The organism is Novosphingobium sp. fls2-241-R2A-195 (genome assembly GCF_030209485.1).
Lineage (GTDB): Bacteria > Pseudomonadota > Alphaproteobacteria > Sphingomonadales > Sphingomonadaceae > Novosphingobium > Novosphingobium resinovorum.
In genome coordinates, this window is record NZ_JARVRY010000003.1 from 1 (window position 1) to 57,671 (window position 57,671).

42 protein-coding genes and 1 other annotated feature (1 of these 43 running past the window's edge) are annotated in these 57,671 nt (G+C 65.2%); of the genes, 20 read left to right on the top strand and 22 right to left on the bottom strand.

Features of this window, described 5'->3' with window-relative positions; all coding sequences use genetic code 11:
* Window positions 1-313: 313 nt before the first annotated feature.
* The 5 genes from QRN25_RS02090 to QRN25_RS02110 form a co-directional block, all read right to left on the bottom strand.
* The gene (locus tag QRN25_RS02090; protein ID WP_285017222.1) at window positions 314-1,795 is read right to left on the bottom strand and encodes a SulP family inorganic anion transporter; all 1,482 of its coding nucleotides are present in this window, start codon (window positions 1,793-1,795) and stop codon (window positions 314-316) included.
* A 64-nt stretch (window positions 1,796-1,859) separates the two neighbouring features.
* Window positions 1,860-1,915 (bottom strand) — a sequence feature (sul1 is cis-regulatory element that is thought to sense ions involved in sulfur or methionine metabolism; They are found in Alphaproteobacteria).
* A 326-nt stretch (window positions 1,916-2,241) separates the two neighbouring features.
* Window positions 2,242-5,478, bottom strand: a complete 3,237-nt coding sequence (locus QRN25_RS02095; RefSeq protein WP_285017224.1) for an efflux RND transporter permease subunit — start codon at window positions 5,476-5,478, stop codon at window positions 2,242-2,244.
* A 3-nt stretch (window positions 5,479-5,481) separates the two neighbouring features.
* Window positions 5,482-6,642: an efflux RND transporter periplasmic adaptor subunit gene (locus QRN25_RS02100; protein ID WP_285017226.1), complete on the bottom strand. Its 1,161-nt coding sequence runs from the start codon at window positions 6,640-6,642 to the stop codon at window positions 5,482-5,484.
* Between the two features lie 5 nt (window positions 6,643-6,647).
* Window positions 6,648-7,925, bottom strand: a complete 1,278-nt coding sequence (locus QRN25_RS02105; RefSeq protein ID WP_285017228.1) for a TolC family protein — start codon at window positions 7,923-7,925, stop codon at window positions 6,648-6,650.
* 57 nt (window positions 7,926-7,982) lie between these two features.
* Window positions 7,983-8,312, bottom strand: a complete 330-nt coding sequence (locus tag QRN25_RS02110) for a hypothetical protein (RefSeq protein ID WP_285017229.1) — start codon at window positions 8,310-8,312, stop codon at window positions 7,983-7,985.
* Window positions 8,313-8,968: 656 nt separating this feature from the next.
* Between QRN25_RS02110 and QRN25_RS02115 the strand changes: the two genes are divergently transcribed.
* Window positions 8,969-10,051: a Ros/MucR family transcriptional regulator gene (locus tag QRN25_RS02115; RefSeq protein ID WP_285017231.1), complete on the top strand. Its 1,083-nt coding sequence runs from the start codon at window positions 8,969-8,971 to the stop codon at window positions 10,049-10,051.
* Between the two features lie 233 nt (window positions 10,052-10,284).
* Here the strand turns inward: QRN25_RS02115 and QRN25_RS02120 are convergent, their stop codons facing one another.
* From QRN25_RS02120 to QRN25_RS02135, 4 genes are read right to left on the bottom strand one after another with little or no spacing between them, the layout of a single operon-like run.
* Window positions 10,285-11,217, bottom strand: coding sequence for a surface-adhesin E family protein (locus QRN25_RS02120; RefSeq protein WP_285017232.1), 933 nt, complete (start codon window positions 11,215-11,217; stop codon window positions 10,285-10,287).
* Window positions 11,218-11,236: 19 nt separating this feature from the next.
* Window positions 11,237-12,382, bottom strand: coding sequence for a lysozyme inhibitor LprI family protein (locus tag QRN25_RS02125; RefSeq protein ID WP_271183826.1), 1,146 nt, complete (start codon window positions 12,380-12,382; stop codon window positions 11,237-11,239).
* Between the two features lie 20 nt (window positions 12,383-12,402).
* The gene (locus QRN25_RS02130) at window positions 12,403-13,011 is read right to left on the bottom strand and encodes a TetR/AcrR family transcriptional regulator (protein WP_285017234.1); all 609 of its coding nucleotides are present in this window, start codon (window positions 13,009-13,011) and stop codon (window positions 12,403-12,405) included.
* 2 nt (window positions 13,012-13,013) lie between these two features.
* A complete protein-coding gene (locus tag QRN25_RS02135) occupies window positions 13,014-14,153 on the bottom strand; it encodes a sterol desaturase family protein (RefSeq protein ID WP_271183828.1) in 1,140 nt (379 codons plus the stop codon).
* Window positions 14,154-14,279: 126 nt separating this feature from the next.
* Between QRN25_RS02135 and QRN25_RS02140 the strand changes: the two genes are divergently transcribed.
* From QRN25_RS02140 to QRN25_RS02150, 3 genes are all read left to right on the top strand, one after another.
* Window positions 14,280-17,210: a DUF2339 domain-containing protein gene (locus QRN25_RS02140; RefSeq protein WP_285017236.1), complete on the top strand. Its 2,931-nt coding sequence runs from the start codon at window positions 14,280-14,282 to the stop codon at window positions 17,208-17,210.
* Window positions 17,211-17,371: 161 nt separating this feature from the next.
* Complete coding sequence (locus QRN25_RS02145) at window positions 17,372-19,528, top strand: TonB-dependent receptor (RefSeq protein WP_285017238.1); 2,157 nt, start codon at window positions 17,372-17,374, stop codon at window positions 19,526-19,528.
* Window positions 19,528-20,595 (top strand): PepSY-associated TM helix domain-containing protein, encoded by a 1,068-nt coding sequence (locus tag QRN25_RS02150; protein ID WP_285017240.1) that lies wholly within the window; start codon window positions 19,528-19,530, stop codon window positions 20,593-20,595. The genes QRN25_RS02145 and QRN25_RS02150 overlap by 1 nt, the downstream gene beginning before the upstream one ends.
* Before the next feature lie 44 nt (window positions 20,596-20,639).
* On the opposite strand, the gene QRN25_RS02155 is transcribed toward QRN25_RS02150, so the two are convergent.
* Entirely contained in the window at window positions 20,640-21,776 is a 1,137-nt protein-coding gene (locus QRN25_RS02155; RefSeq protein ID WP_285017241.1) for an ROK family transcriptional regulator, read from the bottom strand.
* Between the two features lie 215 nt (window positions 21,777-21,991).
* Here QRN25_RS02155 and QRN25_RS02160 point away from each other — a divergent pair, with 215 nt between their 5' ends.
* Window positions 21,992-24,787 (top strand): TonB-dependent receptor domain-containing protein, encoded by a 2,796-nt coding sequence (locus tag QRN25_RS02160; RefSeq protein WP_285017243.1) that lies wholly within the window; start codon window positions 21,992-21,994, stop codon window positions 24,785-24,787.
* Between the two features lie 76 nt (window positions 24,788-24,863).
* Window positions 24,864-27,041, top strand: a complete 2,178-nt coding sequence (locus QRN25_RS02165) for a PKD domain-containing protein (RefSeq protein ID WP_285017245.1) — start codon at window positions 24,864-24,866, stop codon at window positions 27,039-27,041.
* Window positions 27,042-27,052: 11 nt separating this feature from the next.
* Here QRN25_RS02165 and QRN25_RS02170 read toward each other — a convergent pair whose 3' ends face one another.
* The 3 genes from QRN25_RS02170 to QRN25_RS02180 form a co-directional block, all read right to left on the bottom strand.
* A complete protein-coding gene (locus tag QRN25_RS02170; protein ID WP_271183835.1) occupies window positions 27,053-27,565 on the bottom strand; it encodes a redoxin domain-containing protein in 513 nt (170 codons plus the stop codon).
* A 378-nt stretch (window positions 27,566-27,943) separates the two neighbouring features.
* Window positions 27,944-29,128 (bottom strand): beta-ketothiolase BktB, encoded by a 1,185-nt coding sequence (gene bktB, locus QRN25_RS02175; protein WP_285017248.1) that lies wholly within the window; start codon window positions 29,126-29,128, stop codon window positions 27,944-27,946.
* 176 nt (window positions 29,129-29,304) lie between these two features.
* Window positions 29,305-30,966 carry a long-chain fatty acid--CoA ligase gene (locus QRN25_RS02180; protein WP_285017249.1) on the bottom strand — a complete coding sequence of 554 codons (1,662 nt, stop codon included), beginning with the start codon at window positions 30,964-30,966 and terminating at the stop codon, window positions 29,305-29,307.
* A gap of 250 nt (window positions 30,967-31,216) precedes the next feature.
* On the opposite strand from QRN25_RS02180, the gene QRN25_RS02185 reads away from it, so the two are divergent.
* The 7 genes from QRN25_RS02185 (at window position 31,217) to QRN25_RS02215 (ending at window position 38,897) form a co-directional block, all read left to right on the top strand.
* Window positions 31,217-31,996, top strand: a complete 780-nt coding sequence (locus QRN25_RS02185) for an IclR family transcriptional regulator (RefSeq protein ID WP_271183838.1) — start codon at window positions 31,217-31,219, stop codon at window positions 31,994-31,996.
* 203 nt (window positions 31,997-32,199) lie between these two features.
* Window positions 32,200-32,901, top strand: a complete 702-nt coding sequence (locus QRN25_RS02190; protein WP_285017251.1) for a carboxymuconolactone decarboxylase family protein — start codon at window positions 32,200-32,202, stop codon at window positions 32,899-32,901.
* Window positions 32,902-33,042: 141 nt separating this feature from the next.
* Window positions 33,043-33,918, top strand: a complete 876-nt coding sequence (locus tag QRN25_RS02195) for an SMP-30/gluconolactonase/LRE family protein (RefSeq protein WP_285017254.1) — start codon at window positions 33,043-33,045, stop codon at window positions 33,916-33,918.
* A 66-nt stretch (window positions 33,919-33,984) separates the two neighbouring features.
* Complete coding sequence (locus QRN25_RS02200; RefSeq protein ID WP_271183841.1) at window positions 33,985-35,160, top strand: acyl-CoA dehydrogenase family protein; 1,176 nt, start codon at window positions 33,985-33,987, stop codon at window positions 35,158-35,160.
* A 7-nt stretch (window positions 35,161-35,167) separates the two neighbouring features.
* Window positions 35,168-36,262 carry an acyl-CoA dehydrogenase family protein gene (locus QRN25_RS02205; protein ID WP_285017256.1) on the top strand — a complete coding sequence of 365 codons (1,095 nt, stop codon included), beginning with the start codon at window positions 35,168-35,170 and terminating at the stop codon, window positions 36,260-36,262.
* A 126-nt stretch (window positions 36,263-36,388) separates the two neighbouring features.
* Window positions 36,389-38,032: a flavin-containing monooxygenase gene (locus QRN25_RS02210; protein WP_285017258.1), complete on the top strand. Its 1,644-nt coding sequence runs from the start codon at window positions 36,389-36,391 to the stop codon at window positions 38,030-38,032.
* A 361-nt stretch (window positions 38,033-38,393) separates the two neighbouring features.
* Window positions 38,394-38,897, top strand: coding sequence for a DUF4262 domain-containing protein (locus QRN25_RS02215; protein WP_285017260.1), 504 nt, complete (start codon window positions 38,394-38,396; stop codon window positions 38,895-38,897).
* A gap of 244 nt (window positions 38,898-39,141) precedes the next feature.
* Here the strand turns inward: QRN25_RS02215 and QRN25_RS02220 are convergent, their stop codons facing one another.
* Both QRN25_RS02220 and QRN25_RS02225 read right to left on the bottom strand, forming a co-directional pair.
* Window positions 39,142-40,065: a fumarylacetoacetate hydrolase family protein gene (locus QRN25_RS02220; RefSeq protein WP_008832878.1), complete on the bottom strand. Its 924-nt coding sequence runs from the start codon at window positions 40,063-40,065 to the stop codon at window positions 39,142-39,144.
* Window positions 40,066-40,104: 39 nt separating this feature from the next.
* Window positions 40,105-41,232 carry a cupin domain-containing protein gene (locus tag QRN25_RS02225; protein ID WP_285017263.1) on the bottom strand — a complete coding sequence of 376 codons (1,128 nt, stop codon included), beginning with the start codon at window positions 41,230-41,232 and terminating at the stop codon, window positions 40,105-40,107.
* Between the two features lie 118 nt (window positions 41,233-41,350).
* On the opposite strand from QRN25_RS02225, the gene QRN25_RS02230 reads away from it, so the two are divergent.
* Together QRN25_RS02230 and QRN25_RS02235 are read left to right on the top strand one after the other, a co-directional pair.
* Complete coding sequence (locus QRN25_RS02230) at window positions 41,351-42,301, top strand: carbon-nitrogen hydrolase family protein (RefSeq protein ID WP_285017265.1); 951 nt, start codon at window positions 41,351-41,353, stop codon at window positions 42,299-42,301.
* Between the two features lie 5 nt (window positions 42,302-42,306).
* Complete coding sequence (locus QRN25_RS02235) at window positions 42,307-42,942, top strand: flavin reductase family protein (RefSeq protein WP_036526609.1); 636 nt, start codon at window positions 42,307-42,309, stop codon at window positions 42,940-42,942.
* Between the two features lie 42 nt (window positions 42,943-42,984).
* Here the strand turns inward: QRN25_RS02235 and QRN25_RS02240 are convergent, their stop codons facing one another.
* Window positions 42,985-44,121, bottom strand: a complete 1,137-nt coding sequence (locus QRN25_RS02240; RefSeq protein ID WP_285017270.1) for a Gfo/Idh/MocA family protein — start codon at window positions 44,119-44,121, stop codon at window positions 42,985-42,987.
* 106 nt (window positions 44,122-44,227) lie between these two features.
* Complete coding sequence (locus QRN25_RS02245; protein ID WP_285017272.1) at window positions 44,228-46,258, bottom strand: c-type cytochrome; 2,031 nt, start codon at window positions 46,256-46,258, stop codon at window positions 44,228-44,230.
* A 189-nt stretch (window positions 46,259-46,447) separates the two neighbouring features.
* Here QRN25_RS02245 and QRN25_RS02250 point away from each other — a divergent pair, with 189 nt between their 5' ends.
* Entirely contained in the window at window positions 46,448-47,365 is a 918-nt protein-coding gene (locus QRN25_RS02250; protein WP_285017274.1) for an alpha/beta fold hydrolase, read from the top strand.
* A 71-nt stretch (window positions 47,366-47,436) separates the two neighbouring features.
* On the top strand, window positions 47,437-47,619 hold the full coding sequence (locus tag QRN25_RS02255) for a DUF3008 family protein (protein ID WP_271183852.1): 183 nt from the start codon (window positions 47,437-47,439) through the stop codon (window positions 47,617-47,619).
* 562 nt (window positions 47,620-48,181) lie between these two features.
* Here QRN25_RS02255 and QRN25_RS02260 read toward each other — a convergent pair.
* The 5 genes from QRN25_RS02260 to QRN25_RS02280 all read right to left on the bottom strand — a co-directional run bounded on the left by QRN25_RS02260 (window position 48,182) and on the right by QRN25_RS02280 (window position 53,357).
* A complete protein-coding gene (locus QRN25_RS02260) occupies window positions 48,182-49,171 on the bottom strand; it encodes a phosphatase PAP2 family protein (RefSeq protein ID WP_285017277.1) in 990 nt (329 codons plus the stop codon).
* An 83-nt stretch (window positions 49,172-49,254) separates the two neighbouring features.
* Window positions 49,255-49,668, bottom strand: a complete 414-nt coding sequence (locus tag QRN25_RS02265; RefSeq protein ID WP_285017278.1) for an acyl-CoA thioesterase — start codon at window positions 49,666-49,668, stop codon at window positions 49,255-49,257.
* Between the two features lie 12 nt (window positions 49,669-49,680).
* Complete coding sequence (locus QRN25_RS02270; RefSeq protein WP_285017279.1) at window positions 49,681-50,142, bottom strand: MarR family winged helix-turn-helix transcriptional regulator; 462 nt, start codon at window positions 50,140-50,142, stop codon at window positions 49,681-49,683.
* Window positions 50,143-50,388: 246 nt separating this feature from the next.
* A complete protein-coding gene (locus tag QRN25_RS02275) occupies window positions 50,389-52,692 on the bottom strand; it encodes a bifunctional salicylyl-CoA 5-hydroxylase/oxidoreductase (protein WP_285017280.1) in 2,304 nt (767 codons plus the stop codon).
* A gap of 200 nt (window positions 52,693-52,892) precedes the next feature.
* On the bottom strand, window positions 52,893-53,357 hold the full coding sequence (locus tag QRN25_RS02280; RefSeq protein ID WP_285017281.1) for a MarR family winged helix-turn-helix transcriptional regulator: 465 nt from the start codon (window positions 53,355-53,357) through the stop codon (window positions 52,893-52,895).
* A gap of 103 nt (window positions 53,358-53,460) precedes the next feature.
* Here QRN25_RS02280 and QRN25_RS02285 point away from each other — a divergent pair, with 103 nt between their 5' ends.
* From QRN25_RS02285 to QRN25_RS02295, 3 genes are all read left to right on the top strand, one after another.
* Complete coding sequence (locus tag QRN25_RS02285; RefSeq protein WP_285017282.1) at window positions 53,461-54,234, top strand: cyclase family protein; 774 nt, start codon at window positions 53,461-53,463, stop codon at window positions 54,232-54,234.
* A 6-nt stretch (window positions 54,235-54,240) separates the two neighbouring features.
* Complete coding sequence (locus QRN25_RS02290) at window positions 54,241-56,385, top strand: ferredoxin family protein (protein WP_285017283.1); 2,145 nt, start codon at window positions 54,241-54,243, stop codon at window positions 56,383-56,385.
* Window positions 56,386-56,533: 148 nt separating this feature from the next.
* A protein-coding gene (locus QRN25_RS02295) for an indolepyruvate oxidoreductase subunit beta family protein (protein WP_285017284.1) crosses the window boundary here: on the top strand, window positions 56,534-57,671 show its 5' portion. It continues 347 nt past the right edge of the window; 1,138 of the gene's 1,485 nt are visible here — the first part of the coding sequence; the start codon lies at window positions 56,534-56,536; its stop codon lies off the right edge, out of view.

Below are 57,671 nucleotides of genomic sequence, written 5' to 3' on the forward strand. Positions count from 1 at the left end.
GACGGTGGCCACCCTCTCAGGGAAACCTTCCTACACCACCCCGCGGGACACGACCCGGACACGCTGTTCCTGCCCGCAAGGTGACAGGGTTTACACGGTTGACACGGTCCAGAAGGAAACGGTGTCACCTTGGCCGGAAATGTGTCACCTTGCGGTTGTAAGGTGACACATTTTGCCGCGGATGTGTCACCTTGTGCGGGTGAGGTGTCACCTTGCGGTGTAACCTTGTGCAGTGTGAGGCGATCAGGCTGGGCATGGGCGCAATGTACCGGGCCCGACGACGTGTAGGAAAGCGGCTTGCCCGAGCGCTCCTTCAGGCGACAGGGCTGCCGACGGTGGGGGCCAGGCGATCAACCAGGATCGCGCTCGCCGCATTCAGGCCGATCACCTCGACTGCGATGCCGTGGTGTCGCATCTTCGTAACCACATCCTCCAGTGCACCGACCGCAGTGATGTCCCACAAATGGCTGGCGGTCAGGTCGATGAGGACATGGGCGACCGTGTCGCGCAGGTCGAAGCGATCAGCGAAAATCTCTGCACTGGCGAAGAAGATCTGGCCCGTGACGGTGTAGGTGCGCGTGTCGGTCGCCGGGTCGTAATTCGCGCGCACGTCCATCAGACGCGTCACCTTGAAGGCGAAGAATACACCACTGAGCAACACCCCCACCGTGACGCCCGCCGAGAGATCATGCGTTGCGACGGTGACGATGACGGTGGCGACCATGACGATGCCGGATACCTTGGGATGCCGGGCAAGGTCGCGGATGGATCCCCAGGAAAAGGTGCTTGCCGATACCATAATCATGATCGCGACCAGTGCCGCCACCGGCACTTGTGCGACCCAGGGGCGGAGCGGCACCATGACCAGGAGGAGGAATACCCCTGCGACCAGCGTAGACAACCGCCGCCGCCCGCCGTAGCGCACATTGCCGACCGTCTGGCCGATCATGCCGCAACCGGCGATGCCGCCGAACAGCGCGGCGGCGACATTGGCAAGGCCCAGGCCCGTGCATTCGCGTGCCTTGGAACTGGCCGTCTCGGTCAGGTCGTCCACCACACTTGCCGTCATCATGGATTCCAGAAGGCCGACTGCCGCCATGGCCAGCGCATAAGGGGCGACGATGCGCAACGTCTGGCCGTCAAAGGGCACGGCGGGAAGCGTGAAGGCCGGCAGCGAGGCGGGCAGACGGCCCAGATCTGCGACAGTGTGGATGGGCATGGGAAAGGCGATGCTGATCGCGGTGAGGATCAGGATGCAGATGAGCGGCGAGGGAATGGCCCTGGTAAGGCGCGGAGCCAGATAGATGATCGCCAGCCCCCCTGCGATCATCGCATATGTGTGCCAGGTGACATGCAGCATCTGCGGCACCTGCGCCGAGAAGATGAGGATGGCGAGCGCGTTGACGAAGCCCGTGCGCACGGATCGAGAGACGAAGCGCATCAGCACGTCGAGCTTGAGCAGGCCGAATATGATCTGGAACAGCCCGGCCAGCAGCGTGGCGGCCAGGAGATATTGGAGGCCATGGGTATGGACCAGGGCTGCCGCGACCAGCGCCACGGATCCCGCCGCCCCGGAGATCATGGCGGGCCGCCCACCGGCAAAGGCGATGACGATACCGATGATGAAGGAGGCGAACAGGCCCACCTCCGGATCGATGCCCGCCACGAAGGAAAAGGCGATGACCTCCGGGATCAGGGCGAAGGTGCCGACCATGCCGGCGAGTATGTCGCGCCGGGCATCGCCCACGCCGTTGAACCATTCGGCGCGGTAGCGCGAAAGAGGGGAACTGTGCATGCTGGAAAACCGACGATGGTCGCAGGGGCAGCGGCGTGGATAGGGCGGATTGCCCTGCAACGAACGTTGTCCGGCGGATCGGCGGCCGGAATAGCCACCCGGAATTTCACCGGGTCCTTGCGAATGGATGCCTCCTAGCGCGGCCGTCAGGCCAATGCAATCGCAGGACTAAACGGCTCCAACCCGCCGTTCGAAAAGCCTGTCTGAGGATTATCTAAGCGGGGTTCGATAAGCGCGCGCCGGTGCCTGCTCGCTCAGGGTTTCACGCGCAAAGCCGGCGGCATAGCCGTCATGGTCCTGCGCCCGCCAAAAGGTCCGAGCACGTGAAATTGGTCAATTGAACAGACGCCTGACAAGGGCTCGCTGCCGACGAGATTGATATTTGCGGCCTCGAGATCATGCATGGAAATGAATGCTATGTGCGCGCGTCGCCGGTCTCGCCGTGATCATGCGCCATGGGGCAACGCCTGCTCCTGAAAGGTATGCCCTTCGTTGCAGTGTTCGTTCGGGGTGATCCGTTTCTGCCCGAAGCGGGCATAGAGGGTCGGTAGAACGAACAAGGTCAATAGCGTCGCCGAGATCAGGCCGCCAATCACGACGGTCGCCAGCGGTTTTTGCACTTCCGCGCCGGCGCCTGAACCCAGCGCCATGGGCACGAAGCCGAGGCTGGCGACCAGTGCCGTCATGGCTACCGGGCGCAGACGCTGCATGGCGCCGGTACGGGCCGCTTCGGCCCGCTCTATCCCCGAACGGATCAGGTCCTGGATGGAGCTGACCATGACGAGGCCATTGAGCACGGCGATGCCGGACAGGGCGATGAAGCCGACTGCTGCCGAGATCGAGAAGTCCATGCCTCGCACGAACAGAAGAAGGGCCCCGCCGACCAGGGCGAAAGGAACGCCGGTGAAGACGATCGCGGCATCGCGAACGCTTCCAAGTGCCCCGTAGAGCAGCAGCAGGATGAGCACGAAGCAGGCCGGGATGACGAGCTTCAGGCGTTCGCTGGCTGACTTCATGTTCTCGAACTGGCCGCCCCATTCGACATAGCTGCCAGCGGGCAGGCGCACCGTCCGGGCAATCGCGGCCTGGGCATCGGCTACCACGCTACCGACGTCGCGCCCACGCACGTTGGCCTGCACCACGACGCGGCGCTTGCCGTTCTCGCGGCTGATCTGGTTGGGGCCATCCACGAGGTTGATCTCGGCGACGCTGGCGAGAGGGACATGAGAGCCGCCGGGCACCGCCACCTGCAACTGTTGGAGCAGGTTGATGTCGGCACGTTGTGCATCGGAAAGGCGGATCACCACCGGGAAGCGGCGGTCGCCTTCGAAGATCATGCCCGAGGTACGCCCACCTATCGTAGCGGTGACGGTATCCTGCACGTCCTGTGCGGTGACACCGAGGCGAGCCATCGCATCGCGGTTCACCTTTATGTCGAGCATCGGCAGGCCGGTGGTCTGTTCGACCTTCACATCCGCAGCGCCCTCGGTCTTGCGCAGGATACCAGCGATCCGTTCGGCGGTGCGGTTCATCGTGTTGAAGTCGTCACCGAAGACCTTGACGGCGATGTCGCCGCGAACGCCCGCGATGAGTTCGTTGAAGCGCATCTGGATCGGCTGTGTGATCTCGTAGGCATTGCCGGGGAACTTCGCGAGTTCGCCTTCGATGCGAGCGACCAGGTCAGCCTTTTCCAGCTTCGGGTCCGGCCATTCCTCGCGTGGTTTGAGGATGACGAACATGTCGGTGGCGTTGGGCGGCATCGGGTCGGACGCAAGTTCGGCCGTGCCGGTCTTTGAGAAGACGAACTTCACCTCCGGCTGTTTCGACATCATCCGTTCGATCGGCACCTGCATCGCCTGGCTCTGCTGGACAGAAGTAGCGGGAATACGCAGGGCCTGGATGAGAATGTCGCCTTCGTCGAGCTGGGGCAGGAACACTTGTCCGAGCGAAATGAACGCAGCGGCGGCAAGGACAAGACTGCCCAGCGCCGCACCGATCGTGAAGCTGGGCCGCTTCATCGCCCGGTCGAGGCCCTGCGCGTAGCGCTGTTTGAGCGAGGTTATGATGAGGCCGTCCTCTTCCTCCACCCGTTTGGAGAGCCAGATGGCGACGATCGCGGGAACGAAGGTGAGCGACAGGACGAAGGCGAAGGCCAGCGCCATGATGACGGTAAGCGCCATCGGCACGAAAGTCTTGCCCTCGACATCGGTAAGGCTGAGCAAAGGCACGTAGACGAGGATGATGATCGCCTGGCCGTAAACCGAAGGGCGGATCATCTCGCGCGCGGCCGAAGTCACGGTCGCGAGACGTTCCTTCACGCTGAGGAGGCGACCGTGATGCTGCTGCTCCTCGGCGATCCGGCGCAGCGCGTTCTCGACGATGATGACCGCGCCATCGACGATCAGGCCGAAGTCGAGCGCGCCCAGACTCATCAGGTTGGCCGAAACCCCGGCCTTGAGCATGCCGAAGCCGGTCAGCATCATCGTCACCGGAATGACGAGCGCGGCGATGAGGGCGGCGCGGAAGTTGCCGAGCAGCAGGAACAGCACGACGATGACGAGGACAGCGCCTTCGCCGAGGTTCCTGGCGACGGTCTTGATGGTTGAATCGACCAGTGCGGTGCGGTTGAGAACCGGCTGAACCACGACATCGGGCGGCAGCGAGGCATTGATGGACTGTAGCTTGTCGGCAACCGCGGTCGCCACCGTGCGGCTGTTCTCGCCGATGCGCATGATGGCGGTGCCGACCACGACTTCGGTGCCGTTCTCGGACGCCGAGCCCATGCGGATGGCCTGGCCCGAACGAACCGATGCGACCTGGTCGAGCGTGATCGGCACCCCGTCGCGGGTGGCGACGACGGTGCGGCCCAGTTCCGCCGAATTGCGGATCAGCGCGTCGGAGCGGACGGCAAGCCCCTCGCCATTACGGTCGACGAAACCGCCCCCGACGCTGGTGTTGTTGCGCTCCAGTGCGTTGCCCAGGTCGGTCAGCGAGAGGTCGAGCGCGGCAAGCCTCTGAATGTCGGGAACGACCAGGAACTGCCTGGCATAGCCGCCGATGGAATCGACGCCGGCCAGCCCCTTGGTGTTTTTCAGCAGCGGGGTGACGATCCAGTCCTGCGCCGTGCGCAGATAGGTCGCCTTCTCCGCCTCCGTGGTCAGTCGTTCACCTTCGGGGGTTATGTAACTGCCGTCGGGCTGCTGGCCGGGTTCACCCGGTCGATGCTTGTCGTCGGCGCGGTGCTGGAGCTTGACGGTCCACATGTAGACTTCGCCAAGCCCCGTGGCGATCGGCCCCATCTCGGGGTTCACGCCATCGGGCAGGTTCTCAGCGACGCCCTGCAGGCGTTCGCCGACCTGCTGGCGGGCGAAATAGATGTCGGTGGAATCCGAGAAGACCGCCGTTACTTGCGCAAAGCCGTTGCGGCTGAGCGAGCGGGTGAAGTCGAGGCCGGGGATGCCGGCCAGTGCCGTCTCGATCGGGAATGAGACCTGCTTCTCCACCAGTTCGGGCGAGAGGGCGGGCGCGCGGACGTTGATCTGGACCTGGTTGTTGGTGATGTCCGGCACGGCATCGATCGGCAGGCGGGAAAGCGATGCCGCACCGATGACGGCGGCAATGGCGGTGAGAAGCAGGACGAGCCAGCGCTTCTCGACCGCCCATGTGACTACGCGGGCGATCATGGCTCAGTCCTCCACCGCTTCGCTCTTGCCCAGTTCGGCCTTGAGCGTGAAGCTGTTGACGGTGGCGATCTTCTCGGTGCCCTTGAGGCCCGACTTGACGATGACCATGTCCCCGGCACTGTCGCCCAAAATGACGGGCACAGCTTTGAAGCCGGTCTGCGTGCGCACGAAGATGACGGTCCTGCCCTCGTCGGTCTGGACCGCCGTAGTCGGCACCTTGACGGCCCCATCGCCGTTGTCGCCGTCGCCGCTGCTGGAAAGCGCAATGGATGCGGTGACCGGTTCGCCTACTCGCCATTGGCCCGCGCGATTGTCGAGCATGGCGATCACCGGCACGAGGCGAGTGGCCGTGTCGAGTGCCGGGGACACGAAGGTCACGCGCGCGGTCGTCTCTCGGCCTGCCGCCTTGACGGTCACGGGATTGCCCGGATGCACGTGGCCGGCATCCTGCGGCAGCACGTTGAGCGAGAGCGAGACGCTGGAAAGGTTCGCCACGCGGAACAGCTCGGCATCGGCGGTTACGGTCTGGCCCAGGACCACGCTGCGCGCGATGATCTGGCCGGAGATCGGCGAGAGGATGGCGATACGGTTCAGTGCGCCGCCACCCGTGCCTGCCGCCGATACCTGCTGCTGGGCGAGGCGAAGCGCGATACGCGCCTCGGTCGCGGCGGTACGCGCTGCGATGAGATCCTGTTCGGGCGAGACTTTCTGGGCGAACAGGCGCTGTTCGCGATCGAGGTTGGATTTGGCGAGGGAAAGCCGCGCCCGTGCGGCTTCGATCTCGGCGTTGAGGGAGGCTGCCTCGCGGCTCTCGATCACGGCGATCGCCTGGCCTTGTCCGACCGACTGGCCAAGGTTGCGGGTCAGCGAGACCACACGCCCGCCGATCGCGGCGGAGACGACCTGCATGCCCTGGGGGTCTGTGTCGATCGTAGCGGGAAGTTCGAAAGTGCCCGAGCCGCCGATCATGGGATGTCCGATCTGGATACCGGCCAAACCGATCTGCTCGGCGCTCATGACGATTGTGCCCTCGACCCGCTTGGCGTCCGTCGCGCCTTTCTCTTCGACTGGGGGGTGTGCCGCCTTGTCGCCGTCACCGCAGGCCGCGAGGGCAAGGGCGAACGAGAGGGGCAATGCGGCGTAAGTGCGCTTATTCGGTTTCATGGCAATCAGTTTCCCCCTTGAGGCGCGGCGGCGGGCGCGGTCAGGCGCTCCAGCTGCGCACGGGCAATCTGGTAGGATGCGAGCGCATCGATGGCGACGATGCGGATTTCGGCGAGCGTGCGCTCGGCATCGAGAAGGTCGAGCTGGCTGAACTTGCCCTCCCGGTATCCGATACGGGCGATGCGTGCGGCTTCCTGCGCAGCCTGCAAGGCAGGGCCGGAAGCCGCACGAGCGGTTGTCGCGGCATTGTCGGCATCGGCCTGCGCGTTGGTGATGGCCTGCTCGATATCGAGGGCCGTCACCCGGCGATTGGCCTCGGCCTGCGTGCGCTGCGCGCCGGCCTGAGCAAGCGCGGCGCTGCCGCTGTCGAAGACCTGCAGCGGGATCGACACCGTGAAAACAGCAGCGAAATCCTTCGTCGCTTCCAGACGGCGCACCGACGGGCCGACGTCGATGTTCGGTGTCCGATTCGCCTTGGCGAGACGGACGCCGGCGTCGGCGATGGCGAGGTCCGCATCGGCGGCAGCCAGTGCCAGTGTGCCTTGAGGACCGATCGGCGCCGACGGTCCGTACGGCGCAGAAGCGGGCGGCAGCCGATCGAGCAGGGCCGCGTCGAGAGGACCGTCGATGGCCCGGCCTATCCGGCGTTGAAGGTTCGTGCGCGCGGTACGGGCAAGGCGGTCCTGCCGTTCGGCATTGGCTTCAGCGTTCACGCGCACCACGTCGGCGCGCTGCTTTTCGAGCGGTGAGGCGCGGCCTGCCTGAACCCGCACACCGGCGGCTCTAAGTGCGTCAGCAGCGATCCGTGCCTGGTCCTTCGCCGCGATCAGTCGGCGCTCGGCCGAGACAGCTTCCACGTAGAGCTGCGTCACGTGCAGGCGAACGTCGGCGGCGATGATGGCAGCCTGCAGTTCAGCTCGGGACAGTTCCGCAGTGGCGACTGCAACGCGGGCACTGCGCTTGCCGCCCAGTTCCAGGGTCTGCATGAATCCGGCCGTGGTCTCGTTGCTGCCGATGCCGGAATAGGGACCGGTTCCCATGACATTCTCGATCTGCCCCTGAGCGACCGGATTTGGGCGAAGTCCTGCGACCTTGCGGCCGGCGACTGCCGCATCGACACCGGCACGACCGGCATCCACGGCCGGAGCGGAGCCGCCTGCTGCCGCGATGGCATCTTCGAGCGTCAGCGTTACGGCGCCATAAGGTGCGCCCGGTACTTCCTGCGCCTGCACCGTTGCGGCACAGGACGCTGCGGCGAGTAACGCCGCGAGTACAGTCTTCATGATGTGATAGTCCTGACGGAGGATTCCCGACCGACAGTCAGCCGGTCGACGGAAGCGTCAGGTTCGTGGAGGGCGTGGCATCACGTTATCGTCCGCCGAATGCAGCGGCGAGGCCCCTTTGAAGCCGAAAATTTGCCCGTCCGAGTCGGCAATGGGTTGCTCGACCGTCATCTGCATGGTGCCGAGGTCATGGTTATGGCAGGCACCATGATGGTGCGGGAGGCCGCTATCGGCATCTGCAGGCGCTTCGTCACCGTCGCCGGGCGCATGATAGGAGAAATCGTACCCGGCGTCGCTGCCGCTCGCCGCCTCTACGGCGTGCGCCATGCCGGACCAGCTGATCAGGATCAACATCAGGCAGGCAAGGAAAGGCAGCAGCGTGCGCATCGATCAGCCCCTATCACTCCGCCGGTGCGGTGTAACCCCATTCGGGTTGAAACCAGCTTGCTTTGTGCCTGCCTTTCTACTTGCGACCGCGGCGTCTCCGGTCATGCAATGACTCAGAGCGAAAAAATGGTCGGGGCGAGCAAGGCAAGGAGCCGCCCCGACCAAAGGTCACAGGATGAAGGAACGCCCCATGACAAGCGTTCCTTACGGGCTTGTGGCTTGACGAGAGAGGCAAGCTACATGACCTACGCTATTGCGACGCATTCTCATATGCAAGCTATTTTTTACTCCACGAATGTGTGCCTGACATTTCGGGGATGCCGCATCCTCCACGCTTGCCGGGCGGCTGTCGCACCTCGGTACGTCGCGGGCAGGTTGCTGCGCTTGCAAAAGAAAAGCCGACCCAAGGGCCGGCGTTATGAAGTTGGGAGAGGATACCTGAAAGGCAAGGCGGATATGCAGGCGGAAGGTCGATGCGCCAAGCGCTACAAGCGCAATGGTTCATCGAATTTCCGCATCGAGTCCATCTGCGCAAAAAACAGGCAAGAATGCTTCAGGCGACATCTTTTACCCTTGCATTCGGATGCATGGCAGCCGCAGAAAGGTCGTCTCGGTTTTTGCAAAAGATCACAGACGTATTGGGAGCTTGATCGCACATGCCTGACATCGACAAGACTACGGACATCGCCGCTCTCACCGTGCAACTGCTGAGCGCCTATCTGGCGAACAATACAGTGGCATCCGAAGATCTGTCCGGATTGATACGATCGACCAAAGCGGCATTGACCGATGACGCCGTCATCGAGCCAGTCGTCGAGGAAGCACCGACGTACACACCCGCTGTTTCTGTTCGCAAGAGCCAATCGTCACCGGAACATTTGTTGAGCCTGATCGATGGCAAGCCGTACAAAACGCTCAAGCGTCATCTGGCAGCGCACGGATTAACGCCTGCGACTTATCGGGAGCGCTATAACCTTCCTGCGAGCTATCCGATGGTCGCGCCGGATTTTGCGGCCAAGCGCCGCTCCATCGCCGAGAAAATCGGACTGGGTAGCCGCAAGCAGAAAACCTCTGGAGAACGCGCTCCAGTCGTGGCCAGTTCGGATGCTTCCGCCAATGAACCGACCGTCGCTGCCTCGGTCGCGGCAAACGACGTGGCACCCGAACAGGTGTCGTCGGTCCCCGTTGCGCCAGCAAAGGCCAAGGGACGTCGGGTAAAGAAGCCTGCTGGATCGGCCGCTAAGGCGCTGGACGCCGGTACGGCAGGTGATGCGACTGCCGCAGCGTCGGCTGAACCGGCGGCCCCGAAAGCGCCGCGGCGCAAAGTCAAGGTCGCATCGAAGCCCGCAATTGCGGCCCCGGCGCAAACGGAACCTGCTGCCGAGGACGCGAAGGCGCCTGCGGCTCCGAAGAGCACGCGGACCAGGAAACAGAAAGAACCGGCCATCGCCGCAGAGGGCTCCAAGCCTGCAAAGCGCGGGGCTGCATCTTCAGAAGTGACGCCTGACACCGTAGAACCCACAAGTAGTGTAGTCGCGGAAGTTCCGGCAAAGCGCCGTGGCAAGCTTGGTCTATTCGGTAAAGGCGACACCGGGAGCAAGAAGACTGCGGCAGCAGCAAGTAAAGACGGCGCATCAGGTGAAAAAGCTAATGCCGCGAAGGTGGAGAAGCCTCGCCAGACGGGCAGGCCTAAGCGGATGGCTCGAACGCCGAAGGCAGCCTCTCCCGACGCTGGCTGAGCGCTGCCGGGTTTGAGTTTTACGACTATCGCGCCTTCGATCCTGGCATGCTCCGCTTTCGGCGGCGAGCACGTCTCGCGCCGCACCTTCCTGGGCGAACTGCGGTTGACGTTCTGAACATGGCGAAGGTGCGGGCAAGAAGGTGGGCTATGGGAAAGGGTGTATGCCCTCGTTCCCGTTGGCACGGTGTTGACGGGGATGTCGGTAGGCCGACACGCAGGTCGCGGTCGTGATCATTCCCCCGTGCATGCCGGGGCGAGACAGGGGAAGGCTGCACCGTTGCCGCCGTCTTCCCTTGAAGCAAGGGTCGCACGGAAGCGCAGGTGCTGTGGTGTGGCATCGATGACCTCGATGGCGATGTCTGCGATTTGGATCGTCTTTTGTGCTAGCGGAAAACGCATAGTCTGCGCGCTGCTCGCCCGGGCAAGATCGCCGATGCTGTAGCCGCGTTGCTCGAAGGTCAATTCGCCGTCTTCGGTCCCAATATAGGCGATATCGTATATCGTTCCGCTCTCGTCGGTATCGTAGTTCTTCAGATCGGGCAGGGCGGTGCCTTTCGCGTAGTCGCGCGGTGGGACAACCGCATCGCCCGCCATGGTACGCTGCGGCGTGCCGAAAGTCTCCGGGGCGGGCGCGGTGGAGCGGATCACCGGCACCTTCGGATCGGCGCGCATACGGTCGTGAATGGTTGCGGGCGGCTCGCTCGCTTCGGTGTCGGCGATGAGCGCTTCGGCAAAGGCAACCTCGTCGATCTTGAGGGGAAACCCGCCGGTCGCGGCGCGATCGGTGGCGCATACGAACTGCATTTGTGCATCCGCCAGCGTTCCGGCGGTGACCGGCTCCGGGTCGGGATAACTGAGTGCGGTCTCGTCGAGCCGCTCGTCCCGGGAGCCATAGCGCAAGTACAGATCCCAGCTTTCGGTCTGCCTGCGGCAGTCGGTGATCATCCAGGCGCGCAGGGATGCGGCCGGGTTGCCGGGCTCGCGCAGGATCTGGCTGGCTTCGTAGCGCACCGTGTCGCCGTCCCGCCGGATTGAGCCGACGTCGACGAACAGCACCTTTTCCGCCGCTTGGGCCACGTACCACCACTCGGAAGACCGCGCCTGGGAGGTGGAGGGCAAAAGGATGCCAAGGCTCCATGCGATGCCGAGCATTGCCGATTTCATCGAATTCTCCCGATCAGGCTCAGGTGCCGCAGCTATGGGCGGTGGACACTACGCCGGAGATGGCGTCGGTGGCCATCGTGGCGGCATCCTTCGCAGATTTGCCGAGGTGAACAGCGTAGTAACGCCCCAGTTCGCTGCGTGCTGTCTCGACAGCAGCGGTGGGGACGCCATCGGGAGCGGCGATCTCGGGCCTGGCCTCATGCGGTGCCTGACCCAGCCGTGCACGGTCCAGCGCGGTCTGATACGATCGGTATGCGGCGAAGCGTATCGTCCCGTCGCAGTCCGGCCAGGTGCCGCGAATCCTCGCGGCGAGTGTGTCGAGCGCCGGGGTCGGGGGCAGGGTCTGCTCGCAGTCGTTGCGCAGCACGAAGTTGTCCATGGTGGAGCCGAATACCGATTCCGTGGCCTCGATCAGCGCCGGATGGCGTACGATCGCCCCGCACGGCAGGTTGCGCTCGATGCCGTTCGCATCTTCGTCGAGGTAAGGGCCTAGCACGTTGAGAAAGGCCGCGAAGTGGCGTTCGCTGGTGAACAGGTCGCCCGTCGTCCTAACCTTGGGAGAATCCCCGTAAGGTTCGGAGAGGATCGACCAGCCGAAGGATTGCCCCTCATCCGTGCTCAGGCGGGTCAGGTAAGGGAAGAGGAGGGCGGTGATGCGCGTCCTGACAACTGCCCGCTCCGGGGCCGACCAGTCGGTGTCGACGGGTTCCCGCGCCCAGAGCGCAACCGCTTCCAACACCGGTGCGAACTGCGGGTCGAGGCGGCGCAGCACCGGCAGCGCCTGGTCGGGAGCATGCATCAGCGCGGCGATGGCAAGTGCGCCGTTGCGCTCGGCATAAACGGTCTTGAGGCATTTGCGGATTTCCGCGCCCTCGCAGCCGCGCATCCGTTTCAGCGCCTGGCGCTGGGCGGCCAGTTCGCTCGACGGGCCGGTGCCGAACGCGCTTTCGCGGGACAGCGCGAAGAGTGCGGCCATCTCCCGATCCGCGACGGCAAGCGCCGGATCGGTGCAGATCGCCCGCTCCATCGCCGTGCGCGCCGCCGTGCAGGAGAAGCTCGGGCCATCGGTATGCGCGGCTTCACCCTGCGCATGAGCCGAAAGTGCCCAGAGCGACGCCGTGATCGCCAGCCCCCAGCACGCGGCCAGATGTTTCGCAGCCTTCATCTAGATCCTTTCGTGTTCGTTCAGGCGTCGATCAGAGCGCCCCTTGCGTGCAGAGTTTCGATGACGCGCGCCGCCGCAAGGTCGGCTGGTCGCGCAACACCTAACAGAGCGAAAGTGCCGCCCAGCATGAACGCGCAATGCCCGTGCACGGTGGCGATAAGCGAACTGGCAAGCTCTGCCGCGTTTGCGGCCTCCGTTGCAGGCAGAACCGTCGCGACCTCTCGCGCGATGACGCCGGTGAGACGCATGCGCTCGGCGGCGAGCGTCTCGGGCATCTCCATGCCTTCCGGCACGCGGTGCTCGTAGATCGCCGACCACAGGTTGCGATGGGTCTGCGCGAAGTCGAAATAGCCCTGGACGAGGACGATAATGCGCGCACGCCCCTCGGCCCCGCCAAGGCGCTCTTCCAGCCACTCGCTCCAGAGCCTGAACGTGCGCGCGTTGATCTCCATGACGAGCCGGTCGACGTTCCCGAAGACGTGCATCACCGTGCCCACCGAATAGCCGATACGCTTGGCGACCTCACGCGCGGAGAACCGGGCATAACCGCTTTCGGCCATGACCTGCCGCCCGTTGTCGAGGATCAGCGATTCCAGTTCCTCGCGTCCGTGGTCCGATCTCCTGCCCATCGTCAGCCGGCCTTGCGCACGAAAGGATAGCGCATCTGCGCCAGATAGCCCTTCGGCACAGTTTCGGGCACGCCGTAGCCCTGCGGCCACTGCCCCTTGGGGAAGTAGTGCGTGCCGAAAAGACGGTCGAGCCAGGGGAAGTGGATCGCGAAGTTCTTGTCGATTCCTTCGGCTTCCAGCGCGTGATGCCAGTGGTGGAAGCGCGGGACCACGATGAACCGGCCCAGACGGTCGAAGTCGCCCCGGATGTTGGCGTGGATCAGCGAGGAATAGACGTAGACCATGCCGATGTAAGCCTGCATGACCGAAGGCAGGAAGCCCAGTGTCAGCAGTGGCAGCGAAGTTACACCGCGCAGAAGCACGATCTCGGCGAAGTGCATTCGCCCACCGGCCAGCCAGTCCATGGACCGGGCCGAGTGGTGCACCGCATGGAAGCCCCAGAGAAACGGGATGCGGTGGAACACGCGGTGGAACCAGTACTGCGTAAGGTCGGTCAGGAGCATCGCCATGATGAACTGGACCAACCACGGCAATCCGCCCACGGTTGCGCGAATACCCGAAAGGGCGGTGCCATGCGCGTTGAGATAGCTCGACGGCGCAAGGGCAAGGAAGGTGATCAACTGCACCAGCATCGAACTGACGAGGAAGTAGAACAGGTCCTCGCTCCACTCGGGGCGGAACAGGCGCTGCCTGCCGCGATGAGGCACGAGGCGTTCCAGCGGGGCGAACATCAGGCCGGTGGCGACAAGGTTCACCGCGAAGAAATCGACACCGAAGAACACGCCCCAGTCGTGCATCTCGCGCGGCTGGACCGACGCGCCGCCAAGGATGGTTCCCGCAAGTGCCACCATCAGCGCAGTCATGCCCATCGCCTTGCGCGGCCGGAGCAGCAAGCTCAGCAGGGCAAGCGCATAGGCGCCCAGCAGCGTTGTGTAGACGACGATGCGAAAGCCTGATGATTTCAGCACCACGGCCAGTTCCGGCGTGGCGAACCAGTCAGGCCAGCGCAGCGCGACCACGAAGCACAGCCCGGCGGCGGCCAGCAGCATGGCAAAGAACCCCGCGAACCAGCCGGTGCCGAAGCCGCGTGCTTCGATCGGTGCTTCAAGGTCGCGTACCAGCTTCTTCAGAAATCCCGTCATTGTCGGCCTTCTCCAAAGTCCATGCGATATCGTATATCGTTATAATCGAACGCTGTCTAATTTTATATTGCACAGCGTTCAATTCACCTGTACCCATGTCATGCAATTGAGATCGAAAGGTGCGTCATGACCGGGATCCTGCTGTTCGCCACGCTAATCCTGAGCGTTCTGCTATATGATACGCGGCGACGCCTTGGGCGCATCGAGCGGCTTATCCCGGATCATCAGGCATTGGATCATGCCGTGCCGGTCCAGCCGGAGCGGCCGGAACATCAGGAGGTTGAAGCGATCGCGGCGCCGGACCTCGATTTCCAGCCGCCGGCGCAATTCGTGCCGTTGACGTCTGACTCGGGAGCGGTTCCAACTCCTGCTGCGGCGAACGAGCCCGAACCCGGCGAAGCTCAGTCGGAACCGGAATTCGAGCCCGCTTCAGGGCCTGAGTCCACGTTTCCCCAGCGCGCAATCGCGTCATGGACCGGTCTCGGATTCGAGGATCTGTTCGGTCGCAAGTTGCCGATCTGGGCGGGCGGCATCACGCTGATCGTGGCAGCCGTGCTGATGGTGAAATACTCGATAGACACCGGCCTGCTTTCCCCGGTGGTGCGGGTAATCATGGGGCTGTCCTTTGGCGGCGCGTTGATCGGCATGGGTGGACTTGCGCGTCACCGTCAGGAGGTCGTGCGCGATATACGTGTCGCCCAGGCCCTCGCGGGCGCCGGTGTGGGCGGGCTTTATGCCGCGGTTCTGGCGGCGAGCAATCTTTATGAACTGGTCGGGCCCGGCACGGCTTTCGCCGGACTGACGGCGATCACTGCGCTCGCTCTTGGTCTTGCCCTCAGGTTCGGGGCACCTTGCGCCGTGCTCGGCCTTGTCGGCGGTCTGGCGACCCCCGCGGTCGTGCAATCGCAGAGCCCCAGCGTACCCCTGCTGGCGGGATACCTGGCGATCGTCATTGGCGCGATTACCCTGCTTTCACGGCGCCAGCGCTGGGCCTGGCTGGGCATCGGCGCGCTGACCGGCGGTGCGGGCTGGAGCCTGCTGACGATTGCCATGGGCGATCTGGACAGTGGATCCACGCTGGCGATGGGGCTGCTCGTGATCCTGTTCGGCCTCGGTCTGCCCGCTCTTGCAATGGAAGGGCGTTCCGCACCGATACTGCGCGCGGTGACCGGCGTGGTCGGGGCGCTGCAACTGGCGCTGGTCGTCGCCCGTGGCGATTTCGCGCCGCTGACATGGGGGCTTTACGGACTGCTCTCGCTGGCGTTCGTCTGGCTGGCGGGACGCACGCCGATTCTGCAGCGCACGGTCGCCGTCCCGCTGCTGACGGCGCTTGGCCTGATTGCCATCTGGCCGGTGCCGGATGCAGGGTTGTTCGCGGCTGTCGTGGTCGGGATTGCGGCGATCTACGGCAGCTATGCGTTGCGGCACTTGTGGCACGTCACCGGAGGCCTTGTCGGAGTAGGCCTGCTCGGCGCGATTGCGCTGGGCGGTTACATGGTCAGCTTCGGGAAGTTCTACGAAGGAAATACGGGTCAGGACTTGCGGTTCGCGTTGCTGGCAATGGCTTTCGCCGCCTTGCCCGCGCTGGGTGCCGGGTTGGGCTGGCGCAGCAGCGAACGCCTGGGCGACGCGCGCTTCGCGTTGCTGGCATCCTGTTCGGGCTTGCTGGTGGTGCTGGCGGGGATGGTCGGCCTGCCCGAATGGTGCGTATCGATCGTGATCGCCGTAGTTGCCGCCGCGTTGCTCGGGCTGTCGGTCACGGCACGCGATAGCCGGCTGGCGAAGGGCGCGCTCGGCTTCCTGAGCGCTGCGGTCGCCGCTCTGGTTATCACGATAGAGACGACCGGCGAACTCGCGCGCCTTTTCCAAGCTGCATCGGTCCCGCATCCCGCGCGTGCCGTGCTGCGGTGGGCGACGCTGTGCATCGTCGCGACCGGCTTTGCATGGCGCAACGCCGGCACCGTACTGCGATATGCACTGCAGCCGCTGGCTATATTGCTCGGCTATGGCCTGGTCGCGCAACTCGTCCCGGCTGCATGGCTGCCCGTGGCCACGGCGGCGGCGCTCGTCGCGCTGGTGGAGGGTGGCCGCCGCCGCCCGGCTCTCGCGCCGGAACCGGCATTGGCGACACTGGGCGGCCTGTTGGTGCTGTGGGCGCTGGAGCCGATGGGGTACTGGCTTGCGGCCGGAGCGCTGTCGCTCGGCGGAAACCCGGTGTTCTACACGGACCTGCCATCGGTCGGCGTCGCGATGGGCAGGCTGCTCGTACCGGCCATCGCGCTGGCCGTCACGCTATGGCGCAGTCCCGAGCATCAGCCGGCCATCGTACGTGCGGGTGGTGCCGCATTGTCCGGCGGACTGACCCTCGTTGGCGTGCATATCCTGTTCAAGCAACTTTTTACCATCGGTGATTACGCCGCCTTCGTCCGCGTCGGACTCGCCGAACGGTGTCTGTGGCAGGCCCTGCTCATGGCGATGGGTGCCTTGGCATGGCGCTACCTGGCGGCACGCCGCATAGCCGTCGGGCTGATCATGGTGAGCATCGCGCACAACCTCGTCTATACTGTCGCGTTGCACGATCCCTTGTGGGCGAAGCAGGCGGTCGGGCCATGGCCTTTGGTCAACTTGCTGCTGCCGGCCTTCGGCATCACGTTCGTCGGCATATCGATCCTCTTCCGCATCGTGCCCGATCGAGCGGAGTACTGGACGAGGATCGGCGATGCCCTGCGCATGTCGATGATCCTGCTTTTCGCCTTTGCCACGTTGCGCCAGTTGTTCACCGGCACGGTATTGCCTGTCGGGGAGGTGTTGGAGATCGAGAACATCGGGCGTTCGGTGCTCGCCATCCTGCTCGCCATCGGGTTCCTGCTATGGGGCATCCGCAATAGCCTGCGCGACTGGCGGCTCGCTTCTCTTGCCCTGATGCTGGGGGCCGTGGGCAAGGTGTTCCTGTTCGATGCTTCCGGCCTTGAAGGCTTGCTGCGGATCGCTTCATTCCTAGCGCTTGGCTTCAGCCTGATCGGGATCGGATGGCTTTATACCCGCTATCGTCATTAAGGGCCGTGCGTGCGGGGCGGTCGAGCCGATCCTCGACTGCCGCACCCAATCGCGGTTTTTGTTCAAAAATGGATATGGCTTATCCATGCGCTAATGCGAGTGACTTGCATTTGTTTCCGCTGGCGCTAGAAGGCCCGCCCATAAAGGGAGGCCGCCAAGTCATGATTTTTCGTTCGCTGCTCGTATTGCCGCTGGCCATGGCCGCATGGCCCGCATTGGCCCAGAATTCGGATGGTCCTGCGGCTAGCCATGCGGATGCCGACGAAGGAATCGTCGTCACGGCCGCGCGAACGATCCTGCCGTTGAACGCGCTGCCGCTGACGGTCGATGTCATCGACAACGCGGCGCTCAATCAGCAGGTGGCCATCGGTGGTTCGATAGTCGATGCCGTCTCCGCGCTCACGCCCTCGTTCTCGCCCACGCGCCAGAAGCTGTCCGGCGCGGGCGAGACGCTCCGCGGCCGCTCTCCGCTTTACGCAATTAACGGTATTCCGCAGACGGCGCCGCTGCGCGACGGTGCCCGCGACGGCTTCGCCATCGATCCGTTCTTCGTCGATCGCGTGGAAGTCATTTACGGCTCAAATGCCTTGCAGGGGATCGGGGGCACTGGCGGCATCGTCAATCAGGTCACGGTCGGTCCGCCTCGGCACGACGGCATTTCAGGCCGTGTGCTGGTGCAGGGCAATTCGGACACCGGCTTCAGCGACGATGGCAGGGGTGGCAAGGTAGCCGGCCTGATCGGCTGGCGACAGGGGCGCTTCGACGCGACCGTCGGCGCGGCTTTCGAAAAGCGCGGCGTCTTCTACGATGGCCACGGCGATCGTGTCGGCACCGACCTGACGCAGGGCGAGACGCAGGACAGCCGATCCTGGTCGGTGTTCGGTCGCTTCGGCTATGCGGTGTCGGACACGGCGCGACTGGATATCATGGTCAATCGCTTCGAACTGAAGGGCGAGGGCGATTTCGTCGCGGCCAACGGCGATTACCGGCGCAACCTGCCGACGACTTCGGTTCGCGGTACGCCGCCGGGCGTCCCTGCGACCAATCGCACGCAAAGCGCCGCACTGACGTACACCGATTCCGATCTCTGGGGCGGCAACCTGATGCTCCAGGGGTTCTACAACCTTTCGCGAGATACCTATGGCGGCGAGATAGCACCGATCGCGACTTTCCAGGATGCCGCGCTTGCACCGATAGGAACGCTGTTCGACCAGTCGCAGAACCGTAGCCGCAAGTATGGCGGCAAGTTCTCATATGAACGCAAAGTCCCCGGTTTCGAGGCGCTGACGGCCACGGTCGGGCTGGATGTGCTCTACGACAAGACCGAGCAGCGCCTGATCGCGACCGGTCGTGCCTGGGTGCCGCCCGCGGAATATCGCAGCCTCGCACCGTTCGCGCAGGCCAACCTCGCGTTGTTCGACGACAAGGTGCACCTCGCGGGCGGTGTCCGGCATGAGGACGTGCGCATCACCATCGACGATTATCGCACGCTGGCCAGCTATGGTGGCGGTTTTGCGGTGTCGGGCGGCACTCCCCGGTTCAGCGATACCCTGCTGAACGGCGGCGTCATCGTCGAACCGTGGAAAGGCATCCGGGCCTATGCCAGCTATGCGGAAGGCTACACGGTTCCGGATGTCGGCCGTATCGCGCGCGCGGTCAACCGGCCGGGCGTCGACATCGACGACTATGTCAACATCAGCCCGATCGTGTCGAACAACCGGGAATTGGGGGTCGAGGTCAAGCGCGGTCCGCTGAATGCCAGCGCGGCCTATTTCTGGTCTACCAGCAAGAACGGCTCGCTGCTGGTACAGAGCGGCGGCGTGTTCGAAGTGCAGCGTCAGCGGGTGGAAATCCAGGGGCTCGAAATCAACCTCTCCGCGCAGACGCCGCTGCCGGGGCTTACGCTGTCGGCCGGTTACGCGCACCTTATTGGGCGCACCGATGGTTCCGATGACGGGATCGAGGCGGTCGATCGCGATCTGGATGGTGCTAACATTTCTCCCGATCGCCTGAACCTTGCCGCAAGCTACCGCCAGGGGGCCGTCTCCGCCCGTATCCAGACTCAGTTCTTCCTCTCGCGCAAGTTCGAGCGGGCACCGGGCAACTATGATGATACGTACGGCTTCGGTGGCTACAACGTCACCGATCTCAGCTTGCGCTACGATACGCGCCTGGGCGGTCTGACACTGGCTGCACAGAACATCTTCGACAAGTTCTACATAGACTACTACACCCAGACGGTGCGGCCGACGGACAATGCGCACTTCTTTGCAGGACGCGGTCGCAACTTCACACTGGGCTGGGATTACCGCTTCTGATGAAGCTGCTCGATACCCTGCATCGCTGGGCCGGCGGGCTTGTCGGCCTGCTGCTTGCGATCGTGGGGCTGAGCGGTGCGATCCTCGTCCACCGGGATGCCTGGGTCGTCCTGCCCCATGCCAACGATGCGCAAGTGCAGGATACCCGGGTGCTGGCTGCGACGAGTGCCAGACTGATGGCCGATCCAACGCGACGGCCGCAGTCGATCACGTTCGCCGACGCGGGTTTCGGGCTGGACCGTCTCGTCTACAAGGGCGGGGCGGGCGCATACGTGACGCAGGCGGGGGATCCGGTGCTGGCCTGGGGCAGCGCGTGGCAGCGGCCGGAACTGTGGCTTTCGGACTTTCACCAGCACCTGCTTGCGGGGGAAGAGGGCGAGACCGTGATCGGGATCGCCAGCCTGTGCGGACTGTTCTTCGTCGTCAGCGGCACCGTGCTGTGGTGGCGGACACGGCGAACGTTCGAAGTGCGGCTGTGGCCTGCGCGACTGACGCGGCCATCGATCGTGCGGCAGCACCGCGACCTGGGGATCGTCGTCGCGCCATTGCTGGCGCTCTCGCTGGTGACGGGAACGGTGCTTGTGTTCCGGCCGCTGGCGTCGGTCATCCTTGGGCCGGGGGCACCTGCCGAGATCGACCGGGCCCTGAAGGCGCCTGCAGGGGGCGGAGCAAGGCTGGCGGACGATCTTGACTGGGCTGCGATGATACGTGCCGCCCGCACCCGTTTTCCCGATGCGGAAGTGCGCAGCCTTGCCCTGCCGCGCGGCGACAGCGGCCTCATCACCCTGCGGATGCGCGGTCCGGAGGAGTGGTTGCCGAACGGGCGGACGACCGTATGGTTCGCTGCCGACACCGGGCGCATGGTGGCTGCGCGAGACGCGCGTGATCTTTCCGGCAGGGTGACGGCCTACAACGCCCTTTATCCGCTCCACGCGGGCAAGGTTGGAGGCATCGTGTTCCGGCTGGTCATGACGCTGTCCGGCCTTGCGCTGGCCATGCTAGGCACGCTTGCCGTCTGGACGTTCTGGTTCAGGCGGCCCGCGCGCAAGGTGGCGTTTCGCCGGTGATGGCAGGACCAGACTGCCTGTCTCTGCAATTGCAGGGCTTGAGCCTAGGACTTTTCAAGGGCAAGCGAGGCCGTGCCAAGGCTGTGCCAGTTTTTCTCCTGCAGGGTGAATCGTATTTCGGTCATTTTGAGGATCGGCGGCAGAATTCCGTGGTTCAGCGCAGCTGAGAATGCTTCCTGGATCACCCGTTCAAATCTCATGTCCGGAACGGCAATGAGGATCAGGCCCGGATCGGCAATCTTGACATAGCTCGCCAGGACCTGGCCAAGATGAGCGCCGGCGGTATCGAACACGGCGCGCGCGTCGCTGTCGCCTGCGCATGCCCGGTCGAGAAGTTCGATGAACAATGCCTCGACTTCGGCCTCGTTACGCGGATCCAGCTGGGCAGCGTCAGCGCCGAAACCGCGCAGCACGATGCTGTAGATCGAGGCGTAGGTCGTGGCGCAGCCACGCGATCCACAGTAACAGAGTTCAGCATCATCTGGACTGCCGGTCCGTACATGGGCGAGTTCAGGGCCGAAGCCGTGCACGCCGACGCGCGGCAGGCCATCGCTGTAGGCGGCCGAGTCCAGCGACAATCCTACGTTGACCAGAGTAAAGGTGTCATGGCCTTGGGCCGCGCCGTGCCAATGCTGGGCGCGCGCCTTGTAGGTCGTGCCTTTTTCTATGGTCACCGGCAGGCCGATCCTGTCGGCCACCGCAGCGGCGAAAGGATACGGCGTGTCTTCGAAAGTCGCCATGAAATGAACAACGCCTTCCACGCTGTCGACCAGCGCGGGAACGCCGATGCCGACATGCTCGATGCGCTCTCTGGCAAACCTGCTCGCATCGATCGCCTGAGCGATCGTTTCCGCCACCCGCTCCGCAAGTTCCGCGATTGAACCGGGGCCGACGAAAGGCAGTTCGCTCTCGCTGCGGATGGTGCCGTTAAGATCGACGAACGTGATCAGAAGGGTGTTTGTGGTGGAAATGACGGCGCCCAGCACCAACGGGCCTTCGCTCGCGATCGTCAGGTAAGTCCGCGGTCGTCCGGAGCGTTTCTCGGTTTCCCGCGCCTCAACGACGTAACCTCGCGCCACAAGCTCTGCGGTTGTCTGTGAGATCGTACCGGCAGCCAGACCGGTCAACCGGGGCAAATCGCTGCGAGAAACCGGAGCATGGACACGAATGGCCTTGAGCACTTCGAGGCGGCTCGTGCTTGGGCTTCGTTTGCGCATTGGCGCCACCAATAAGATGACGCCTCCCCGATGGGAAGGGGCAAGGTTATTTCACTATATGAAATAAAGTTTGACAGGAGGCGGTGCGTTCTCAACAATCTGCCTCGGGAAACAATTGCGGCCGCAAACAGCCCGCGTGCCGAAGCGCCGAACGAGCGTCAAAAACAAGGGGGGGACCGATGAGGCACCAAGGGAAAAGTGCGCGCGCATATCATGGCGCTGCAGGATCGAGCTGGCATGCGCTGGCATTGGCCGGGCTGGCCGCAATGGGGGTGATACCCGGTTCGGCAGATGCCCAGGAGACCGGCCAGCAGGACATGCCGACCGTCGAGAACGAGATCGTCGTGACCGGTACGTTGCTTCGTGGCGGTGCGCCTGTCGGCTCCAATTCCGTGATGCTCGGCGCCGACACCATCCAGAAAACGGCTGCGATATCGTCCAACGAACTGCTGGCTTCGGTGCCGCAGGTCTCCAACTTCTTCAATCGCGTGCCCCTGGCCGATCTCGCGATTGCCACGAACCAGATTCAGGTGACCCGGCCGAATATCCGCAACCTGGCACCGGGCGGAAAGACGAGTGTGGCGGCGAGTTCGCCTACCCTTATCCTCGTCGACGGGCACCGTATCGCTTCGGTCGGTGTGAACCAGGCTTCCATCGACCCCGATCTCATACCCATCGGCGCGATCGAGCGCGTGGACGTGGTCACTGAAGGCGGCTCGGCGACCTACGGCGCGGATGCGGTTGCGGGGACGATCAATTTCGTCACCCGGCGACGGTTCGACGGGCTGAAGGTCGATGGGCACTACGGCTTCGCCGACAATTACTGGCAATGGGATGCCAGCGCCACGGCCGGCAAGGACTGGGGCAGCGGATCGCTCTATGTTTCCTACAGCTATTCCAAGAGCGACAAGCTCTATGGCCGGGAGCGCAGCTTCATCCGCGATCTGGATTACACCGCGCAGCCCTATCGGCCCCGCGACCTGACTTGCGCATCGCCGAACCTGTCGCTGAATACCGTGATTCCCGCTTTCGGTGCGACGGTCGCCTCGGTCAACTACGCGGCTCCTGCCTATGTCGCGGGTACGCGCAACCTCTGCGACAATTCGCAGGACGACGTCTACATCCCGTCGGCGGAGCGGCACGGCGTGCTGGCCAGCCTGTTCCAGCAGTTGGATGACCGGACCGAGGTTACCGTGAAGGCGTTCTACGCGCGCCGATCGACGCTCAAGACGGGCGATCTGACCGGCGTCGTCGCCGTCAGCCCGGCCAACCCTTACGCCGCCGCCAGTTTGCCGCCGGGATTGGCGCTCGGGCCTACGACTGTTCAGATTCCCGGGTTCGGGACATTTCCTGCGGTCAATCTCGCCTCGGTAAGCTTCAATCTGCGACCGGTCCTGGGCGCAGACGCGCAGCGGGAACGCACCCGTCTGGAGGAGTGGGGCTTCAACGCCGAAGTCGTTCGCGATCTCGACGACAACTGGCAGGCCCGCCTGCTGTTCAACTGGAGCGAAAGCGACAGTTCGTTCGCACTTACCGGCATAAGCAGTGCGCGGCTCAACGCCGCCGGCGCCGGCACGAGCCTTGCCACGGCTTTCAACCCGTTCGACGTCAGCAGCAACAACCCGGCGCTGCTCGCCGACCTGATCGACAGCCAGATCGGGGGGCAGGCGCGCGACAATCTGGTCGACATCCGGGGCATCGTGGAAGGCCGCCTTGCAGTGCTGCCCGGCGGCGATCTGCGGCTGGCCGTCGGTTACGAATACATGAATGACCAGCTGCAGCAGCGCTATCTGAGCGACATCCGCATCGGCACGCTCTCGACCTATCCGTTCGCCAGCTATTCACGCAACGTGCACGCGTTCTTCGGTGAGGTGCGGGCGCCGTTGCTGTCCGACGGTGCCGGCGGCAGCATGCTCACCCTGTCGGCATCCGGTCGCTACGACAAGTACAGCGACTTCGGCGGAACGTTCAACACCAAGTTCGGCGGGACGTTCAAGCCGGCGGAATGGCTGTCCCTTCGCGGGAACTGGGGCACTTCGTTCACCGCCCCGACGCCGCTCGACCAGTTGGGGTCGCAGCGCAACACGATCAGTTCCTTCGCGTTCGTTCCCTTCGCCAACCCCGCCGATCCGCCACCGGGCGGCGCCTATACGGTCTCGATCCAGGGATCGACCGCCAACCTCAAGCCGCAAACTGCCGATACCTGGTCCATCGGCGCGGACCTCACGCCGTTCCAGGGCTTGCGGGCGAGCGTCAACTATTATGACGTGAAGTTCCAGGACATCCTGCAGACGCCGCTCGTCAATGCGGATATTCTCGCCAATTATCCCAGCCAGATCCTGACCCGAGGGACCGGCTTCTCCGCTGCCGAACTGCTGGCTTTCGCCGCCGGTGCACCAAACGGAGAGGCTGTCGTTCGACCGCTGATCGACAGTGGCACGCTGGTCTATTCGCTTGTCGACTTCCGGGTCGCGAACTTCGGCATCCTGCACGTCAAGGGCATCGATTTCGACGTCAACTATGCGTACGATACCAGCTTCGGCAGCATCGACGCATCGGTCAACGGCAACCGCCCGCTTTCGCGCAAGGCGCAGGCGAGCCCGACCTCCCCGGTCGTCGATGAACTCGCGCTCGAAAGTCCCAAGCTGTATCTGCAGGCGGCTCTCGGCGCCACCGTCGGAGGTCTGCGTGCGCAGGCGACGTGGAACCACACAGGCGGCTATGCCATCGCGCCGACCAGTTCCGTGCCGGTACAGGACCGCGTTGGAGCGTTCGATACGGTCAATCTCTTCTTCAAGTACGATGTGCCCGGTCAGAGCGCGCTGCTGAAGAACCTGAGCTTCACGCTCAACGTGAACAACGTCTTCGATCAGGATCCGCCGCTGCTGCGCCGGAACCTGCCCAGCGAACTGGGCTTCGCCAACGGCTTCACTTTCGGCCGCATGTTCATCCTCGGGGTGAGCAAGCAGTTTTGACCTTGCAGCAGGGGGGGGGCATCGACCGCCCGAACACACAGCATATCGGACTTGTCCGATGCCTTGGGAGACGATCATGAAAAATTCGTTCATCGGCGCCGGAGCCATCGGTCTGGCCGTTCTGGCGGGATCGACCTGCCTTGCGACTTCCAGCGCGGCGGCGGAATGCAAGTTCGCGCCTGTCCGGAAGATCGACAGGGATGTCGGCGTCGACCCACAATTGCTGATCGATGGCGCCTGTACCGATCCCGACTACAACGAGAACACGTTCGTCGTGGACAAGACCGAACAGCTTTCATTGGAAGTGTCCGGCGGACCTACGATCCCCTACACTCAGGTCACCGGTCACTTCCCGGCGACGCGAACGGCCGCAACGCTGTTGTCGTACGTGCGGCAGAGCCCGACACTTTTCCGGCAGGACTACGTATTCCGTTTCCCCGCGAAGGCATTCTGGAAGCACCGTTCCTTTCAGCAGCAGCACCCGTCGGGCGGCGGCGTGGTTGATAACCGGATGGCGTTCACCAACGGCGCGTTCTCAGTCAACTGGATGAGCGCAAGCACGGCCAATTCGGTGGCCAGCCATCGCCATGAGGCGGCGGCCACGAAAGTCGCCAAGGCCTATGCCAACAAGCTCTACGGCAACTCGGCGAAAATCTACAGCTACTTCTGGGGCTGCAGTGGAGGCGGCATCGTCAGCATGGCCGCCGCAGAGAACACCGTCGGTGTTTGGGATGGCGTCCAGCCGCAATGTCTGGGGCCGAAGGGCGTGGCGACTTTCCATTCGTTCCAATGGCAGGCACACTACACAATGGCGATCCCGCAGGCGAAGCGCGACGCCATCGCCGCAGCGGCAGCGCCCGGCGGCACCGGCGACATTTACGCCGGGTTGAACGATGAAGAGAAGGCCGTCCTCGACGAGTTCATCGCCGCAGGCTACCCGCTGCCCGCCATCGGCAACCATTTCAAGAGCCTGGTGCCGTTGGTCGACCCCATCGACATCCGCATGGCGGATCCGACCTACGAGGATGATTTCTGGTCCAAGCCGGGATATGCTGGCGCAAATCCGCCAGCCTATCTCAAGACGGCGTTGATCGATGGCTGGGCGACGATCACCGGGATCGATCGCAGCGCTGACGGCGCGCCGGAGACGATCCGGTTCGATCCCGCGACGCTTCCCCGGCTCGGCGTCACAGGCGACAACTACCTAGAGTTCTTCGTCTATGGCGCAGACGGCAAGACGCGCCAGATCGACCCCGAGACCGTGGTCGGCGAGCCGAGCGACAATCGCCGCCGGTACAGCCTACAGGGCAAGTACGATCCGGTGGCGGGCACGCTTGCACTGACCGGCACCACGACCAACGTGTTCGGAAAGACGTCGCCGCTGACCAACAGCAAGCTCCTGCTCGACGGCCTGAAAATCGGCGGCAAAATCAGGGTCAACAACCGCTTCATCCTGGCGATGTACTACTACCCGCGCTACAGCAACATTCCGGGCAGCCGAAGCTACGACCAGTATCGTAACGCCGACGGGTCGGCCAGGTACCCGCAGCGCGCGGACATCAGCGTCCTGTGGGGAGCGAACTATCGCACCATGGGCGGACGAGTCGAAACCGGCGACGTCAAAACCAGGACCATGATCATGGAGGGCATGAGCGACAACCTCTCCTGGCCGATCTTCAATGCCAGCTATGCCGAGCAGATCCAGCATGCCCTCGGCACGGCCAAGGCGGACAAGACGATGCGCTTCTACTTGCACGACAACGGCAATCACAGCACCGGAGGCGGCGAGCCGGGAATCTTCCAGCAATCGATCCAGGACCTGATGGCATGGGTGGAGCGCGGCGTGACGCCGCCGCCTTCGACGCGGTACACCATCCGCAACGGGCAGGTCGTACCCCCGCCGCGCGCCGCCGATCGGGGCGGGCTCCAGCCGGTGATGACGCTTGCGGTCAACGGGGGAAATCGAGCGATCGTGGCGGTGGGTCAGCCGGTCAAGCTGGCCGGCCAGCTGGAAATGCCTCCCGCGACGGGCAAGATCGTCCAGTATTTCTGGACGGTGTCGGGGACGGACGAGACGCCCACGGATCTATCCGCGCCGCAGCAGAAGGTGGATGTCGAGCGCACGCTGAGCTTCCCGGCTGCCGGCTCGTACCTCGTCCGGCTGACCGTGAACGGGCAGCGCGACGGGCAGATCGATCCGTTCGACAAGACGCTGCTGCGCAACTTCAAGGAGGTGCGCATACTGGTGCAATAGGCGGTTGCCGCCTACTTCTTCATGGCCTGCACGAAGGCAAGCGCGCCCTTCACGTGATCGCGAACCTCGTCTTCGTTGTGAACGAAGGCGATCTTGCCGGAGGGCGCGATCACGTAAGTCGTGCGGGTATTGAACATTGCGCCGTCGTTGACGTCGAAAGCGTTCACAAGGCTTTCGTCTGCGCTGGCCAGAGCGAATTTTCCGTGTGCCGCGCCGGTTGAAAGGCCGCTCAGCGATCCGACGGAATCGCGCGACATGCCGACGACGGTTGCGCCCGCAGCGCGAAATTGATCGACCTTGGCCGCAAACTCTTCCGTTTCGGCGGCCTCAGTGAAGGCGGACGGAAAGAAGTACAGCACGACCGGGCCATCCTTGAGCAAGGCAGTGAGTTTGATCTGCCTAAGCGATCCATCCTGTACCGCATCGACCGTGAAGACCGGAGCCTGATCGCCTACGACCAGCGCTGCGTGCGCCTGATTTGCGAACATAAGATATAGACTGGAAATTGCGAACGCGATTTTCATGGCCACTTTTCACACATGAAGCCTTCGGTCCGCCATGGAAAACGGTATCGGCAAATAATGATCGCAGGCGCGAAGGGGAAGGATCTTCAAGAGATATGCGATTCATCAATCATGTTCGAGATTATTGCGACAACATATTTTCGATAAAGTGCTGGGGTCGTATTGAATAAAAATTTTCAATTTACCGCGCATGAGCCCCAAAATCCTTCAACGCCTGCTGCAGACTAGGCAGTTCGCGGGAAACCCATGCCGGGCCGAGCCCGGCAGGCGGCTGCTATGCCAGGACCAGTTTGTCGTGCTGCGTCACCTGTTCAGCGACTTGGCGCAAGCGAGATCAAGGCGCAAACTCTAAGGCAAGGTGCTCCAGTTTCCGGGGGGTCAGGTCATGCCTTCCCAGATCGCCGCGATGCCCTGGCCGCCGCCGATGCACATCGTCGTCAGGCCATAGCGCCCGCTGGTCCGGCGCAGTTCGTGGAACAGCTTGGTGGCGATGATCGCTCCCGTCGCACCGACCGGATGGCCCAGCGCGATGCCGCTGCCGTTGGGGTTGACCTTCTCCGGATCGAGCCCGAGTTCCTGCGCCACCGCGCAGGCCTGCGCGGCGAAGGCCTCGTTGGCCTCGATCACGTCGAGGTCGGCCACGTCAAGCCCCGCCCGTGCCAGCGCCGCGCGGGTCGCCGGGACCGGGCCGATGCCCATGTATTCGGGCTCTACCCCCGCGTGGCCGTAGGACACCAGCCGGGCCAGCGGCGTCAGGCCATGGTCGCGGACCGCCTGCTCGCTGGCGAGCACGACCGCCGCCGCGCCGTCGTTGATGCCCGAGGCATTGCCGGCGGTGACGGTGCCCTCGGTCTTGCGGAACACCGTGCGCAGCGTCTCGAAGTCGGCAAGGGTGGCATCGCGGCGGACGTATTCGTCCTCTTCGAACAGGCGGGTGCCCGCGCCGGTCTTCAGTTCGAACGGGGCGATCTGCTCGCGGAAGCGCCCTTCCGCGATCGCGCGCGCGGCGCGGGTCTGGCTGGTGAGGGCGAGGGCGTCCTGCTGTTCGCGGGTGATCCCGTGGCGTGCGGCGACGTTCTCCGCCGTTACCCCCATCAGGATCTCGTGGAAGGGATCGGTGAGCGCGCCGTTCAGTCCGTCGATCGCCGCGCCGTCGCCCATCTTGCGGCCCCAGCGCATGTCGGGGAGGTAGAACGGCGCGCGGCTCATGACCTCGGTGCCGCCTGCGATCGCCACGTTGCAGTCGCCCAGCATGATCGCCTGCGCGGCCGAGATGATCGCCTGCAGTCCCGATCCGCACAGCCGGTTGACGGTCAGCGCGGGCGTCTCCACCGGCAGCCCGGCGCCGAGCGCGGCGATGCGGGCGACGAAGTGGTCGCGCGGGTGCGTGGTGATGACGTGCCCGAACACGACATGGCCGACCGCATCGGCCGCCACGCCGGAACGGGCAAGCGCAGCGCGGGCGGCGTGAGCGCCGAGGTCTCCCGGCGTCTGGTCCCTGAGCGAACCGCCGAACGATCCAATGGCGGTGCGGGCGGCGGCGACGGCGTAGATGGTGGTCACGAGAGCGGTCCTGTCATTGAATGCATCGGCTGCAATCCCGTCATCCCGGCGCACGCCGGGACCGTGGGCAAGTCTTGAGGTGATACCCCACGTCAGGGCGCCCCGACGCAAAGTCGCTCCTAAAGGCCGCCCACGGTCCCGGCATGCGCCGGGATGACGGGGGCATTTTCACTGTTTCACTGCGCGGGATCTAGGTGGTGGCGGTACTGGTCGCGCAGTTCGGACTTGATGACCTTGCCCGAACCGGTGTGTGGCAACTCGTCCACCGTCACGATGTCGTCGGGGAGCCACCAGCGCGCGACGTGCTCGGTGAGGTGGGCGAGCATCGCCTCGCGGGTCACCGCCTCGCCCGGCTGGAGCACGAGCAGCAGCAGCGGCCGTTCCTGCCAGCGCGGATGGGGCACGCCGATCACGGCGGCCTCCTTGACGGCGGGGTGCGCGACGGCGGCGTTCTCAAGGTCGATCGAGGAGATCCACTCGCCGCCCGACTTGATGACGTCCTTCGAGCGGTCGGTGATCTGGACGAAACCGTCGGCGTCGATGCGGGCGATATCGCCGCTGTCGAACCAGCCCTGCGCATCGAGCGCGGAGCCGGGTTCCTTGCCGAAGTAACCGTTCGTCACCCAATGCCCGCGCACGACCAGCGCGCCCACCGCATCGGCGCCGGGGCCGGTGACGTTGCCGTCCGCATCCGCCACCCCGACCTCGCAGCCGAACAGGCAGCGCCCGGCCTTGGCGCGCAGGTCCAGTTCCTCTTCCCACGGCTGGCCGTGGTGGCGGCCCATCGGACGGGTGACGGCGACGACCGGACTGGTCTCGGTCATGCCCCAGGCCTGCATCGTCTCGACGCCGAGCAGGTCGCGGAAGCGCTGCACCAGCGCGCGCGGGGTCGCCGCGCCGCCCATGAACACGCGTTCGAGGCGCAGTGCCCCGCGTTCCTCTGCCGTGGCGGTGCGCTCGATCTGGTCGAGGATGGAGAACCACACGGTCGGCACGCCGAGCGAGAAGGTGATCGCCTCGTCCCGCAGCAGCGCGTGGAGCGAGGCGCCGTCGAGCTGCGCGCCCGGCAGCACCAGCTTGGCCCCGCACATCGCCGAGCCATAAGGCACGCCCCATGAATTGACGTGGAACATCGGCGGCAGCAGCAGCGCATTGTCGCGCGCCGAAAGCGCCATCGAGTCCGCCGTCATCAGCGACATCGCATGCAGCACCGTCGAGCGGTGGCTATAGAGCACGCCCTTGGGCGCGCCGGTGGTGCCGGAAGTGTAGCACAGGCTGGAGGCCGTCCGCTCGTCGAGGTCGGGCCAGGCGGCGAGCGGATCGGCGGCGGCGATCAGGTCTTCGTAGGCGATGAGATCGTCGCGGGTGGATGCGGGCATGTCCTCTCGCGCGCAGAGCACGACGACGGTGACCGGCGCGTCATGGATCGCCAGCACGCCCTCGGCCAGCGCCAGCAGGTCCGGGTCCACGAACAGCACCCGCGCACCGCCGTCGGCGAGGACGTAGCGGATCTGCTCCTCGAACAGGCGCGGGTTCAGCGTGTGCAGCACCCGGCCGCTGGCGGGGACGCCGTAGTAGAGTTCGAGGTGCGGGATGCGGTTCCACGCCAGGCTTGCGATCCGGTCGCCGGGGGCGGTGCCCAGCGCGTCGAGCGCCGTCGCCAGTCGGCGGGAGCGCTGCGCCACTTGTGCCCAGGTGCTGCGCTCAAAGCTGCCGTCCACGCGGCGCGAGACCACTTCGGTGGCGCCGTGGTTGCGCGCCGCATGGTCGATCACGCTGCCGATGGTCAGCGGCAGGCATTGCATCAGGCCCATCATCGCGCCTTCGTCCTTTCCCAAAACGTGTCCGTCTTCGCCGATCGGCGAGGTTCTCGTTTCGACCCGGTTAGACGGCGCGGCGCGGGCCGCAAAAAGGAGCGCCGGACGCGGGCCGAATATCACAGGGGGAATAGGAACAGGGTTTCGATGCCGGGTGCCTCACCATCACATATGTGATATGGCGGAAGGGACATTCCGTTCCCGCACCGGATCGGGCTAACACTGGTCGCAACGAAGCCGCGCACGATAGCGGGCATACATGGAGAGGCTGATGATCCGGCGAACGGTCAAGTCCGCATCGCGCACGCTAGAGGTTCTCGAACTCTTCGCGGAAGAGCGCAGGCCCATGCGGCTGCACGAGGTCTACACCACGCTCGGCTACCCGCAGTCCAGCGCCACCAACCTGCTCAAGAGCATGGTGGTGATGGGCTATCTCAACTACAACCGCATGACCCGCACCTACCTGCCGACGATGCGCGTCGGCGCGCTGGGCAACTGGCTGCCGGGCTACGTCTATTCGGACGAGAGCTACCGCTGGCTGGTGGAAGAACTGCAGCGCCGCACCAACGAGACGGTGGGCCTCAGCACCCAGAACGACCTGTTCGTGCAGTACATCATCCTCAAGGCGCCGGACCACGAGTTCAAGCTGCCGCCGCCGGTCGGCACGATGCGCCTGCTGGTCGATTCCGCTGGCGGCCTCGCGCTGATGAGCGAGATGAAGGACCGCGAGATCGACAAGATCTGCCGCTACACCAACTACTACCAGCTGGCAGAGCGCCAGCGCTTCGACCTTGCCGACCTGATGCGCGAGATCCGCTGGACCCGGCATACGGGCTATGCCTATCTCGCCAACAAGCCGACGCAGGAAGTGTCGTCGATCTCGATGACGCTGGGCGAGAAGATCCACGGCATTCCGCTGGCGATCGGCGTCGGTGGCTTTGCGGATCGCATCTCGCGCGCGCAGTACGACATCATCGAAGCGATGAAGGAGTGCATCGCCGAGTTCAAGGCGATCCGCGAGGAACAGGACTACGCGCAGGCGGCCGAGTAGGGGTTGCCCCCCTCGTTCGTCATTGCGAGCGCAGCGAAGCAATCCAGAGTTACGTAAACCGCCCAGGGTTGCTTCGCTGCGCTCGCAATGACGATACGGTGCGGTCAATCACGCTGATGATTTTCGCGCCCGGTTCCGCGCGGAGATCGACAGCGCGAGGGACGGCGCGCTCATCCTCTCCGTTCGTGGAGAGAGGATGAGCCGTGAAGACCGAAGCGGAAAAGCAGGCATTCAAGCGCGCCTATATCGAGGCGCGCGGATACTGGGTGGAGTTCAACGAAGGGCTGCTGGAATATAGCCCCGAGTGGCTGGAAGCCTACCTCGCCTATTCCTCCGCGCCTGCGCGCACCGGACCGCTCTCGGCGCGGATGCGCGAGCTGATCTACGTCGCCGTCGATGGCTCTACCACGCATTTGTTCGCGGCCGGGCTGGAGGTGCATATCCGCATCGCGCTGGATATCGGTTGCAGTCCGGCCGAACTGGTCGAAGTGCTGCAGATCGCGACGCTGCAGGGGCTCGACAGCGTAGCCTTGGGCATGGACGTGCTGGCGCAGGAACTGGCGGCGCGCGGGACGCCGCTCGCCGGACCCCAGGACTGGCTCTCGGCCGCCGCGCGCGTCTCGCCGGAGTGGGCCTCGGCGCTGGCCCAGCTTCAGGCGACGGCGGACCGGACCTCGCGCCTTACCCCTTGCGAGCGCGCGCTGATCCGGCTGGCGCTGGCGGCTTCGCCCACGCATCTCAACGAAAGCGCGGTGCGCGTCGAAGTGCGCAGCGCATTGGATGCCGGGGCCTCGGCGGAGGAGATCGCGCAAGTGTTCCAACTGGTCGCGCACCTCGGCCTCCATGCCTGCACCGACGGCATCCCCGCCGTCATGCGCGCCGTCGCCGAGCGGGAGGGAGCTTGATCGTGTTCAACCGCATCCCCTTTCGTCATCCCCGCGAAGGCGGGGACCCATCTGATGGCCGTGCAACAGGCGCCTTCACCAGTTGGGTTCCCGCCTTCGCGGGAATGACTATGTTGTTCCACACGGGCAGGGCCTGACGCGATGGACATCTCCTTCTTCACCGACATCGCCAACGATCTCGGCGAAAGCCCCGTGTGGGACGCGCGGCGCGGCTGGCTGTGGTGGGTGGATATCCGCCACAACCGCGTCATCGCCGCCGATGCCGACGGCCGGGTGCAGCGCGACTGGACGTTCGATTGCGCGGTCGGCTCGATCGGGCTGGCGGACAGGGGCCTCGTCGCCGCCTTCGTCGATCACTTCGCGCTGATCGACGCAGAGGGCGCGGTGCAGCCGCTGGCCCGCCCGCCGATCGGCACCGGAGCGATCCGCTTCAACGATGGCAAGGCCGACCGGCAGGGGCGGTTCCTCTCGGGCACCATGCAGCAGGGCGGGCAGGAGGAGGCGCTCGCCACCGTCTGGCGGCTCGATCCGGATGGCAACGGCACGCGGGTCGAAGCCGGGATGAAGCTGACGAACGCGATATGCTTCTCGCCGTGCGGCAATTGGCTCTACCTCACCGACACCCTCGAAGGCATGATCCGCCGCTACTCCTACGACCCACAGACCGGGGCGCTGTGCGCGCGCGAGGACTTCTTCGACTGTGCGCGCGTAGGCGCTCCGGACGGCGCCACCGTCGATGCCGAAGGCCGCCTGTGGGTGGCGCTGGTGACGACGCAGCGGATCGGCTGCATCTCGCCGCAGGGCGAATTGCTGCGCAGCATCGACGTGCCGGTGCCCTATCCTTCGTGCCCCGCCTTCGGGGGTGAGGACATGGCGACGCTCTACGTCACCACCATCGCCGATTCCGGCCACAAGCTGAAGTCCGACCACCCCGACGCCGGGCGCATGCTGGCGATCACCGGCCTCGACGCGCGCGGGATTGCCGAGGCGATTTACGTTCCGGACAATCACACTTGAAATTAGCGGGGCCGCAAAGGCCCTCGGGCTGGAAATGAGGCGGGCGCTCAAGGCAGTCAGCAGCCCATGGACCTCGATTTCACCCCCGCCGAACTGGCCTTCCGCGACGAGGTGCGCGCCTTCTTCGCGAAGACCGTGCCCGCCGAATGGCTCACCCGCGTGCGCGCCGGGCTCCGGCTCGAACCGGCCGAACTGATCGCCTACCAGAAGGCGCTCGCCGCGAAGGGCTGGGGCGCGCCGACTTGGCCCGTCGAGTACGGCGGCCCCGGCTGGACCCCGGCGCAGAACTACATCTTCGAAAGCGAATCCGCCCGCGCCGGGGCGCCGATCCAGTTCCACCAGGGCCTCGAACTGATCGGCCCGATCATCTTCACCTACGGTTCGCAGGAGCTGAAGGACCGCTACCTGCCCGGCATCATCAATGCCGACGACTGGTGGTGCCAGGGCTATTCCGAGCCGGGCGCGGGGTCCGACCTCGCCTCGCTGCGCACCACGGCGGTGCGCGACGGCGACCACTACGTCCTCAACGGGCAGAAGATGTGGACCAGCTACGCACAGGTCGCCAGCCACATGTTCGTGCTCGCCCGCACCTCGCAGGAACCCAAGCGCCAGCAGGGCATCTCGCTGCTGCTGGTGGACATGAAGACGCCCGGCATCGCGATCCGCAAGATCGAGACGATGGACGAGAAGTACACCACCAACGAAGTCTTCCTCGACGACGTGCGGGTGCCGGTAACGAACCTCGTCGGCACCGAGGGCAAGGGCTGGGAATACGGCAAGGTGCTGCTCGACCGCGAGCGCATGGTCTGCTCGGCCACCGCGATCCACCTGCCGCAAGTGCTCGACGGCGTGCGCGATGCCGCGCGCGCCCGCAAGATCGGCGGCGTGCCGCTGATCGAGACGCCCGCCTTCGCCGCGCAGCTCGCGCAGCTGGAGATCGAGGCGATGGCGCTCGAAACCATGGTGCTGCGCCTGCTGGCGGACCTCGCCTCGGGCGCGGATTCCGGCCCGCGCGGCTCGATGGTCAAGCTGCGCTGGTCTGACCTCTACCAGCGCGCCACCGCGCTGTGGATGGATGCTCTCGGCCCCGAGGCGGCGCATTTCCGGGCGCTTGAAGGAGAAGGCCCCGCCGACATGCCCTACGGCATGCAGGGCGCCCTCTATTCGCGCGTCACCTCGATCTACGGCGGATCGAGCGAGATCCAGCACAACATCATCGCCCGCCGCGCGCTGGGTCTGTGAGGCTGCCATGAACTTCGAATATTCCGACGAACAGCGCATGCTGGCCGACAGCGCCAACCGCCTCGGCGCGGACTTGTGGCCATCCAGCGACCGGCTCAAGCTGCTCGCAAACTTCGACGACCTCACCGCGCGCACCGCCGCGCAAATGGCTGAACTCGGCTGGCTGATGCTGCCGATCGCCGAGGACGACGGCGGCCTTGGCGGCTCGGCGGTGGATGTCATGGCGATCATGGAGGGCGTCGGCCGCCACCTGATCCCGACCTCCTACGTCGCCAACGCCGTGCTCGTCCCCGCGCTGGTGAGCGGCGATCCCGCCGCCGCCGACTTGCTCGCCGCCATCGGCGAGGGCAGCGCGAAGGCGGCCGCGGGCCTGCTCGAACTCGATGGCGGCTACGACTTCGGCTGGGTCGAGTGTGCCGCGACCGGCAACGGCACCGACTGGACCCTGACGGGCGAGAAGCTGCACGTCGAGGACGGCGCCGACGCCGACTGGTTCGTCGTCACCGCGAAGACCGATGCGGGCATCAGCCTGTTCCTCGTGCGCGCCGATGCGCCGGGCCTCACCGTCTCGCGCTTCCGCGCCATCGACCAGCACCGCCACGCCCGCCTGAAGCTCGACGGCGTCACCGCCGTGCTGATTGGCGAGGCGGGCGCGGCGCTCCCGAAGGTGGAACTCGCGGTCGACAAGGCGATCTGCGCGCATCTCGCCGAGGCGGTCGGATCGATGGAGGCGGCCCACGCGGCCACGCTGGAATACCTGCGCACCCGCAAGCAGTTCGGCGTCGCGATCGGCAGCTTCCAGTCGCTACAGCACCGCGCCGTGGACATGGGAATCGCGCTGGAGGAGGCGCGATCGATGTCCTACCGCGCCACGCTCAGCTTGGGCCTTCCCGCGGCGGAGCGCCGCCGCGTTGTCTCGGCCGCCAAGGCGCGGGTGGGGCAATGCGGGCTCTATGTCGGGCGGCAGGCGGTGCAGCTTCACGGCGGCGTCGGCTTCTCGGACGAGCTTATCATCAGCCATCACCTCAAGCGGCAGATGATGCTCGACTGCGCCTACGGCTCGGCGGAGCACCATGTCGCCCGCTTCGTAGCGGCCGCGTGAAGGCGCTCTCACGAATGTGATTTTGGGTCCGCAGGGGCCCCAACGGTCGGTCCACCGCAGCCCCTTGCGGCATAGTCGGTGGATCGAGCCTCCCCCAAAAGTTGATGCCAGGAGATGATGGGCGAAATGGTTGAAGTTGCTAACAAGGGCATCGACGGCACGTACGATGCGGTCGTCGTCGGCGCGGGCATCGGCGGTCTCTACGCCGTGTACAAGCTGCGTGAGATGGGCCTCTCGGTGCTCGGCATCGAGGCGGGCGATAACGTCGGCGGCGTCTGGTACTGGAACCGCTATCCCGGTGCGCGCTGCGATCTGCTGACGATCGACTACTGCTACACCTTCTCGCCCGAAGTCGATGCCGAGTGGTCGTGGTCCGAGCAGTTCGCGGCCCAGCCCGAGATCCTCGAATACATCAACTTCGTCGCCGACCGCCATGAACTGCGCAAGGACTACCTGTTCGACACCCGCGTCAGCCGGGCCGAATACGACGAGGCGCGGCAGGTCTGGACCTTCGGGACCGAGACCGGCAAGACCTTCGAGGCGACCTATGCCGTCATGGCCACCGGCCCGCTCTCGGTGCCCAAGCGCCCCGACTTCGAGGACTTCGACAGCTTCAAGGGCGAACTCTACTATTCCGGCCGCTGGCCCAAGGAGCCGGTAAGCTACGAGGGCAAGCGCGTGGGCGTGGTCGGCGTCGGTTCCACCGGCATCCAGATCATCCCGGTGGTGGCGCAGGAGGCGAAGGAGCTTTTCGTGTTCCAGCGCACCCCCAGCTTCACCATGCCGATGCGCAACCACAAGCACTCGGACGAGTACACCGCCGAGATCAAGCGCAACCTGCCCGCGATGCGCGTGGCGGCGAAGAACAGCCCGCTCGGCGGCGTGCGCCCGGCGACCACGCGCCCCTACTTCAGCCTGCCGCCCGAGCAGCGCGTGAAGATCATGGAATCGGCGTGGCAGAACGGCGGCCACACGTTCCTCGGCTCGTTCTCCGACCTCATGCAGAACGAGGAAGCCAACGAGCAGGTCGCCGAATTCGTGCGCGGCAAGATCAGCGAAGTGGTCACCGACCCCGCCACCGCCGAGACGCTGAAGCCGCGCGGCTACCCGATCTTCGCGCGCCGTGCCTGCCTCGATACCAACTACTACGAGACCTACAACGAGGAGCACGTCAGCCTCGTCGACTGCTTCAAGGAGCCGATCGTCGGCCTGACCGAGAAGGGCGTGCGCACCGCAAGCCGCGAGATCGAGCTGGACATGCTGATCCTCGCCACCGGCTATGACGGCCTCACCGGCGCGCTGATGGCGTTCGACGTGGTGGGCCGGGATGGCAAGACGATCAACGAGGAATGGAAGGGCGGCGCGCACTCCTACCTCGGCCTGATGATGAAGGACTTCCCCAACCTGTTCATCGTCTGCGGCCCCAACGGCCCCTCGGCGCTGGCGAACATCTTCACCATCAACGAGCAGAACGTGAACTGGCTGGCCGGCGCGATCGAGCACATGCGCAGGTCTGGCCTGACCGCCATGGAACCCACCGCCGAGGCCGAGCACGAGTGGATGGAGCACGTCCACGAACTCTCGCTCAATACCTTGGTGCGCAAGGCGAACACCTGGTACACCGGCGCCAACGTGGCGGGCAAGGCACGCGGGCTGACGATGTACACCGGCGGCTTCAAGGCCTACCGCGAAACCTGCCAGGAGGCCGCCGACGACAACTGGCGCGGCATGGTCTTCGAGAAGGCCGGGGTGCCCGAGACGGTGGCCTGACCCTTCGCTTTTTTTCGGAATGATGCTGCCGGCCCGGCTCCCGATGGGGAGGCGGGCCGGTGGTCGTTTCGGGCCTTGCAAGGTGACGCAGGTTTACACGGTTTACACGGTTTACACGGTCAAGGGGGAAAGGGCGTCACTTTGGGCCGGAATGTGTCACGTTAGAGGTGCAAGGTGACACATTTGGCGGTCGATGTGTCAGCTTGTGGGGGAGAGGTGTCACTACCTTGTGCGATGCGGCGCGATCGGATGGAGCATGGGCGCAGTGTATTGGACAGCGCTGCCTGTAGGAAAGCGGACTATCCGAAACCGCCCCAAATCAGCCATTGAGAACCACGGGCCATTAGGGCACCAAATCGATATGAACACAGCACTGCAAAGACCCGATGAAACACTTGATGAAGGTGAGCGTCAGTTCCTGAACGTCATCAAGGACCACGGCTGGTTTCACACTCGGGTTTTCGACGGGAAGGACGAGCATCCGGATTTCTCATATACGACCGGCTTTTCGGTCAACCATGGCTATCCCGAGATCATCCTCTTTTCACTGTCCAAAGATGTGTCTCATTCCATCCTATGGGACATTTGGCGCGAGATTGAGGCCGGAACCCGGCCCGAGGCTGGAACAAGGGTTCACGGCATATTTGGAAACGCTGACGCAGTTCTGCTGCCCGTCGCCAAATCATCCTATGAAGAGCATTTAGGCTGGAACCGATGGTTTTACGGAAATGATGACTTCGATTGCCTGCAACTCGTATGGCCTGACCGAGACGGAAGATTCCCATGGGAATCTGGCTTCGACGATAAATTTGCAGATAGCCAACCTGATCTGACAGGCGGCGGTTGGAAGTTTCATCCAGCCTGATTGTCCGCTTACCACCCCTTATCGTCATTCCCGCGAAGGCGGGAACCCATCTCCTGACGGTTCCTGTTGCACCGGCATCAGCTGGGTCCCCGCTTTCGCGGGGATGACGAGGATATAGCTGAGGACGCTTACGCTCCGGATCGCTGCGTTCGCGACGACGGACTGCCATGAAAAAACGGGGGCCTTCGAAAAGGCCCCCGCTTGAAAGTCAGGGAGGATGTTCTCCCCTTTCGGGAAGCTCTGTTCAGGCCTTGATGACCGAGTGGGTCAGCGAGCCGATCTTCTCGACGGTCGCTGTGATCACGTCGCCCGGCCAGACCCACTCCTGCGGGTCCATGCCCGCGCCGACGCCCGCCGGAGTGCCGGTGGCGATGATGTCGCCCGGCTCAAGGGTGATGCCCTTCGAGATGTCGGCGACCAGTTCGTCGACCTTGAACAGCATGAAGGCGGTGTTGCTCGACTGCTTGGTCACGCCGTTGACGGTGAGCGAGAGGTCGAGGGTCTGCGGATCGCCCAGCTCGTCGGCGGTGACCACGACCGGCCCCATCGGCGCGAAAGTGTCCTGGCCCTTGGAGTAGATCCACTGGCCGGCACGGCGGCAGTCGCGCGCGCTCATGTCGATGCAGACGGTATAGCCGAACACGTAGTTCAGCGCGTCCTCACGGGCGACGCCCTTGGCGCGGGTGCCGATGATCGCGGCGAGTTCGACTTCCCAGTCGAGCTGCTGGGTGATCTCGCCGTTGTGGCGGATCGGCTCGCCCGGAGCGATCACCGAGGTCGGCGGCTTGGAGAAGATCACCGGCTGGCGCGGCAGTTCGGGCGAGGTGTCGAGCGACTTGGCGCTCTCGGCGACGTGCTCGGTGTAGTTGAGGCCGATACCGAAGATGTTCTTGCGCGGACGCGGGATCGGCGCGAGCAGGATCACGTTGGCGAAGGGGATCGCGGTGCCGAGCGGGAACAGGCCCTCGGCCTGCTCGATCAGCTTGGAGGCGATCGCCACGGCCTGCGGGCCGAGGTCGATGAACTCCAGCATGGTCGCGGGGAAGGGAACGCCCATTTCCTCGCCGAACAGTTCGAGGTCGAGCACGAGATCGCCGCCGAAGCCGGAGACGAGAGCGCCGAGCCGGGCTTCGGCTTCGACATTGGCACGGTAAGTAACGAGACGCATTGGGCTATTCCCCCGAAGGTTATCGTGTTGAGTTGAAAATCAGGTCAGGATCGGCTGGTAACCGCCGTTTTCCGCCAGCGCTTCCTCGCGGTAGAGGCCAAGGGCGCGCATCACGGGCAGGTCGTTGAAGGTGAACAGGCACGCATCCTCGGTGTCCGAGGCGTTCGCGTGTTCGTGGTACATCCAGGCGGGAACCACGAAGATGTCGCGTTCCTGCCAGTCGAAGCGCTGGCCGTTGATGATCGACCAGCCCTTCCCCTTGGCGCACTGGTAGACGAAGCTGCCGGTCTGGCGGTGGGCCTTCGTCCGCTCGCCGGGGCGCAGCAGCTGCATGGAGGCGCCGATCGTCTGCATCACCGGACCGCCGGTATGCGGATTGACGTATTCCATCATCACACCGTCGAAGGGCGACCCGTCGGTGACTCGTGCGTATTTCGTCAGCGCCTCGTAAGTGGGCGCCCATTCGTATTTGAACAGCGGCGAATAGGGCTTGGACCACGCCATGCCCGCCGGGCGCAGGCCGGTGCCCGCCCAGGTCGCGGTGGAATCGTCGACCGGGTAGGAGACCGCCTGCTGCAGATCGGGATGAACCTCGTAGAAGTTGGCTTCCAGCGCGTTCATCAGCGGAATGTCGAGACCGTCCTGCCAGATGCACGGGGTGCCGCCCTCGGCGACGCCATGTTCGTGCCAGGTGCCGTTGGGGGTGAGCACGAAGTCGTTGGCGCCCAGCGTCATCTTGTGCCCGTCGACATTGGTGAAGGCGCCCTCGCCCTCCATGATGAAGCGCAGCGCGGAGGCGGAATGGCGGTGGCTGGAGGCGAGTTCGCCCGGCCCCATCACCTGCAGGCCCGAGTAGAGCCAGCCCACGGCGGCGACCACGTCTGCACGGCCGGGGTTCTCCAGATAGACGACGCGGCGCCCCGCCTGCTCCGGCGTGACGAGGTCGAGCGCCTTCATCACGTCGTCGCGCAGGTCCTTGTAGCGCCACAGATACGGCACCGAGGTGGAGATCGGCTCCCACGGTTCGATCTTGTTCGCCACGGTCCACAGCGCGCCGGTGCCCAGCTGCTTCAGGCGCTCGTAATAGGCCACCAGTTCGGGCGTGTCCGCCACGTTCGCGCGGCCGATCATTTCCTCACGGTACTGGTCGTAGCTCTGATCGGCCATGGGTGCCTCCATCTGCGAGATATTACAGACCTAAAATAATTTGAATAAAGTGTCAAATGCAACTATTGTCCCTTATGTGAACCGCAGATTCCCTGTGATTTTTGCAAAGGAGCGCCGCATGTCCGCATCGTTTAAGGCAGCCCCCTTCAAGGCCGCCGTTATCCAGGCCGCATCGATCCCGACCGATTCTCTCGCCGCCGCCGAAAAGGCCGCCGGCCTGATCCGCAAGTCAGCCGCAGGCGGCGCGGCCTTGATGGTGTTTCCCGAGGCGTTCCTCGGCGGCTATCCCAAGGGCGCCTCGTTCGGCACGCCGGTCGGCATGCGCAAGCCCCAGGGCCGCGAGGACTTCCGCGCCTATCACGAAGCCGCGATCGACCTGAACGGCCCCGAAGTGGACCTGCTCGCCGAAGCCACCGCCGAGACCGGCGCCTTCGTCGTCATCGGCGTGATCGAGCGCGACGGCGGCACCGTCTACTGCACCGCGCTGTTCTTCGACGGCGACAAGGGCCTCGTCGGCAAGCACCGCAAGCTCATGCCGACCGGCGCGGAACGCCTGATCTGGGGCTTCGGCGACGGCTCCACGCTGCCGGTCTTCGACACGCCCTTCGGCAAGGTCGGCGCGGTGATCTGCTGGGAAAACTACATGCCCATGATGCGCATGGCGATGTACGATCAGGGCATCTCCATCTACTGCGCCCCCACCGCCGACGACCGCGACGCCTGGCCCTCGACCATGCAGCACATCGCGCTGGAGGGACGCTGCTTCGTGCTCTCGGCCTGCCAGCACGTCACGCGCGGCGCCTACCCGGCCGACTACGACTGCGCGCTGGGCGACGATCCCGAGACGGTGCTGCTGCGCGGCGGCTCGATGATCGTGGACCCTCTGGGCACGGTGCTTGCGGGACCGGACTATTCGGCCGAAACGATCCTCTATGCGGACATCGAACCGGCGCAGGTCGTGCGCGGCAAGTACGACTTCGACGTCGTCGGCCACTACGCACGGCCCGACGTGTTCGAACTGAAGGTCAACGTCGCACCGCGCCGCGCGGTCACCCGTTCGGGGGAATAAGCCAAGTGGAATTCGATTTCTCCAAAGTCTCCGGCCCCGATCGCTACAAGCTGATGGGCTCCAGCATCACCCCGCGCCCGATAGCGTGGGTGACGACGGTGTCGGGCGCGGGGCTGCGCAATGCCGCGCCCTACAGCTTCTTCAACATGATGAGCGCCGAGCCGCCGCTGATCGTGCTGGGCATGATGCGCCGCCCCGACGGCACGCACAAGGACAGCGCCGCCAACATCCTCGAAACCGGGGAGTTCGTGGTGAACCTCGTCTCCGAGGCCGACAGTGCGGCGATGAACTTCACTTGCATCGATGGCCCGCCCGAATTCGACGAACTGGCGGCAGCGGGTATCCCGACCCTGCCCTCCAGCGTGATCGGCGCCCCGCGCATCGCGACCGCGCCGGTGGCGATGGAGTGCCGTCTCTACGAGGCCGTCGAAACGGAGAAGACCACCATCGCGCTGGGCGAAGTGCTGCGCTTCCACATCGACGACGCCTTCATCGATGCCGAGAAGCTGCATGTCGATACGCTGGCGATGAACCTCGTCGCGCGCGTTCACGGCGCGGGCTGGTATGCGCGCACCACGGACCTGTTCCAGATGACCCGCCCCACCTTCGCGCAGTGGAACGCGGAGAAGGCCGAGTCCTGACGGCACGGGGATGGCCTGCCGCATAGCGGCAGGCCACTCGCATCAGGCGGCGGGCACGTCGATCCAGGTATTGGTGTCCGTCGACCGAATCACCGCGTCGATGATGCGGGCCGAGCGCAGACCGTCGGCGAACGTCGGCAGACCGGCAGGTGCCTCCCCGCGCACGGCAGCGTACGTGTCGGCAACGAAGTTCTCGAAGCACTGGGCATAACCCTGCGCATGGCCCGGCGGCAGGCTGGAAAGGCGGCGCGCGTCGGCCGCACCTGCGCCCGGACTGCGGAACAGTGTTTCGGCCGAATCCTCGGTGCCGAGCCAGACCGTCTCGGGGTTCTCCTGATCGAAGACGGCGGACTTGTGCGCGCCGTCGAACTCGAACCACAGCCGGTTCTTGCGGCCCGCCGAGACCTGCGAGATCACGGCGCTGCCCAGCACGCCCGAAGCCGTGCGGAACAGGATGGTCGCGGCGTCCTCGGTATCGACCTTCACCAGCGGCCCGGTGGCCGCCCCGCCCGAGAAACTGCCCTGCGACACTGCGGGACGCTCCGGCACGGTGATCGTCATCGCCGCCATGACCGAGGCGATGCGCTCGCCGGTTACGAATTCCATGAGGTCGCACCAGTGCGAGCCGATGTCGGCGAAGGCCCGGCTGCGCCCACCCTTCGATGCATCGACACGCCAGCTGGTCGCGTTCGGCGAGAGCAGCCAGTCCTGCAGGTAGCTGCCGTGAAGCAATTGCCACGCGCCGAACTCGCCCGCCTCGCGCCGCGCGCGAATCTCGCGCACCAGCGGATGGAAACGGTAGACGAAGGGCACCGTAGCGATCCTGCCCGCCTCGGTGGCGAGGGTGTCGAGATGCAGCGCCTCTTCGGTGCCGACGGCCAGCGGCTTCTCGCAGATCACGTGCGCACCGGCCGCCAACGCCGCCTCGACATGGGCTGCGTGCAGGCTGTTGGGGCTGCAGACGTGGACGACATCGAGGCCGAGCCCCGCCAGTTCCTCCAGCGAGCCGATGGCCAGCGTGCCCCACTGCGCCGCCGCCGCGGCGGACCGTTCGGGAGAGGACGCCATGACGCCGACCAGTTCGACACCGGCCAGCAATGCCGCACGGCGGTGGATCTCGCCGATCATTCCGGCGCCGAGGATCGCAACGCGCAGGGGCTTGCGGGTGGAAACGGTCAACGGACTCTCCTGCTCTTGGTCATGCGGCCGCCGGATGCGGGGCCGCACCTCTAGCCGTGTCAGCGCTGTCAGGGAACAGGTTTGCGACCTTCGCAGAAGCCTTCACTTACTTCGCAGAAGTCGAGTGGACATAGGCGGCGATCTGCGCCAGTTGCGCGTCGTCGAGGCCGGAGCCCATCTCCTTCATCTTGCCCACCTTGAGTGCATAGACGATCTGCGCCTGCGCGTATCCGGCGATCACTGAGACCGGCGGCGCTCCCGATCCGGCTTTCGAATGGCAGGCCGCGCAGCGCCCGTCGAACAGCGACTTGCCCACGTTCGCGGCCGAGGCGGCGGCGGGATGCTGGAGTTGCGGGGCCACGGCTCCCGGCGCCCGCAGCCCGAATGCCTGCAGCCGGTCGGTGCCGACCAGCACCATGCCATCCACTACGGCTGGCTCGTTGTACTTGCCCGAGGTGAACAGCGCATCGCCGCTCTGCCACAGCGGTTTCAGGCTCTTTGCGTCGAAGGCATGGAGGCGTGCGCCCGGGGCATCGGGCTGGTAGATGTCGACGCTGCGCGGCACATTGGTGTCCAGCACCCAGACCACGCCGTTCTCGCCGCCATTGCTGGAGACCACCGGCGAGCCGGGGTTCTGCATCGTCACCGTCATCTCGCGCCCGTCAACCTTGAGGTAGGCCGGCTCGCTCTTGCGTGTCATCACCCGGACCCGCACGAGGCTGGGCGGCACGTTGGTGCCGAAGTCCGGGCCGGTCTTGGCGCTGCCCGCAAGGAACAGGTAGTGCTCGCCGAGGCGATTGCGGAAATGGGCGAGCGTGGCGCGGCTCTTGGCGGAGTTCACCATCCCGATGCTGTCCGAATACGGCTCGAACACCACCACTGGACCGCGCGACTTCAGTTCCGGCTGCACGCCCGGCGCAAGGAGCGAGCCGTCGCTTGCTGGATCGGTGCTGCAGGTATGGCGCTTATGGGTGCCGCCGGGCATGTGATCGCGATCGAGCAGATAGGCGTTGCCCTGCTTGCCCGCCCCCAGCGTCAGCAGGTGCGGCGTGCCCGCGCTGCCGCGATCGAGGTCGAACAGGACCGCGCCGCTCCCCGCGATGTCGATGTCGGACGCGGCCGTCTGGCAATAGTTGAACGGCGAATACGTGCCCGTCAGCCGCAGGCCAGCCTTGGGATCGTCGCGGAACTGCAGGATCGATTGCCCCCAGGCACCCGCGACTTCAGGGAATACGCCCGGGATGCCACGCTTCTCGAGGGCGGAAAGGAAGCTGGCCCCGGTAGCGATATAGATGCGCCCCTGCGCGTCGATCGCCGGGCCGGACGCGCCCCACATGCCGCCCTGCTGCAAGTCCGCACGCGGCATCGAGGAGAAGGCGCTCGCCACCCGGTGAGCAGCGGTATCGACCGATACGAGGAAGCCTTGGAGGTCAGGCCCGAACGCCACGTAAAGGCGCCCGCCGTCGCGGCTCAGGTTGAGAGCGCCGCGCTGGTAGTAGATTTGGCCCGGCACGAAGCGGCTGACGCCGTTGCGGTTGACCTGAGCCGTGACGGTGCGGTGGCTGATCTCTACCGGCCAGCCTGAAACTTCCTCCCCGGTCCGCAGGTCCAGCGCATGGACGTCCCAGGTCCAGTCGCCCCGGCAACTGGTGACGTAGAGCCGGTTGGCGGAGCGGTCGATCACCGGCGTGGAGAGGTTGCCGAACTGGCCGTCCTGGCATGGATCGGCGGTCAGCCTGCGCTTCCACAGGATCGTTCCGGCAGAAAGGCCGGCGCGCTGCCCGGCGTGGATAGCATAGGCATAGCCGGTGCTGCTGACGACGAAAGCGACGCGCAGCGTCTGGCCCGCCTGCGCGCCCTCGTCGAAGTGCAGCGCGCTGACGTAGAGCGGGGACGCAAACAGGCGCGGCGGCGTGCTTCTGTGGAAATCCAGCCTCGGCGACTGCCAGATCTCGCCGAACTGTCCGCCCGCCACTGCCGCCGGGGTGAGCATCCTCTCCCGGTCGTTCCAGCCCTCGCGCCCGGCGCTGTTGTGATATGTCAGCTTGTCCACGCCCGCCGGAGACAGCGCCGGATCGCCGCAGCCGCCGAGCAGCAGCGCCGTACCGGCGGCAAAGCTTGCGAGGATATGCTTCATGCCGGAATGCTCCATGCCGGGTCGCGCGGCCCCAGACCGCCCAGAAAGCGCAAAGGTCTAACCTTGCCCGGATCGACCGGACGCCGCGAAAGGCTCCGGTCGTCGTCAGGCGGATAGCAGCCGCAGGGCGGCTCGACCTTGCGCGTTCCGCTCCGGACACTCGCTCTGGATCGAAACAAGGAGACCCGGGTGGTCACTCGACGCGCGTTTGCCGGTGGCATGACCCTTGGGGCAGCGGCCCTCGCCACCCTGCCTGCCGCTGCGCAGGCAGGAGAGCAACCGCCGCAGTATCCGGCGGCGCCATGGACCGGCGCCGGAACGGTGCGCCGCGCGGGGGGAGAACTCCATTACGTCTCGCTGGGAGAGGACGGCGCGGCGCTGCCCGTAGTCCTACTGCACAAGCTGGGCGGCTGGGTCGCAGACTGGCGCGACGTGGCACCCGCGCTTGCGCGTGGTCGTCGCGTTATCGCCATCGACTTGCCCGGCCACGGTGCCTCGCGCTGGCAGGGAACACCGCCGCAAGTCCAGACCGTAATGGAAACGGCGACACTGGTGCTTGGCGCGCTTCAGGACATGGGACTGCCCCAGGTCGACCTCGTGGGGACGTCGCTCGGTGGCTGCGTGGCAGTCGCCATGGCGGCGCTCGCGCCGGAGCGCGTGCGGCGGCTGGCCCTGCCATGCTGCGTCCTCGGCCCGGCGAGCACGCACGAGCAGGTCGCTGCCAAGGAAAAGGGCCAGGCCGCGATGTTCACCGCCGAGGGCGATCCTCTGCCCGGCGATCCGGGGCTGGCCCGCGACATCTTCGGTCTGCGCGACTTCGAGCGCATCGGCGCCGAGCAGAACGCCAGCCGCGCTCGGGCCGGACGCTGGATCCGCCCGCACGAACGCGGCGTCGCATACACCGATTTCGTAGAACTCATGCGCCGGATCACCGCGCCCACCCTGCTGCTTTACGGCGGGCACGACACGTTCTTCTTCAAGTATCGCCCGACCGCAGAGGCAAATCTTCGCGATGTGCGCAGCGTGGTGCTTTCGGACGCGAGCGGCTTCCCGGTGCAGGACGACCCGCAGGAGACGGCCTTGGAACTCGTGCGCTTTTTCGCCTGATCCGCACGCGCGGGATCCCGCGAGGACCTCGGCGCATTGAACAGGGAACCGGTATCAACGAGGAACCCGCAATGCCCGCAAGGTCCAAAGCCCAGCAGAAAGCCGCCGGAGCCGCCCTGTCCGCGAAGCGCGGCGAAATGCCCATGTCGAAGCTTCAGGGCGCTTCGAAGGAAATGGCGGCGTCCATGACCGAACGGCAACTCGAGGATTTCGCCTCCACCAAACGCAAAGGCCTTCCCGAGCACAAGCACTGATTGTTTCGGTCAAACGAATGAAGCCTCGGTGTGTGGAGGTCACGTTTGGGTGGTAAGTTGCCGGTGGTCAGCCGAGCAATCGCTGAGCCTCTACTGGAGAATCTGTCATGACATGCACGGTCACGTCCAACGTCACTATGACGAAATGCCGCCACTCCCGGCCGTAAAGCGCGCCGTTCTGCGCAATACTCTGGCAATCCATTCTGAGCCTATGACTTCCTGAAAAGGCCAAGGGACTGCTCGTAGGATCGGGTCAGGCATTAACGATGCAGGACTGAAAATTGCCGGGTCTGAGAATTCCTCATAAACTTTAACCGCCTCTATGCTTCCGAACATGAGGCGCACCGGGCAGGCCACAACTGTGTCGTCGTATTGGGCTGTTGCTAGGAGTGTCCTGCCGTCAGACGACAAATGGACACTGCCGAGCATTTGCTCGGGTAGGTCATTGAGTGGCTCCCATTTACGCAAACGCTCAGAAGATATGTTCATTTGAGCTTTATCTGTTCATAGGCCAACATCCGCAACGGGGCGTTCGCTGACTGTCCGAATTTGTCCACGCAGCCTAGGCCGTCAGCCGCCGGTGGCAGGCCATGAGCGACAGGGCGATCCCTGCGACCCCCGCGCCGAACACCATATCGACCAGGTAATGCGTGCCCTCGACCGGCGTGGACAGCAGCATCCCTGCATTGAGCCCAACGATCCACCAGCGCAGCGCTGGAATGCGCCAGCCCGCCGCGATGTAGAGCACCGCCGCCGCCGTATGGAAACTCGGCGCCGAGACGATCCCGCGCAAGTGGCCCAGATCGACGACGTGAACCTGATAGGCCCTTAGCGCCGGGATCAGGCCCTCCTGCCACTGCTCGCTTTCGGGCATGTAGGGGATCGCAGCATGCCACAGGTAGGAGAACGGGCCGATGGCGGGCATCAGGCTGAACAGCAGCAGGGTGATGATCGTGGCCAGCCAGAACCCGGCGATGAAGCGATAGGCCTCGTCATGCCGCCCGCCCCGCGCCGCGCACCACAGCAGCACGGCGGGGGTGACGTAGATGCTGCGATAGACCACCGTGCCCACCGCCTGCAGCACCGGATGCGCGGCGACGAGGCGGTAGAGGCTCACCCAGTCGAACCCCATGGCCACGTCGATCGCCTGAAGCCGTTCGTCGGCATAGCCGCTGGTCAGGGCCGCCACCGGGTAGCTGGCGGTCGCGCCCATCAGCGAGATCATCGTGAAAATCGCGGCGTACTCGCTGAAATGCGCGAGCGGCAGCGCATGGCGCCAACTGGTGCGGGGCAGCGCGAAGCGTGCGAGCAGGGCCAGCAGACCCGCGGCGTAGAATGGCCGATTGCCTGCCTGCCACGGATCGATGACGAGTTGCGCGCGGTGCATCAGCACGGTCAGGACGGCAAGGCTCAGCAGCATCGCGCCCCAGACCTGCGGCCGGATCGCCGGGCCGGAGCGGCGCAGTTCCACGAGCGCCGGAGTGATCGTGGCAACAGGCGTCGCGGTGCCAGTGGGAACGGTTGTGGCCCACCGGGGCGGCGTCGATTGCATTGGTCGTGGATCCTGGGCGATAAGTGCGAACGAGAAGCCTATCGCCGCTTAAGCCTCCATGAACCAGTGGAATTGTGCGTGGGTCAGGCCGGAACCAGCCCCGCCTCGATCCTTTCGCGCACATGGGCGGGCCATTCGACCGGGCGGTGGTCGTTCAGGTCCATGCAGACCAGCACCACTTGCGCGCGCAGGCGGTCGCGGCCTTCACCGGCGAACACGACTTCGATCCCGCAGCTGGTACGGCCGAGGCGCTTGGCGGTGACGGTCATCTCCAGCCGGTCGCCGAGGCGGCTGGGCGAGACGAATTCGACGTCCAGCTTCACCGTCGGCACGCCGATGTGGTGTTCCAGATGCATGGATGCGAAGTCCATGCCGAGGTCCTGCGCGAACCAGTCTTCCACCGCGCCGTTCAGCATCTCGAAGTAGCGGGGGTAGAAGACGATCCCCGCTGGGTCGACATGCGCGAAGCGCACTTGCGTGGAGGTGGTGAAAGGCATCGGCGAGAGGTCCTAGAGAATGGAAGTCTTGAGCTGGGTCAGCAGGGTCAGAAGCTGGCGCTGGCTGTCCTCGGGAAAGTCGGCGAGGGCTTCGCGCACCCAGCCGTGATGGGCCTCTGCCAGTACGGCGAACTGGACGCGGCCGTTCGGCGTGAGCGAGACGATGGCGGAGCGGGCGTCTTCCGGATCGGTGTACGAAGAGACGAGGCCCTGTTCCTGCAACTGGCGCACGATCGCGGTGACGTTGCCGTTGGAGACGAGCAGCGCGCGCGACAGTTCGCCCATGCGCAGGCCGTCCGGCGCGCGGTCCAGCGTCGCGAGGATGTCGAAGCGGGGCAGGGTGGTGGAGAACTGGTCCTCGAAATTGCGGCGCAGGCGTTTCTCGATGATCTTCGCGCAGTCAAGCAGGCGAACCCAGACGCGCAAGTCGAGCGTGCCTGCAGCCGTCGTGCCGCCGGGAATCGTCTTGTCCATCGTCGCCAAGGCTCCTCGTTCTCCAGGAGGCTCCATAGCGGAGGATGCGATTATGTCGATTCCTGCAGGCATAAAGTTTCTTTCGGGCAAGCAACCCTGCGTTGAAGCAGACCCTTCGACAAGCTCAGGGTGAGCGGACGTTGGCAACAGACCTCCCAAATCCGCTCGGGCTGAGCGAGGTTGGAATGAACCTCCCAATTCCGCTCAGGCTGAGCTTGTCGAAGCCCCGGCCGCCGGGCGCGAGGGTCAGGCCCGTGCGCCCTCCGCCTGTTTCGCAGCGCGCATCGCCATCTGCTGGCCCAGTTTGTAGGGCGCGGGGATCGGCTGTTCCTCATACCCGGCCGAGGCCGCCGCGCGCAGCGTCCACACCGGGTCGAACAGGTGCGTGCGGCCCAGCGCGACGAGATCGGCGCGGCCCGCCGTCAGGATCGAGTTGACCTGATCGGCATCGGCGATGTTGCCCACCGCGATCGTCGGTACGCCTGCCTCGTTGCGGATCTGGTCGGCGAACGGGGTCTGGAACATGCGGCCGTAGACCGGGCGGCCTTCGGGCGCGGTCTCACCGGCGGAAACGTCGACGATGTCCACGCCCGCTTCGCGCAGCAGCCTGGCGATCTCGACCGCCTCGGCAGGGGTCACGCCCGCTTCGCCGACCCAGTCGTTGGCGGAAATGCGCACCGCCAGCGGCTTGTCCTGCGGCCATGCGGCGCGCACCGCCTCGATCACGCGCAGCGGGAAACGCATGCGGTTTTCAAGGGAGCCGCCGAAGGCGTCGTCACGCGCGTTCATCACCGGGGTGATGAAGGCCGAGAGCAGGTTGCCGTGGCCCGCCTGCACTTCGAGCATGTCGAAGCCAGCGTTGTCGGCCAGCATGACGGTCGCGACGAATTGCTGGACGATCCGGTCCATGCCCTTCGCGTCCAATGCCTGCGGGACCGTGCCGCCCTTGCGCCACGCCTGCGCGCTGGCGGAGACGGTCGGCCACGGCGCGTCCATCGGCACGTCGTAGCCCACACCTTCACCGGGCACCTGACACGCGGCGCGGGCACCGGCATGGCCGATCTGAGCGCAGGTCTTCGTCGCCGAGTGCTGGTGCGCGAACTGGTTGAAGGCGGTCCAGCGCTCGGCCTGACCGTCATGCCACAGGCCGGGGCAGGCGGGGGTGGTGCGGCCCTCTGGCGCGACGGCGAGCATCTCCGTGACCACCAGACCGGCACCGCCCAGCGCGCGCGAACCGTAGTGGACCGAGTGGAAGTCGTTGGCGTAGCCGTCCGCATCGGCGGAATAAGTCAACATCGCCGGGATCACGACGCGATTGGGCACCGTCATCCCGCGCAGGGTGTAAGGCGTGAACATCGGCTGCACCGGCACGTTGCGCCCTTCGTTGCCCGCCCAGAACCAGCGTTCCAGCCCTTCCAGCCAGGTGCGGTCGCGCAGGCGCAGGTTCTCGTGGCTGACGCGCTGCGAGCGGGTCATCAGCGAATAGGCGAACTGCGGCAGGTCGAAGCCGAGGTAGCGATCCAGCGTCTCGAACCACTCGGTCGAATTGCGGGCCGAGTTCTGGATCTTGAGCACCTCGACATGACGCTCCGCCTGATATTCGGCGAGCGCGGCGGCCAGTTCCTCGCGTCCGGTAATCCCGGGGCGGTCCAGCACTTGCGCCAGCTTGATCGCGTCTTCCAGCGCGAGTTTGGTGCCCGAACCGATCGAGAAGTGCGCGGTGTGGGCGGCATCCCCAAGCAGCACGACGTTGTCGAAAGACCACTGCTTGCAGATCACGCGGCGGAAGTTGATCCACGCCGCCGAGCCGCGCAAGTGCGTGGCGTTGGAGATCAGCGGGTGGCCGTCCAGATGGCGGGCGAAGATTGTCTCGCACAGCGCGATCGAATCGGCCTGCTCCATCACGTCGAGGCCAAGGCCGGTCCACGTTTCGGGCGAGCATTCGACGATGAAGGTCGAGTGCGTCTCGTCGAAGCGATAGGCGTGTGCCCAGATCCAGCCTGCGTGGGTCTTCTCGAAGATGAAGGCGAAGGCATCGAACAGCTTGGTGGTGCCCAGCCAGGAGAACTTGTTGGTCTTTGTCTGGATATCGACGCCGAACTTCTCTTCATTGGCGGTGCGCACCATCGAATTGATGCCGTCCGCCGCCACGATCAGGTCGAAGTCCGCGAACTGCGAGAGGTCGTCGCTGAACTGCGTCTCGAAGTGCATGATCACGCCCAGTTCGGCGGCGCGCGCCTGCAGGATCTGCAGCAGGTGCTTGCGGCCGATGCCGATGAAGCCGTGGCCCGAGGAACTGACGGTGTTCTCGCCCACGGTGACGTCCACGTCGTCCCAGTGCGCGAAGCTGTCGACGATGGTGGCGGCGCTGACCGGGTCGTTCGCCTGCAGGTTCACCAGCGTCTGGTCGGAGAACACCACGCCCCAGCCGAAGGTGTCGCCCTCGCGGTTGCGTTCGAAGACGTGGACCTCATGCGCGGGATCGCGCAGCTTCATCGAGATCGCGAAGTAGATACCGGCAGGTCCGCCGCCGAGGCACGCAATACGCATGGATGTCTCTCCTGAATTGCTTCATGCCTAAACTAATATGGTTGCACGTGCAAGTTTATTCCTTCCTCCCCGAGCTTGCTCGGGGAGGGGGACCGTCGCCGCAGGCGATGGTGGAGGGGGACGGGGCCGAAAGTTGCCCCTCCGTCACCGACTTCGTCGGCACCACCCCCCCCCCCGAGACGAGCTCGGGGAGGAACGGGTTAATCCAGGTTGTCGTATAGCCGCCCGAGCAGGTCCAGCATCTTCGAAAAGTCCCCGGCCGAGAACCCGCGAATGATCTTGTCATAAAGCGGCGCGGTCACTTCGCGCGCTTCGCCCAGCTTTACGCGGCCCTCGGCCGTCATGCGGATCTCGGTCACGCGGCCGTCCGATTCGCTCGGCGCGGTCTCGATCAGCCCCGCCTTGGTCATGCGCTCGACGATGCGCATCATGGTGGAGAGGTTGATGACCGCCGACTTCGCCACTTGCCCGATCGCCAGCGGCTCGTGCTCGCCCAGGATCATCAGCACGCGCCACGTCGGAATGTCGATGCCGATGCCGCGCAGGCCCGACTCGATGACCACGTTGTACCGGCTCGCGGCCCGGTTCAGCAGATAGAACGGGTAAGCGTCGAGGCGGAAATCCTCCGATCCAGGGTTACCGAAAGGGCGCAAATCCTCGCTCATCCTAGGCTCCAGCGGGCCGAAACGCCCGGCATGACATTTTAGTTGCATATGCAACTTAATCCGATACTCTTCGCCGTAATGGTCCAACAGGAGGCCCAAGTCCATGACAGACGTTCTCGCTTCTCTCGCCCATGCGCTGACGGCCGGTGACATCACCGTCGTCGATCTGACCCAGACCCTCTCCGAAGATACCCCGCTGCTGGTGCTGCCCGAGCCGTTCGGCCAGACCGCTGCCTTCTCGCGCGAGGAAATCTCGCGCTACGACGAGCGCGGCGTCGCATGGCACTGGAACAACTTCACGGTGGGCGAGCACACCGGCACGCACTTCGACGCGCCGGTCCACTGGGTCTCGGGCAAGGACCTGCCGGACAACACCGTCGACAAGGTGCCGCCGCAGAAGCTGGTCGCGCCCGCCGTGGTGCTCGATTTCTCGGTCGAATGCGCCGCGAACCCGGACTTCCTCCTGACGGCCGAGCACATCAAGGTCTGGGAAGCCGAGCACGGCGCCATTCCCGCCGGCGCCTGGGTGCTGTTCCGCACCGACTGGTCGAAGCTGGACGTCGACGCCTACACCAACCGCAAGGAAGACGGCGCCCACACCCCGGGGCCGGATGCTTCCGCCATCCAGTACATCCTCGACCGTGATGCGCTGGGCTTCGGCGTCGAGACGATCGGCACCGATGCAGGCCAGGCGCATCTGCTTGAGCCGATGTACCCGGCGCACACGCTGCTCCACGGCGCGGGCAAGTACGGCCTGCAGTGCCTTGAAAACCTCGACAAGCTGCCCGCCACCGGCGCGATCGTGATTGCCTCGCCGCTCAAGATCCTGGGCGGTTCGGGCAGCCCGCTGCGCGTCCTCGCGCTTGTTTCGGAGTAAGGGCAAGTGGCGGAGCGTTCATTCAAGAAGGAAGTCCTCAAGCTCACCGCAGGTGAGGGCGAGGTCTTCACCGGCGAAGGCATCCTGGCGGTCACCAAGGGGCTGCTGCAGTCGGGCGTGGCTTATGTCGGCGGTTATCAGGGCTCGCCGATCAGCCACCTGATGGACGTCTTCGCCGACGCCAACGACCTGCTCGAAAGCCTCGGCGTCCATTTCGAGGCGAGCGCCTCGGAAGCGACGGCGGCGGCGATGCTGGCGGCCTCGGTCAACTACCCCTTACGCGGCGCGGTCGCGTGGAAATCGGTGGTGGGGACCAACGTGGCGTCGGACGCGCTGTCCAACGTCTCGTCGGGCGGCGTTACCGGCGGCGCGCTGGTGATCGTGGGCGAGGACTACGGCGAAGGCTCCTCGATCATGCAGGAGCGCACGCATGCCTTCGCGATGAAGTCGCAGATGTGGCTGATCGATCCGCGCCCCAACCTGCCCAGCATCGTCGACTCGGTGGAGCAGGGCTTCCGCCTCTCCGAAGCCTCGAACACGCCGGTCATGCTGCAGCTGCGCGTGCGGTCCTGCCACATGACCGGTTCGTTCGTGGCGAAGGACAACGTGCGCCCGCCGCTGACGGTGGGCGAGGCGGCCGCCAGCCCGGTGCGCGATACCGACCGCATCGTGCTGCCCCCTGCGAACTTCCTTCACGAAGTCGAGAAGATCGAGAAGCGCTGGCCCGCAGGCATCGCCTATGTCCGCGACAACAAGCTGAACGAGTGGTTCGGCCCCGAAGACAGCGAAGAGGGCATCGGCCTGATCGTGCAGGGCGGCCTCTACAACAACCTCAACCGCGCGATGGAACTGATCGGGCTGGCGGACTCCTATGGTGTCAGCAAGCTGCCGATCTATTGCATGAACGTCGTCTATCCGATCATCCCCGAGGAAGTCGCCGCGTTCTGCAAGGGCAAGCGCGCAGTGATGATCCTGGAGGAAGGCCAGCCCGAGTTCATCGAGCACGAACTCAACACGCTGATCCGCCGCGCGGAGCTGGACACCCGCATCGTCGGCAAGGACATGCTGCCGCGCTCGGGCGAATACACCGCCGACGTGATCCGCAAGGGCCTGGCGAAATTCCTCGAAGCCTACGCCCCCGCGCTGGCGCCGCAGCTTGAAGCGGCAAGCCCGCTGCCCGCGCCGGTCGCCAAGGAAATCCCGCAGCGCCCGGCGGGCTTCTGCACCGGCTGTCCGGAGCGCCCGATCTTCACCGCGATGAAGCTGGTGGAGCGCGAACTTGGCCCCACCCATGTCTCGGCGGACATCGGCTGCCACCTGTTCTCGATCCTGCCGCCGTTCAACATCGGCAACACGACGATGGGCTATGGCCTCGGCGCGGCGGGTGCCTCGGCGTTCAAGCCCAAGGAAGGCGAGGGGTCAAAGCGGTCGATCGCGATCATGGGCGACGGGGGCTTCTGGCATAACGGCCTGACCTCGGGCGTCGGCAATGCGGTGTTCAACAAGGACGACACCGTCACCATGATCATCGACAACGGCTATTCGGCGGCCACCGGCGGTCAGGATATCCTGTCATCGCGCGCCGAGAACGCCAATCGCGTGACCAAGAACCCGATCACCAAGGCGGTGCGCGGCGTCGGCGCGAAGTGGGTGCGCGAGACGCATCGCACTTATGACCTCAAGGGCATGACCTCGATGCTGCGCGAGGCGCTGACGACCGAGGAGAAGGGCCCCAAGGTCATCGTCGCGCAGTCCGAATGCATGCTCAACAAGCAGCGGCGCGAGAAGAAGGCGACTTCGGCGAAGCTGAAGGCGGGCGAGCGCGTGGTGCGCGAACGCTTCGGCGTCGACAGCGACACCTGCACCGGCGATCACAGCTGCATCCGCCTGTCGGGCTGCCCGTCGCTGACGATCAAGCCCAACCCGGACCCGCTGCGGCAGGACCCGGTGGCGCATGTCGAGAACTCCTGCGTGGGCTGCGGCCTGTGCGGCGAGGTGAGCCATGCGGCGGTGCTGTGCCCCAGCTTCTACCGCGCGCAGATCGTCGCCAATCCAGGCAAGTTCGAACGCTTCAAGGCGAAAGTCAGCGGCGCGATCATGGCCCGCTGGCAGGCCGGCGCCGACAAGGCCCGCGCGGCGCGCGCGTTCTGAAGCCATTCCTCCCCGTTGCGCAGCAATGGGAGGGGGACCGCCGACGCAGTCGGTGGTGGAGGGGGCGGAACCCAGCCCGTCCCCTCCGTCAGCCCTGACGGGCTGCCACCTCCCCATCGCTTCGCGACAGGGAGGATGAAGCAAGAGAGTGAGAGACACCACCATGACGATCGCCAACGAAAACCGCATCACCATCGCCATCCTCGCCCTCGGCGGACAGGGCGGCGGCGTGCTGGCCGACTGGATTCAGGAAGTCGCCCGCGCCGAGGGCTGGCTGGCGCAGGGCACCTCGGTCCCCGGCGTGGCGCAGCGCACCGGCTCGACCGTGTACTACGTCGAACTGGCGAAGCCCGACGGATCGGGCCGCCTGCCCGTGATGGCGCAGATGCCGATGCCGGGCGACGTGGACGTGGTTGTCGCCTCCGAACTCATGGAAACCGGTCGCGCACTGCTGCGCGGGTTCTCCACCGCGGGGCGCACGACGCTGATCGGCTCCACTCACCGCATCTACGCCATCGGCGAGAAGCAGGCGATGGGCGACGGCCGCGGTAACGGCGAAAAGATCATCGAGGCGGCCTACCAGCGCTCGAAGCGCTTCATCGGCTTCGACATGGAAGCCGCGACCGACCGTTCGGGTAGCGTCATCAGCGCGATCATGTTCGGCGCGCTGGCGGGCAGCGGCGGGTTGCCCTTCGCTGCCGACACCTACCGCGCCGCGATCGAGCACAGCGGCATCGCCGTGAAGAGCAACCTCAAGGGCTTCCAGGAAGGCTTCGACCGCGCCCAGCAGCCCGTTGCCAGGCCGGATGAGATCACGCACGACCTCCCCGTGCCGACCACCGAGCAGGGCCGCGCGCTCGCCGCGCGCATCGCCGCGAACCTGCCCCCGCCCGCGCAGCCCAACGCCCTGCACGGCGTCGCCAAGCTGATGGACTGGCAGGACGGCGCCTATGCCGCGCTCTACCTCGATCGCCTCGAATCCGTCGCCGCGCTCGATGCCGCGCCGTTCGAACTGACCGCCGAGACCGCGCGCCATCTGGCGCTGTGGATGGGCTATGAAGACACCATTCGCGTCGCCGACCTCAAGACGCGCGCCAGCCGCATCACCCGTGTACGCGGCGAAGTGAAGGCGGGCGACGAGCAGATCCTTTCGATCACCGAATTCATGCACCCGCGCCTGCAGGAAGTGTGCGAGACGCTGCCCGCCGGGATCGGCCGCCGCATCCTCGCCAGCAAGGGCCTGACGAAGCTGCTCGGCCGCTTCTTCACCGAAGGGCGCCATGTCG

Bases quoted from the DNA above. Each gene is read 5' to 3' on its own strand.
- QRN25_RS02090 (WP_285017222.1), bottom strand. From the start codon at position 1,795: ATGCACAGTTCCCCTCTTTCGCGCTACCGCGCCGAATGGTTCAACGGC.
- QRN25_RS02095 (WP_285017224.1), bottom strand. From the start codon at position 5,478: ATGATCGCCCGCGTAGTCACATGGGCGGTCGAGAAGCGCTGGCTCGTC.
- QRN25_RS02100 (WP_285017226.1), bottom strand. From the start codon at position 6,642: ATGAAACCGAATAAGCGCACTTACGCCGCATTGCCCCTCTCGTTCGCC.
- QRN25_RS02105 (WP_285017228.1), bottom strand. From the start codon at position 7,925: ATGAAGACTGTACTCGCGGCGTTACTCGCCGCAGCGTCCTGTGCCGCA.
- QRN25_RS02110 (WP_285017229.1), bottom strand. From the start codon at position 8,312: ATGCGCACGCTGCTGCCTTTCCTTGCCTGCCTGATGTTGATCCTGATC.
- QRN25_RS02115 (WP_285017231.1), top strand. From the start codon at position 8,969: ATGCCTGACATCGACAAGACTACGGACATCGCCGCTCTCACCGTGCAA.
- QRN25_RS02120 (WP_285017232.1), bottom strand. From the start codon at position 11,217: ATGAAATCGGCAATGCTCGGCATCGCATGGAGCCTTGGCATCCTTTTG.
- QRN25_RS02125 (WP_271183826.1), bottom strand. From the start codon at position 12,382: ATGAAGGCTGCGAAACATCTGGCCGCGTGCTGGGGGCTGGCGATCACG.
- QRN25_RS02130 (WP_285017234.1), bottom strand. From the start codon at position 13,011: ATGGGCAGGAGATCGGACCACGGACGCGAGGAACTGGAATCGCTGATC.
- QRN25_RS02135 (WP_271183828.1), bottom strand. From the start codon at position 14,153: ATGACGGGATTTCTGAAGAAGCTGGTACGCGACCTTGAAGCACCGATC.
- QRN25_RS02140 (WP_285017236.1), top strand. From the start codon at position 14,280: ATGACCGGGATCCTGCTGTTCGCCACGCTAATCCTGAGCGTTCTGCTA.
- QRN25_RS02145 (WP_285017238.1), top strand. From the start codon at position 17,372: ATGATTTTTCGTTCGCTGCTCGTATTGCCGCTGGCCATGGCCGCATGG.
- QRN25_RS02150 (WP_285017240.1), top strand. From the start codon at position 19,528: ATGAAGCTGCTCGATACCCTGCATCGCTGGGCCGGCGGGCTTGTCGGC.
- QRN25_RS02160 (WP_285017243.1), top strand. From the start codon at position 21,992: ATGAGGCACCAAGGGAAAAGTGCGCGCGCATATCATGGCGCTGCAGGA.
- QRN25_RS02165 (WP_285017245.1), top strand. From the start codon at position 24,864: ATGAAAAATTCGTTCATCGGCGCCGGAGCCATCGGTCTGGCCGTTCTG.
- QRN25_RS02170 (WP_271183835.1), bottom strand. From the start codon at position 27,565: ATGAAAATCGCGTTCGCAATTTCCAGTCTATATCTTATGTTCGCAAAT.
- QRN25_RS02185 (WP_271183838.1), top strand. From the start codon at position 31,217: ATGATCCGGCGAACGGTCAAGTCCGCATCGCGCACGCTAGAGGTTCTC.
- QRN25_RS02195 (WP_285017254.1), top strand. From the start codon at position 33,043: ATGGACATCTCCTTCTTCACCGACATCGCCAACGATCTCGGCGAAAGC.
- QRN25_RS02200 (WP_271183841.1), top strand. From the start codon at position 33,985: ATGGACCTCGATTTCACCCCCGCCGAACTGGCCTTCCGCGACGAGGTG.
- QRN25_RS02205 (WP_285017256.1), top strand. From the start codon at position 35,168: ATGAACTTCGAATATTCCGACGAACAGCGCATGCTGGCCGACAGCGCC.
- QRN25_RS02210 (WP_285017258.1), top strand. From the start codon at position 36,389: ATGGTTGAAGTTGCTAACAAGGGCATCGACGGCACGTACGATGCGGTC.
- QRN25_RS02215 (WP_285017260.1), top strand. From the start codon at position 38,394: ATGAACACAGCACTGCAAAGACCCGATGAAACACTTGATGAAGGTGAG.
- QRN25_RS02220 (WP_008832878.1), bottom strand. From the start codon at position 40,065: ATGCGTCTCGTTACTTACCGTGCCAATGTCGAAGCCGAAGCCCGGCTC.
- QRN25_RS02225 (WP_285017263.1), bottom strand. From the start codon at position 41,232: ATGGCCGATCAGAGCTACGACCAGTACCGTGAGGAAATGATCGGCCGC.
- QRN25_RS02230 (WP_285017265.1), top strand. From the start codon at position 41,351: ATGTCCGCATCGTTTAAGGCAGCCCCCTTCAAGGCCGCCGTTATCCAG.
- QRN25_RS02245 (WP_285017272.1), bottom strand. From the start codon at position 46,258: ATGAAGCATATCCTCGCAAGCTTTGCCGCCGGTACGGCGCTGCTGCTC.
- QRN25_RS02255 (WP_271183852.1), top strand. From the start codon at position 47,437: ATGCCCGCAAGGTCCAAAGCCCAGCAGAAAGCCGCCGGAGCCGCCCTG.
- QRN25_RS02260 (WP_285017277.1), bottom strand. From the start codon at position 49,171: ATGCAATCGACGCCGCCCCGGTGGGCCACAACCGTTCCCACTGGCACC.
- QRN25_RS02265 (WP_285017278.1), bottom strand. From the start codon at position 49,668: ATGCCTTTCACCACCTCCACGCAAGTGCGCTTCGCGCATGTCGACCCA.
- QRN25_RS02270 (WP_285017279.1), bottom strand. From the start codon at position 50,142: ATGGACAAGACGATTCCCGGCGGCACGACGGCTGCAGGCACGCTCGAC.
- QRN25_RS02275 (WP_285017280.1), bottom strand. From the start codon at position 52,692: ATGCGTATTGCGTGCCTCGGCGGCGGACCTGCCGGTATCTACTTCGCG.
- QRN25_RS02280 (WP_285017281.1), bottom strand. From the start codon at position 53,357: ATGAGCGAGGATTTGCGCCCTTTCGGTAACCCTGGATCGGAGGATTTC.
- QRN25_RS02285 (WP_285017282.1), top strand. From the start codon at position 53,461: ATGACAGACGTTCTCGCTTCTCTCGCCCATGCGCTGACGGCCGGTGAC.